Below are 55,280 nucleotides of genomic sequence, written 5' to 3'. Positions count from 1 at the left end.
AATGTTTCCATCGACCGCTGTTGCAGTCCCCAGACGCAGGTAAGCATCCAGGCCGCTGGCCTTGAGTTTTTGTTGCACCAACGCCGGCCACTTGTCCTGTGTATTCTGATCACCAAAACGGAACGACAATGGTGAGCCTGGCAGCGGTTCGCCGGTGACGCCGTCAAGTACATCGAAGGTACGTACCGCTTCGCTCCATTTATCATTCAATGGAATGCCCACGTTGCAGCGTTGCCAGGAAGGTGCGGTGCTGGCAACGTTTGTCGTATCTGATGTGGATGACATGGTACCGCTCCATCGGCATGAGAGATACGTTATTGATCCGCACTCACCAAATTGCGGCAACTGGCAAAAATGCTAGGCGCGTCCTGTGATGGACAGAAGATTATCGACTGCGGGAGCACGGATAGACCATTTTCCAAGAACCGCAACTGACACTATTATCAGTTGCCATAGGCCATGAGCGCGATGAAGATCCTGATAAGCCAAGGGGAAGAAGATCCTGACAATCCAATGACTCGAGGGCGCTATGAGCATTAGTGATAAGTGGATTGAAGAAGCCACACAATGTATGGCAACAAATCAGAGCGCCTGGTTGCTCGATGCCGAACAGACATTCACACGTTTGAACACTGGCGCGACCACTTCAGCGGCGGAATCGGACGTGAAGGCCTGGCAAGAAAGCTGTAAAGGTGGCGCCTTCCAAGATATCGAATATCCGCAGCAGCAGGCAGGTCACAACACCGCGCCGCTGTACGAACATCTGCATCGTGTGCACAGCCTGGCCAGCGTTGGAATTCAGCAAAGTAAAGATATTTATACTGCTTGTGCGGTAGAGGCGTTAGTGTTTTTTACTCAACAAGCCTACGCCACAACTAACTGGTGGCATATCAATATCGGGTTGGCCCGAAGCATAGGGCGTTGTCTGATAGTGTTGGCTGGAGCAAGGCAAGCACCTGCTGAGTGCCTCGCTTATGTGCAGAATATCTCTAATGTTGACCTGGATATGAGCGGTGCCAACCAAACAGATCTTGCCTCAAACCAATTGCTATGGGCGTTTGCAGGGTGGAAGGCTACGGCGGACCTGGATTATTTAAAGCATGCCTATGCGGCTTCCAAGGAGATCTCCCGGTGTTGTGAGTTTGCCTACCTTCGCAAGCCGAGTTGGGGTGAAGGCATGCGGGTGGATTACAGCTACAGCGCGCATAACCCATACGCTACCAAAGAGAAAAATTCTGTATGTTCGCAATTGTACGCAGGCAGTTACGGTGCTGAATTTTTACGAGGCGTTTTTCATGCTTGCTCGATGCTGAGTGGTGTCTTTTCTCTTGCCTCAGAGAGCCTGGAAAAGCTCGAACTACACATGACTGAGGGACTGGCGTGGTGCGCCTATGCCGGATCTTATGATTTCCATACTCGTGGGCGAGTTATCAGCCGCAAGGGGGAAGGTGGGACTGGCAGTTGGACGAGGTGGATTGACTTGCTGTTACCGACGGCAAAAAAGCCAGAGAGATTGCGGGAATTAAGGAAACTCGCTACAGGTGAAGTCCTGACGACTCCAGGTTACAGAGGTAGTCGGGCTTTTTGGACAAACGACTTTTTGTCCCATATTGATGATGACTTCGCCGTTTTTTGTAAAGTTATCTCCAAGAGAACGGTAGGTACGGAAACGGGGAATGGTGAAAACCTCAAGGGTTATTATATGGGCAGTGGTAGCTACTTCGTCCATACTCATGGCAAGGAATATGAGGGTATCCCGCCTGTGTGGCATTGGCAGTACCTACCCGGCACCACAGTCGAAGAGGTCCCGCGTTTCAATTATCCGCTAGTGGAGTTTGGGTACGGTGCAGGGGGTAGTCACGATTTTTCCGGTGTTCTCAGCGACGGTGAGACGGGCGTTGCGACCATGATTCTGACGCGGCAGAATATTAAAGAATGCCAAAAAACAATCATTGCATTGCCAGGTGCGGTTTATTTTCTGGGTCTCACTGGTGATCTTTCGAAAGTTGCTAACAATGTCCATACTACAGTGAACCAGTGCTGGCATGACGAGGGACTGGTAAGGGCAACAATGACTGGCGGGAAAGAGACGCATAGCATCATGTCCGGGGAGCTCAGGCGATTTGATATTTCTGAAGTGAGGCATGACGGCCTTCTTTATCAGTTTCTGCTGCCAGCAGACGTGACAGTCGAATTGACTACCAGTCGAGGTACTTGGAAATCCATCAATAAGGGGCAGTCTGCCGAGCCTGTGAGTGGTGGTACTTTTTCCCTGTGGATCAATCATGGTAAACGAAGTAAAGATAGATATGCCTATGTGATTCGAAAGGCTGGCTCTGCTGGCGCTCAATGTTCATTTGTGTGTTCCGAAGCGTCGCAAACTATCACTTCGGTCGAGAAGGGTATGGCTGCGGGGGCAATCTTCAGTGCGGGCGCTGAAATTGACCTGGGTGATGTTAAAATAAAACCCAAGTCGCCGTTGGCGTTTATCGCGCACCTCGAGGACTCCACGTTAACCCTGACGATCAGCGACCCGACACAAAAGCTTGATTCAATCGAAATTCATTTTGAGTGGATAAACGCTAAGTATGATCATGTAGTCAATCTGCCTACTGAATTGGACTTCCGCGGTAAAGGTGTCACAGTCGTGTTTACCGCTAAGGGTGTCAGGGCTTGACTACGGCCGCCTTTCACATGGATCGTTGCAGCGGCGATGCTACAAACAACTTCACGGCTGACAGCGATCCTGAGGGCGCCGCCGATACGCCCCCGGCTGCACCCCCACCGCCTTTGCAAAGGCCCGGGTAAAGGCCGCCACCGACTGATACCCCACCTGCGCCCCGACCTGCTCCACGGTATTGCCCGCCCGCAACAACCGACAGGCATGGCGCATGCGCAACGCCAGCAGCACCTGCCCCGGCGACTGCCCGGCCAGTTCATTGAAGCGTTTGAAGAACGCCGAGCGCGACAGCCCTGTGCAGGCCGCCATGCTCTCCAGTGTCCAGGCCTGCCCGGGTTGTTCGATCAACTGCTCGAGCAAACCGGCGAACGCCGGCTGGCGGGCGAGGGCGACCAGCCCGCCCAGCGACTGCCCGGCATGCGCCTGCTGGCGCAGCGCGTAGAGGAACAACAGGTGCGTCAGCCGCTCGAGCAGCGCCTGTGAAGGCGAGGGGGGGCGTTCGCACTCCCCGAGGATGAGCCCGAACAAGGCACGCGCCGCATGCCCGTCAGGCTCGTCCCGGCGCAGCACGATCAAGTCGGCCAAGCCCTCGACGATCAGCGAAGAGAGCCCCGGCCGAAAGTGAAAGAACCCACACACCAGACCCACGCCATCCGTCGCGCCCGGCTCCAGTGCCTGCATGGTCTGGCGCGGTTGGGCGCAGGCGTCGCCGAGGTCCTGTTCGCTGGAAAGCCGATACCCCAGGTCGCGCAGCAGGAACACCGCATCCCCGGCCTCCAGTCGCGCAGGTTCGGCGCGGCCATCCAGGTGCAGCCAGCAATGCCCCTGCACCACCAGATGGAAACTGGCGCGGCCCATGCCTTGGGTGCTGGCATGCCAGCCGCCGCAGTAACGGCCGACATGGAACAGGCTGGCATCGAGCTCTAGGCCTTCTAATAACCAATCGACGAGGTGGCTGGATGAAATCATCTAATGCAAAGACTCAGGAGCAAGGAAAGGCGACTGATGAATATGGAGGGTAATTCTTATAACCAACAGACTGTATAGACACACATCGAAGGAGACCACTCCATGTCCTCGCGCATTACTCTACACACCCTGCAGAGCGCCCCGGAAGCCGCACGTCCGTACCTCGAGAACGCGCAGAAGAACTCCGGCTTCATCCCCAACCTGCTGGGGGTACTGGCCAACGCACCAGCGGCGCTGGAAACCTACGTGACCGTGTCGGCCCTCAACGGCAAGTCCGAGCTGACCCTGGCCGAGCGCGAAGTGGTTCAGCTGATCGCCGCAACCCAGCACGGCTGCGACTTCTGCGTGGCCGGCCATACCGCCGTGGCGCTGAACAAGGCCAAGCTGCCGGTCGAGGTGGTCGACGCCTTGCGCGCCCGTGGCGAGCTGCCGGATGCCCGCTACGAAACCTTGGCCGAGTTCGCCCGTGAAGTCATCGCCACCCGCGGCAATGTCAGCGAAGCCACCTACCAGGCGTTCCGCGAGGCCGGTTTCAGCGAAGGCAACGCCCTCGAAGTGATTCTGGGCGTAAGCCTCGCAACCTTGTGCAACTTTGCTAATGTGTTCGCCCAGACGCCACTCAACGACGAACTGAGCAAGTACCGCTGGCAGCCAGACGCATAACAGCCTCGGTGCCGGCCCGGCCGGCGTTTTCAAAGGAGTAGGGACATGCTTGAAGCTGCATTTCGTCAATGGCTGGATGCCAATGCCGAGGCAATCGACCAAGGCCAGTGCGACCCGCACCAGGTCTTGGCGCAAATCGCCGAGTCACAGTTGCTGCGGGTCGGTGTCGACCAAACCCTGGGCGGCAGCGGCGGCGAGGTGACCGACGCGGTCGAGGCCATTGCCGCCATCGCCAGCCGCTCGCTGGCTGCCGCTTTCGTGTGTTGGGGCCAGCGCGCCTTTATCGAGTACCTGTTGCAAAGCCCCAACCAGCCGCTGCGCGCGCGCTTGCTGCCACAGCTGCTGGCCGGCGAGCTGGCCGGTGCCACCGGCCTGTCCAATGCCATGAAGTTCCTCTCTGGCATCGAAGCCCTGCAAGTGCGCGGCCGCCCGGCGGGCGATGGCTGGCACCTTGAGGGCCGCCTGCACTGGGTGACCAACCTGCGCAAGAGTGGGTTCGTGGTAGCGGCGGCCATCGAGGACGACGCGGGCGGTGCTCCGTTCGTACTTGCCATTCCTTCGGATGCCCAGGGCCTGCAACGTTCCGACGACTTGCAACTGATGGGCTTGCAGTCGAGCAACACCGCTGCCTTGGCCTTCCACCAGGTGCCGCTGGCACGTGACTGGTTGCTGCACGACAATGCCCGCGCGTTCCTGCCGCAGGTACGCCCCGCCTTCCTGGGGTTGCAGTGTGGCATGGCCATTGGCCTGGCGCGCCGGGCACTGGACGAAGTGCAGGCCCACCTGCAGGGGCGTGCCTCATTCCTGGACGAAGCCCGCCAGGTGCTCAGCGAGCGCCTGGAGAATACCGTCAGCGAACTCAAGCAAGGTTTGCTCGATGGCCGCTTCCTGCAACAACCGGCGGCCTTGTTCAAGCTGCGCATCACCCTGGCCGAAAGTGCCGCCGACGCGGTGCAACTGGAATTGCAGGCCAGTGGTGGCAAAGCCTACCTCAGCGAGTATGGCGAAGGTTTTGCCCGCCGCTGGCGCGAATCGGCGTTCGTGCCGATCGTCACGCCCAGCCTGGTGCAGCTGCGGGCCGAGCTGCACCGCCAGGCAGCCGGGGCATGAGTGCAATGTTGCTCGAAGCCCGTGACATCAGCCTGGGCTACCCGGGCGAGGGCGGCTGGCAGCAAGTGCTGGCGCAGTTCGACCTGCAGCTGGGGCGCGGCGAGGTGGTGAGCATTCTGGGCCCCAGCGGCGTTGGCAAGTCCAGCCTGTTGCGGGTATTGGCCGGCCTGCAGCAGCCGAGTGGTGGCAGCGTGCGGCTGCATGGCCAGCCGCTGCAGGGCCCACACCCGCGCCTGGCGGTAGCCTTCCAGGACCCCAGCCTGCTGCCTTGGCTGAGCCTGGAGAAAAACGTCGCCTTCGGCCTGGACTTCGCCCGCCAGCCCAAGCTGGCGGCTGCCGAACGCCGTGCACGTATCGACCACGCTATCGCCGCCGTGGGCCTGGGCCACGCCCGCAGCCATTACCCGGCGCAGCTGTCTGGCGGCATGGCCCAGCGGACCGCGCTGGCCCGTTGCCTGGCACGGCAGCCGGAAGTGCTGTTGCTCGACGAACCGTTCGGCGCGCTGGATGAAGTCACCCGTGCCGACATGCAGCAATTGCTGCTGCAATTGATCGCCACCCACAACACGGCGGCGGTGCTGATCACCCACGATATCGACGAAGCCCTGTTGCTGTCCGACCGTGTGCTGCTGCTGGGCGACCATCCAGCGCACATCCTCGGCCAGTGGCACATCGGCCTGCCGCAGCCGCGCACGCAGCGGGTAGAAGAACTGGGCGCCCTGCGCATTGAAATCCTCAAGACGCTCCGGCGAGCAAGCCGCACGGTCGAACCCACCCCAACCCCCCAGGCCTCGGAGGCTGTCCATGTGCATGGATGACTGCTGTTCCTCGTCTTCACGACGTGATTTTCTCAAGCTGGGCGCCATGCTCACCGCCGCCGGTGCACTGCCGTTGCTGTCGAGCCTGCAGGCCCGCGCCGCTGCCGAGCCGGACGCGCCGGTCCGTATCGGCTACCTGCCGATCACCGACGCCACGCCCTTGCTGGTGGCGCACAACAACGGCCTGTTCGAAGCCGAGGGTATCAAGACCGAACGCCCGGTATTGCTGCGCAGTTGGGCACAGGTGATCGAGGCGTTCATCTCTGGCCAGGTGAACGTGATTCACCTGCTGTCGCCGATGACCGTGTGGGCGCGCTATGCCAGCAAGGTGCCGGCCAAGGTGGTGGCGTGGAACCACGTGGGCGGTTCGGGCCTGACCGTCGCCCCCGACATCACAGACATGAAGCAGTTGGGTGGCAAGACCGTGGCCATACCCTTCTGGTACTCGATCCATAACGTCGTGCTGCAGCAGATGCTCAACGACAACGGCCTGACACCGGTGTCGAAGCCGGCCAGTGCGGCATTGGCAGACAATGAAGTGAACCTGCTGGTGTTGCCGCCCTCCGACATGCCGCCGGCCCTGGCCAGCAAGCGCATAGCCGGTTACATCGTCGCCGAGCCGTTCAACGCCCTGGCCGAGAACCTCAAGGTTGGCCGCGTGCAGCGTTTCACGGGAGATGTCTGGCGCAACCATGCCTGCTGCGTGGTGTTCATGCACGAACACGACCTCGACAACCGCCCCGAGTGGTCGCAGAAGGTGGTCAATGCCATCGTCAAGGCCCAGCACTGGACCCGCGACCACCGCGCCGAAGCAGCAGCCTTGCTGTCGCGTGCTGGCGCCAACAAGTACACGCCCCATGACCCGGCGGTGCTGGCCAAGGTCCTTGCCCCGGCGGCTGAGGACCGTGCCGGCTACATCGCCAGCGGCGCTATTCGCCACCAGCAGTGGGACGAAAAGCGCATCGATTTCCAGCCTTACCCGTTCCCGAGCTACACCGAAGCACTGGTCAAGCGCTTGCAGCACACCCTGATCGAAGGTGACCACGCGTTCCTCGCCGGCCTGGACCCGGCGCAGACTGCCCGCGACCTGGTGGATGACCGCTTCGTGCGTAACGCCATTGCCGCCGTGGGCGGGCCGTCGGTGTTCGGCATAGCCGACAACTACGAGCGCAGCGAGGAGTTCGCCGTCTGATGCGTACGCACGTAGTACATGCCGGGCTTGGCCTGGCCGGTTTGCTGGGCTTGCTGGCACTGTGGTGGGCCGGGGTCGCCGTGTTCGGCCAGGCCGATGGCCTGTCGGCCCGGTTTGCACCGCAGGCCACGTTGGCCAGCCTGGTCGAGCTGCTGGGGCAGGGCGAGGTCTACGGGCATATCTGGGTCAGCCTCAAGCGCATCCTGGTCGGTTTGTTGCTGGCGTTGCTGATCGGTGTGCCGTTGGGGTTGCTGGTAGGTAGCTACCGGCACCTGGAGGCGGCGACCACGCCGGCATTCCAGTTCCTGCGCATGATCTCGCCGTTGTCGTGGATGCCGGTGGTGGTGATGCTGATGGGCGTGGGTGACCAGCCGATCTACTTTTTGCTGGCGTTCGCCGCGTTGTGGCCGATCCTGCTCAACACCGCCGCCGGGGTGCGGCAACTGGACCCGCGCTGGCTGCAGTTGAGCCGCAGCCTGAGTGCCACGCGCTGGGAAACCTTGTGCAAGGTGATCGTGCCGGGGGTGATTGGCCATGTGCTGACGGGCGTGCGCCTGGCCATCGGGATCCTGTGGATCGTGCTGGTGCCCTGCGAAATGCTGGGGGTCAGTGCTGGGCTGGGCTATTTCATTCTCGATACCCGCGACCGCCTGGCGTACTCCGAGCTGATGGCCATGGTGCTGTTGATCGGTGTGCTGGGCTTTCTGCTCGATGCCCTGGCGCGCGGGCTGCACCGGCGCTGGGTGCATGGCTGAGCCGCCGGGCCGCGCCGAGCATGAGCGGTGCGGTGCGGCCCTGAGCGTTGTGCTTGACGGTGCGATCAGTGCACGTGCTGGCGCTGGCGCACACACTCCTGCGCCTGTGCGGTCAGCGCGTCCAGCCGCTCGTCGCGCATCTGCTCCGCTTCGATCATCGCATCTTCGCCTTGCTGGTTGAGCAGGTAGGTATGAATCTGCAGCACCTCGGCGGTCTGGTAGATGGGGGCGATGTCCAGGCGGCCGATCAGAGCCCCGCTGGCCTGGCCGGTGCTGCTCATCAGCACTTGCGGACCATTGGCGGCCACCACCTGCATACCCATGGCTTCGAACCACGGTACCTGGTTGGCGAAGGCGTTCAGCTCGACGCAGGCATGGCGCGCCTGCAGGTCGCCCAACAGCGCCCGGGCGATGCCCTGGCGGCGATGGCTGGCGCGTACGGCCATGAATGCCAGGGCACAGGCCTGCTTATCGTCCTCGGCGGGTAGCGACAGAGCAAAGCCCAACAACTGGTCAGGCGCTTCGGCATCCAGTGCCAGGGTCAGTGCCACGGCCAGGCCGCGGTTACCGTCCAGGGCTTGCAGGTACTGATGCACCTCCATGCCGACGCCGTACTGGTACAGCGGGTACAGCGGGTTGTCTGCAGTGATCGCGACACTGCTCAACTCACCGACGTTGTGAATCACCAGCTCGCGGATCTGGTTCTGGAAAGACTCGGGCGGCACGCTGTCAAGGCGGCTCAGGATGAACATCTGGGGGCAGGCTCCGGCGGTTAGACTGTACAGCCCGCACAGGGAGGGCGCGGGCTGTACAGTCTAACCGGTTTTGACCCATCAGCCGCGCGCCTGTAGTGCGCCGAGCATCAAGTCCAGGTTTTGCACCGCCGCACCCGACGCGCCTTTGCCCAGGTTGTCGAAGATGGCGGTGAGCAGTACCTGGCCGTGTTCAGGGTTGGCGTACAGCGCCAGGCGCAGGTCGTTGCTGTCGTTCAGGGCTTCAGGGTCGAGGTTGGCCGCGCCACCTTGTTGGTGCAGAGGCATTACCTGAACATGGCGGGCTCCCTGGTAATGCTGTTCCAGGCAGGCTTGCAGCTGTTCGGCGCTGACCTGTCCGGGCAGCAGGCGCAGTTGCAGCGGGATGCTCAGCACGATGCCCTGGCGGTAGGCGCCGTAGCCAGGCATGAACAGGGGCCGTGCCGAGAGCCCGGCGTGCTGCTGGATCTCGGGCACATGCTTGTGCGCCAGGTCCAGGCCGTACAGTTGCAAGGCCGGGGCTTTGTCGGCAGCGGGCTGTTCATGCCGTTCTACCGCCGCGCGGCCGCCGCCGGAGTAGCCGGAAATGGCGTGGATGTTCAGCGGGTAATCGGCAGGCAGCAGGCCGGCCTTGACCAGCGGGCGCAGCAACGCGATGGCGCCCGTGGGGTAGCAGCCGGGGTTGCTGACGCGCTTGCTTTGGGCAATGCGTTCGGCTTGGTGCGGGTCCAGTTCGGGCAGGCCATACACCCAGCCTGGGCTGGTGCGGTGTGCCGAGCTGGCGTCGATTACCCGCACCTGCGGGTTGTGGATGGCGGCCACCGCTTCGCGCGCGGCGGCATCGGGCAGGCACAGCAGGGCGATGTCGGCGCTGTTGATCGCCTCGCCACGCCGTTGAGGGTCTTTGCGTTCGGCTTCTGGCAGGGTCAGCAGGCGCAAGTCGCTGCGGCCTTGCAGGCGAGCGTGGATCTGCAGGCCGGTGGTGCCTTGGTCACCGTCGATGAAGACAACAGGGGTATGCATGGTCGGGGGTCCGGATTGAGAAGGGATGGCCTATGTTCGCGGGTGGCGTTGTTAAAGAAAATTTGAATATCATGATCAGCGCATTCAGCTTTTCTGAATGATGCGCTGGCCTTTTGGCGGTGAACCTGCCCCTTGAAGCTGCCTTGGCGTTCAGCCGTCAGTCTTTGTTTTGTGAGGAAGCCGCAGCGACCATGCGCGAAATCAGCCTCGACCGCCTGCGTACGCTGGTGTTCATCAGCGACCTGGGTTCATTTGCCGAGGCGGCTCGCCAGCTCAACCTGGCGCCGCCCACCATCAGCCTGCACGTGGCCGAGCTGGAGGCGCGCGTCGGCGCCCCGTTGCTCAACCGTACCCGCGGCCAGGTACGGCCCACGGCCATCGGTGAAACGCTGCTGGCCCGCGCCCGTCGCTTGCTGGCCGACGCGGACCAGGCGCTGGACGAAGTTCGCCGCCAGGTGCAGGGCCTGAGCGGCCGGGTACGCCTGGGTGCCTCGACCGGGGCCATCGCCCACTTGCTGCCACAGGCGTTGGCCGGCTTGCGGGTGGAGCATCCGGGGATCGATGTGCAAGTGCAGGTGCTCACTTCGCAAGCCTCGCTGGCGCGTTTGCGCGAGGGCACGCTGGATGTCGCGCTGGTGGCGTTGCCGCAGGTGGCAGTCAAGGGGCTGGCCGTAACACCCTGGCGGCGCGACCCGATCCTGGCCTACGTGCCGGCCGACTGGCAGCCCCCGGCCAAGGTCACGCCTGCGTGGCTGGCGCAACGGGCGCTGATCTTGAATGACAGCACTACCCAGCTGTCGCGGGTGACAACCGAGTGGTTTGCGGCGGCGGGGTTGCACCCCGAGCCGCGTATCGAGCTGAACTACAACGATGCCATCAAGAAGCTGGTCGGTGCCGGGTATGGCGCGACGTTGCTGCCGCAAGAAGGGGAGGCCGCCGAGCTTGATCAGCGCATTGCCCACCGACCGCTGCGGCCCGGGCTGTGGCGGCAGTTGGGTATCGCCTGCCGGGAAGGGCAGGTGGAGCGCGCTACCGCGTTCGTGCTGCAGGCCCTGGAGCGGCTGCGCCAGTAACGCCCGCCAACGGTTTCAACCAACCGTTTCGTGCAGGGCCAGGCTCTGGCGCAATTGCGCCAGCATGGCCAGGCGCAGCGCCTTGGGGGCCTGCACGCGGATAGAGCCGGCCTGGGACAGCAGCCAGCTCATCAGTGCCCGGTTGTCGTCTACCGTGGCCACCAGCACAGCGCCACCGTCGCCCTGCGCGGTCAGTTGCATATCTGCCGACAGCGGCGCCTGCTCCAGGCGCCGGGCAAGGGCGTCATCGACCCAGGCGCGCAGCTCCACCTGAGCCGCCGGGCATAGCGCGTCGGGTTGCAACTGGTGCGCTTGCTCCAGGCTCAGGCCCGGTTGCCAGTACCAGCCATAGGGCATGCCCTTGCTGTTGCATTGCAGCGGGAACAGGGCGGCCAGTTCGACCAGGTCGCGCTCTACGGTACGCTTGCTGGTGGTGTGGCCCACGCCGCTCAGGGCACGTTGCAACTGGGTGGAGCTCACGCCCGGGTGGCGGCCTGGCAGCAGCTTGAGCAATTGCCACTGGCGGGCAATGGTATGGCGGGTAGGGTGGCTGGGCAAAGGGTTCGTCCTTGAAGGCAGGCATCGCGCCGGCCTGGGTGATGGCATTTAGCTATGTATCAGCATACCCTTTCCCCTGATCGGATCCAAGTTGCACCACAAGGCGGCCAAGGCCACCGGCGCGATGCGCGCTTGGCAGCGCCGGTGGTGGCGCTGCAGGTCAGTCAAGGCGCTGTTGCAGCCCCTCGATGAACACCTGTTCGGCCCGGCTGAAGCGCTGCTCCCGGTTCCACAACAGGTGAATGTCCACATCGGCAATGCCCTCCAGCGGGTGCAGCTTCCACAGCAGCCCAGCTGCAACATCCGGCGCTACCACGTGCTCGGGCAGGCAGCCGATGCCGAAACCGGCAATTACCAGGCGGCGCACTTCCTCGAGGCTCGGTGACGAGGCCACGATGCGCCCGGCAAAGCCCTGCTGGTCGCGGAAAATGGTCAGTGGCGACAACATGCCGCCAATCTGGTCACTGGTGAAGCTGACGAAGTTCTCCCGCTGCAAGTCGCCCTCGGCCTGGCCGAACAGCGCATGGTGCTTGCCACAGAAAAACGCGTACCGCTGGCGCAGAAACAGTCGTTGCTCCAGCCTGGGCTGGGCGCGCCGGTTCAAGCTCAAGCCTGCGCTGGCGGTTTTCTCTTGCAAGGCTGCGACGATGTCGGAGCTGCGCATCACGTCGATTTCCAGGTCCACCCGTGGGTGCTGGCGATGGAAGTCGGCGAGGAAGGCGTCGAAGCGGTCGCTGACGATGCGGCTGATCATCAGCAAGCGCACCTTGCCCACCAGTTCGTCGGTGGGCTGCGCCAGCAAACTGCCGATCTGCGACATCTGCCCGTACACCTCGCCGGCCAGCTGGAACAGCTGTTCGCCCATTTCGGTCAGCACGAAACGCGGCCCACGGCGGGCGATGAGTTGGCGGCCAAGCTGTTCTTCCAGGCGCTTCAAGGCCTGGCTGACTGCCGGTTGGGTGAGATGCAGGCGGGCAGCGGCGCGGCTGATGGACAGTTCCTGGCCAATGACGCGGAAGGTACGCAGCAGGTTCCAGTCGAGGCGGTCGTTGAGCAAGCGGTCAGACATGGCAAGGCTCTATGATAAGCAGGGTTAATAGTTGGAATAATAAATAGAAAATTGACTAATCATAGCCCTGGCCCGATAAATCACAGGCATCGAGGCCCTCAAGCCAAGCGCCGCCAGAGCGCGACCGTGAATTCCCGTCACTCCTGCCAGAACAACAAGCAAAGGAGCCCCCATGAAGCCCGTCACTTGCGCCCAGCCACGCCGTGCCGCTGCCGCCGCTTTCATCGGTACCATGATCGAATGGTACGACTTTTACATCTATGCCACCGCCGCGGCCCTGGTGTTCGGTGCCTTGTTCTTCCCCTCCGATGACAGCCTGTTCAGCACCATGGCAGCGTTTGGCACCTTCGCCGTGGGCTTTTTCGCCCGGCCGCTGGGCGGAATCGTCTTCGGCCATGTGGGCGATCGTATCGGCCGCAAGAAATCGCTGGTCATCACCTTGCTGATGATGGGCATCGTCACGGTGTGCATCGGCCTGTTGCCGACCTATGCGCAAATTGGCGCCAGCGCGCCGGTGCTGCTGGTCCTGCTGCGCATCGTCCAGGGCATTGCGGTGGGCGGCGAGTGGGGCGGGGCCGTGCTGATGGCCGGCGAGCATGCCCCCAAGGGGCGGCGCAACTTTTTCGCCTCGTTCGCCCAGCTCGGCAGCCCGGCGGGCCTGATTCTGTCACTGCTGGCTTTTGGCGCAGTCACCCGTCTTCCGGAAGAAGACCTGATGAGCTGGGGTTGGCGCGTGCCGTTCCTGGCCAGCGCCTTGCTGCTGTTGGTCGGCCTGGCCATTCGCCTGGGGGTTAACGAGTCGCCCGCGTTCATCGCCAGCCGCGAGCAGGCAGAAACGGCCCGGCGCAAGGAGCAGGCACCGGTCTTCGAGGTGCTGCGCAGCGCCTGGCGCCCGCTGTTGCTGTGCATCGGTGCCAACACCCTGGGCATTGCCGGGGTCTACTTCACCAATACCTTCATGATCAGCTACACCACCCAGCAGCTGCACCTGGAGCGCTCGCTGATCCTGGAGTGCCTGTTCTTCGTGGCGATCATCCAGTTTTGCGTACAGCCCTTGGCTGCCTGGCTGTCGGAAAAGCTCGGCGCCACTCGCTTTCTGGCCTTGGTGGCCGTGCTGGCCATGGCCTCGCCTTACCCTATGTTCACCCTGGTCAGCTCGGGCCAAGGCCCTTTGATCGTGCTCGGCATCGCCTTGGCCGCTGCCTGCATGGCCTCGTTCTACGCGGTCATCGCAGGCTACGTCAGCGGCATGTTCGACACCCGTGTGCGCTATACCGCCATTTCCCTCGCCTACCAGGTGTGTGGCGCCATCGCCGGGGGCCTGACCCCGTTGATCGGCACCTGGCTGGCCCACCATTTCACAGGGCAATGGTGGCCGATGGCAGTGTTCTACACCCTGATCGCCACCCTTTCTCTGATCTGCGTGCTTGCCCTGGCGCGCCAGTACGCGCGCAGCCAGCAGCTCGAGCTGGCCTAAGCGAACCGATTCATTCTGGAGTACCTGCACATGTTGAAAAGCAATGGCGAACGCCTGTGGGCGAGCTTGATGGCCATGGCCGAAATCGGCGCCACCGCCCGCGGCGGCAGTTGCCGCCTGGCCCTCAGCGACGAAGACAAGGCTGGCCGTGAGCTATTCAGCCACTGGTGCCGCGAAGCGGGCCTGACGCTGAGCGTGGATGCCATCGGCAACCTGTTCGCGCGCCGCCCTGGCACCGACCCCGATGCCGCCCCGGTGTTGATCGGCAGCCACCTGGATACCCAGCCGGAGGGCGGCCGTTTCGACGGTGTCTATGGCGTGCTGGCCGGGCTGGAGGTGGTGCGCCGCCTCGACGAGCTGGGCATCAGTACCCGAAAGCCGCTGGAGCTCGCGGTGTGGACCAACGAGGAAGGTGCCCGGTTTACACCGGCGATGTTCGGTTCGGCCGTGTTCACCGGCACCCTGGCGCTGGAGCAAGCCTTGGCCATACGCGATGCGCAAGGCATCAGCGTCGCCGAAGCATTGCAGCGTACCGGTTACGCTGGCCAGCGGCCGCTGGGCGGGCCGGTGGATGCCTATTTTGAAGCGCATATCGAGCAAGGCCCGATCCTTGAAGATAACGCCAAGGCCATTGGTGTGGTCAGTGGTGGCCAGGCTATTCGTTGGCTGGATGTGACCGTCGAAGGCATGGCCGCGCACGCCGGCACCACGCCGATGCCCTTGCGCAAGGACGCCTTGTACGGTGCGGCGCAGATGATTCAGGCGCTCGAGCGGCTGGCAGCAGACTATGCCCCCGAGGCGCTGACCACTGTCGGCGAGCTGACCATCGCCAAGTCGTCACGCAATACCATACCCGGCGTATTGCAATTCACGGTGGACCTGCGCCACCACCGCGATGAAACCATCGAGGCCATGGAGCGCGACCTGACCCTGGCGCTGCAGGCCATCGCCCGCCAGCGCGGGTTGCAGGTGCGTATCGAACGGCACTGGGTCAGCCCGGCCACGCCGTTCGACCTGGACTGTGTAGCCGCTGTTCAGCAAGCGGTGGATGCGCTGGGTTATGCGCAGCAGTCGATTGTCAGTGGCGCTGGGCACGATGCCATCCTGTTGGCTCGCTATTGCCCGACGGCGATGGTGTTCATTCCCTGCATCGGCGGCCTCAGCCACAACGAAGCCGAGGATGTTCTGCCCGACGATGCACGCCAGGGTGCCGATGTATTGCTCAATGCCGTGCTGGCCCGTGCCGGCCGTGTCGAACCAGGAGAGGCCTGATGCGTTGCTACTTCCACCCTGAACAATTGCTGCATCACCCGCGCAGCTACTACTCGCGTGGCGCCATGCGCACCCCCCAAGAGGTGCCCGAGCGCGCCCAGCGCCTGTTGCAGGCTGCCAGGGACCTTGGCTTCGATATCCTCCAGCCAGAGGATGCCGGCCTGCAGCCGCTGGCGGCGGTGCATGGCGAGGCCTACCTGGCCTTCCTCGAAGAAGCCCATGCGCGCTGGAAGGAAGTGCCCGATGACTGGGGCGACGAGGTCATGTCCAATATCTTCGTGCGTGAGCCCAATGCCTTGCGTGGCATTCTCGCCCAGGCCGCGCGCTACCTGGCCGATGGCAGTTGCCCGGTAGGCGAGCGTACCTGGCATTCGGCCTATTGGTCCGCGCAGAGCGCGGTCGCTGGCGCCAAGGCCATTGCCGAGGGTGAGCCCGCGGCTTACGCGCTGTGCCGGCCTCCGGGGCACCATGCGCGGTTCGATGCGGCGGGTGGCTTCTGTTACATCAACAACGCTGCCGTCGCTGCCCAGGTCTTGCGCGGCCGCTACAGCCGGGTGGCGGTGCTCGACACCGACATGCACCACGGGCAAGGCATCCAGGAAATCTTCTACGACCGGCGCGATGTGCTGTATGTGTCGGTGCACGGCGACCCGACCAACTTCTACCCAGGCGTGGCCGGGTTCGAGGACGAGCGCGGCCGTGGTGAGGGGGAGGGGTACAACCTCAACCTGCCGATGCCCCACGGCGCCAGCGAAGCGGACTTCCTGAGCCGGCTGGACACCGCACTGGCTGCGGTGAAGGATTTTGGTGCGCAAGTGTTGGTGTTGTCGCTGGGCTTCGACATCTACGAGCTGGACCCCCAGAGCAAGGTGGCGGTGACGACCGAGGGCTTTGGCGTGTTGGGTGAGCGTATCCGTGCGTTGCGCTTGCCATGCCTGGTCGTGCAGGAGGGGGGGTACCATCTGCAGAGCCTGGAGGCGAACGCTCGCGCGTTTTTTGCTGACAAAGCGGACTGGCGGTGAGTGCTACCATGCTGTCTGTTTCGCGGGCTTACCGGCGAACAGGGTGTACCGGCAAAGCGCTATGTCAGGCAGAACTCGGCCAGCAGGCCCGGCCCTTTCGCGGGTGAACCCGCTCCTACGACGGGCGGGGGTGGCCTGCGGTCCTGCGGGGCCGGGCCGGCATCATCGATCAATGTAGGAGCGGGTTCACCCGCGAATACGGTGGTACCGGCAACGCATAATGCCTGGCAGAAACTGGCCCGCAGGCCCGGCCCTTTCGCGGGCACGCCCGCTCCCACACGTACTAAGCACACCTCAAGTTCACACGCCCGGTATGGCTTAAAGCCCAGCCCGACGCACATGCTTGACCAACACTTTCTCCAGCAACTCCCACATCGCCGGGTCGGTGCTGAACGCCACGTTGAAGCGCATCCAGCCGGTGGCTTTGGCATCGACCATGAACAACTGCCCAGGCCCGAGCATGATGCCTTTCTCCAGCGCGTCGTCCAGCAATGCCGCGCTGTCCGGGATCGCCGGATGGCGGGTCCAGATGTACATGCCTTCGTCGGACTCAATGAACAGTTCAAAGCCCAATCGATGCAGATGCCGACCAACTTCCTGATGCGCCTCTGCCAGGCGCTGGCGCAGACGCTTGAGGTGCTTGCGCCAGCGGCCGTCGATGACCGCGGCATAGACCACACGCTCCATCACCTGCGATGTGGTCAAGCCCGAACGCATTTTCAGCTGCAGCAGCTTCTGCATCAGCTCGGGGTTGGCCAGCATGAAGCCGACGCGCACGTTGGGCGAAATGCTCTTCGAATAGCTGCCCACGTACACCACCTGCTGCAGGTGGTCGAGGCTGGCCAGGCAGGGCTGGGGCTCGGCGACCATGTCGGCGTACAGGTTGTTCTCGACCAGGCGGAAGCCGTGCTGGCTGGCCAGCTGCAACAGCCGGTGCAGCTGCGGCAGCGGGGTGCGTGAGCAGGTCGGGCTGTGCAGGTGCGGCTGGGTGAAGAACGCCGTCGGGCGGTGATGGGCGAGCAACTGCTCCAGCTGGTTCAGGTCGTAGCCAGCCGGGGTGCGCGGGACGCCGACCAGCGTCGCGCCCAGGGTACGCAAGATGCTCATCAGGTTCGGATAGCCCGGGTCGTCCACCAGCACCACGTCCCCCGGCCGTACCAGCGTGCGTGCGGCCAGGTCCAGCGCCTGGCTGGCGCCGTGGGTCAACATCAGCTGCGCCGGGTTGGCGACGATCGACAATTCCTGCTGCAGGTTCTGTGCGGTCAGTGCACGCAGCTCCGGCAGACCCATGGGGTCGCCGTACCCCGACAGCTCCAGCGGGCTGCCGGCCACCTGGCGCAGGCCACGGCGCAGGCCGTCTTCGTACATCCAGTCGTTGGGCAGCCAGCCACACCCGGGTTTGTAGGGCAACTGACGGATCTCGAAAATCTGTTGCAGGTACCACTCGGAGTTGAACGTTGGTCGACTGGTGTCGGCCTCGGTGTTGTGCTGCTCCAGCAGCTCGGCCGCCGCGCGGTTGACGAAAAAACCTGCATTGCCCCGGCTCACCAGCAAGCCCTGGGCCACCAGGCGATCGTATGCCTCGACCACGGTGAAGGTACTCACCGAGTAGCTTGCGGCAAAGGCGCGAATCGAGGGTACCTTGGCGCCAGGCTTGAGGGTCTGGTTATCGATCAGCTCGCGCAGCGCGTCGATGATCTGGTTCACCAACGGGGTCGAGGAGTCTGGATGTAGTTCGAGCATTCGGGGCCTTCAGGGTGCGTATCGCCAGGCAATTGCAGGGTGTACTGCATAGGCGACCTGTACAGTGCAGTGCGAGTTTGATGCCACTGTGCATGGCTCTCTGCGTCGGACATTTTTACATTAGGTGTCAGATATCGCCACCAATAGCATGTTCAGTTCGCGCCAGGCGCCAGCCCTGGGGCGCGTCAGCAGGCCGCCATGGAAGGCCTGCGTGTGTTCGCGCACACCATCCTGCCCGCATTAGCACTGATGTACAGGTGAAGCCGCCAGCCATCGGGGTTTCACGGTTTTCCTTGGATAAAAAGAAGCACGGGGTACACAACTGATGGACGCAACATCCACTACCACCACCGCGAAAAGCGGGCACGAGAGCAAGCTCAGTGCCTCGCTTAAGTCGCGCCACCTGACGATGATGTCGATCGCCGGGGTTATCGGCGGCGCCTTGTTCGTCGGTTCCGGCAGCGTGATCCACAGCGCCGGCCCAGCCGCTGTCCTGGCCTACCTGGCAGGCGGCATCCTGGTGGTGCTGATCATGCGCATGCTGGGTGAAATGGCAACTTCCTCGCCTGATACCGGCTCGTTCTCCACCTACGCCGACCGTGCCATCGGCCGCTGGGCCGGCTTCACCATCGGCTGGCTCTACTGGTGGTACTGGGTCATTCTGATGGCCTGGGAAGCTTACGTAGCCGGCAAGATCCTGCATGGGTTCTTCCCGGATGTGAGCGTCAACGTGTTCGTGCTGGCCACGACCCTGTTGCTGATCACCGTCAACTTCTTCAACGTCAAGCACTACGGTGAGTTCGAGTTCTGGTTCGCCCTGATCAAGGTGATCGCGATCGTCTGCTTCCTGATCGTGTGTACCGCTGCGGTCACCAACGTCTGGCAGTTCGGTGAAGTCCGTGGCATCAGCCACCTCACCGCCGAAGGGTTCATGCCCAACGGCATTACCACGGTCATTGGCGCCTTGTTGGGGGTGATGTTCGCCTTCCTCGGCGCAGAAATCGTCACCATTGCCGCTTCCGAAGCCAAAGACCCGGCCGCACAGATCGTCAAGGCGACAAACTCGGTGGTGTGGCGGGTGTGCCTGTTCTACGTCGGTTCGATCTTCCTGATCGTCTGCCTGGTACCGTGGAACGACCCGCACCTGGGGGTTTCCGGCTATGGCGCCTACCGCCGTACCCTGGAGCTGCTGGGCGTGCCGTACGCCGAGCTGCTGATGAACTTCGTGGTACTGACTTCGGTCAGCAGCTGCCTGATATCTGGCCATTACACCGCTTCGCGCATGCTGTTCTCGCTGGCCCAGCGGGGCGATGCACCGTCGTTCTTCAAGATCACCCGCGCCGGCACCGGGGTGCCGGTGTACGCGATCATGGGTTCGTGCGCGGTGGCCGTGGTCTGCGCGCTGATCAACTTCAGTGAGACCCTGCGCCCGAAAGACGTGCTGGAAACCCTGATGAACACCACTGGCATGATTGCCCTGCTGGTGTACCTGGTGATCGCTTTCTCGCAACTGCGCATGCGCCGCAAGCTGATCGCTGAGGGTAAGGAAGTGCGCCTGAAAATGTGGCTGTTCCCCTGGCTGACCTACCTGGTCATCGCTTTCATCGTGGCGGCATTGGTCACCATGGCCTTCATGCCTGACTACCAGATCCTGGTGATCTCCACCGGTGTGGCCGCGGCCATCGTGGTGGCCATGGGTGTGGTGCACCAGATCCGCTCTGGCAGCAAGCAGCACTAAGCGTCACTCGCGATTGGAAACGGCCGGCTCCCGTGGGGACCCGGCCGTTTCGCGTTGTTGGGCCTGGGTTTTTTCGGCGGGCAAGTGAAAGCCCTGGTTCATCCACGGTGAGCCGAGCAGGGCGGCAGCCGCGATCAGGGCCAGGATGGCAATGGCGATATAGGTTTTCAGGGGGGTGCGCATACAGCAGATGACCCTGCAGGCAGCCCAACAGTTCATTGCGCGTGCCGCAGCGACCTAGACGGGCGTCACATGGCGTATGCTCCACGTATCACCCGCCTGGAGGAGCTGCACATGGCCTGGTCCGCCACCCAGTATTCGCTGTTCGAAGACGAACGTACACGCGCCGTGCGCGACCTGCTCGCCGCTGTGCCGTCACGGCCGGTACGCCACGCCACCGACCTGGGTTGCGGCCCTGGCAACTCCACCGAGGTACTGCTGCAGCGTTACCCCGATGCCCAGGTAACGGCGCTGGACAGCGACCCGGACATGATCGCCAAGGCCCGGGAACGCAAACGCCTGTGCATCCCACGGGTGCGCACGGTGGTTGCCGACATCAGCAGTTGGTCGGCCCCGGAGCCGCAGGACCTGATCCTTGCCAACGCCTCGCTGCAGTGGGTGCCCGAGCATGCCGACCTGTACCCGCACCTGGTGCGCCAGTTGAGCGAAGGCGCCAGCCTGGCGGTGCAGACCCCCGACAACCTCGATGAGCCTGCCCACCGGCAATTGCGCGAGATTGCCAGCCAGGGGCCACGGGCCGCGAAGTTCGCCGACCTGCAACTGCCACCCCGGCATGGGGCGGCCTATTACTACGACCTGCTCAGCCCGCTGTGCGCGCGGGTCGATGTATGGCGCACCACCTACCACCACCCGCTGATGGGCGGCGCCGAGGCCGTGGTAGAGTGGTTCAAAGGCTCGGCTTTACGCCCTTACCTGGCCAGGCTCGATGAGCAGGCGCAGGGTGATTTCTTGCAGATGTACCTGCAGGCCATGCAGCGCGACTATCCGCCGGCCACCGATGGCAAGGTGCTGTTGCCGTTCCCGAGGTTGTTCGTGATCGCTACCCGCTAGGGGCAGTTCAGCGCCAGGTGGCTGCCACGGCGGCAGGCAAGGCGGATCAAGGCTGATGAGATTTCTTGTCGAACCCATGCGTGAGGGCGTATAAACTGCACCCACTTTTGGCCGGTCGCTTCCTGAACCGGCCGCTGAAACAAAGAGAGTCGACATGGGCGCACAGTGGAAAGCCAAGCATAGAGAAACAGCTGCCAATGCCAAGGGCAAGATCATGGGCAAGCTGGCCAAGGAAATTCAGATTGCGGCCAAATCTGGCGCCGACCCGGACATGAACCCGCGCCTGCGTCTGGCCATCGTGCAGGCCAAGAAAGCCTCAATGACCCGTGAAACCCTGGAACGCGCCATCAAGAAAGGCGCTGGCCTGGACGGCGAGGCCGTGCAGTACCATGCCGTCAGCTACGAAGGGTTTGCCCCGCACCAGGTGCCGCTGATCGTCGAGTGCCTCACCGACAACGTCAACCGCACCGTTGCGCAGATCCGCGTGCTGTTCCGCAAGGGCCAGCTGGGCGCCAGCGGTTCGGTGACCTGGGACTTCAACCATGTCGGCCTGATCGAAGCCACCCCCGAAGGCGATGCCGACCCGGAAATGGCCGCCATCGAAGCCGGCGCCCAGGACTTCGAAGAAGGTGAAGAAGAGGGCTCGACCCTGTTCATTACCGACACTACCGACCTGGACGCGGTGCAGAAGGCCCTACCCGAGCATGGCTTCACCGTGACCTCGGCGAAAATCGGCTATACCCCGAAAAACCCGGTGAGCGCGGCCAGCCTGAGTGCCGAAGCGCTGGCTGAGGTTGAAGCGTTCCTCGAAGCGATCGACGAGAACGATGATGTGCAGAACGTTTATGTTGGTCTGACCGACTGATCTGTGCAATGGGGGCCGCTTTGCGGCCCATCGCGTCGCAAGGCCGCTTCTGTAGGCGCGACCTTGTGTCGCGAAACGAGGGCAATGCCCCTCGCAGCGGTCCGGAGCCGAACCCCGATGAACCCCACCTTCGCCTCCCTCAGCCTCGCCCACCTGCGCACCCTCGACTACCTGCTGCAGCTGAAGAACCTCAGCCATGCTGCCGAGCGTCTCGGCGTCAGCCAGCCGGCCCTGAGCCGCCAACTGGCCCTGCTGCGCGAAGCGTTCGGCGACCCCTTGCTGGTCCGCCAAGGCCGTGGCTACGTGCTCAGCGAACACGCCGAAACCCTGGTCGAGCCCCTGCGGCAAGTGCTTGAAGAGCTACAGGCCCTGCGGCAGCCCGCAGTCTTCGACCCGGCCCGCTGCGAGCGGCGCTTCTGCCTGGCTGCCTCGGACTATGTGGCCGAACACATGCTGCCGTTGCTGGTGGCTGCGCTGGAACAGGAAGCGCCGGGGGTTTCCCTGGAATACCGCACCTGGCAGGCAGGCCAGTATGCCTTGCTGGCCAGCGGCGAGATCGACCTGGCGACCACGCTGTTCGACGAGTCGCCACCCAACCTGCACGGGCGCCTGCTGGGTGAGGACCGCGCGGTGTGCCTGATGCGCCGCGACCATCCGCTGACGGCGCAAGCCACGCTCAGCCAGGCGGACTACCTGGCGCACAAGCACGTGCGTATTTCCGGTGGCGGTGACAAGGACAGCTTCATCGACCGCCACCTGCGCGCCCAGGGCCTGCAGCGGCGGGTCAGCCTGGAGGTGCCGTTTTTCTGCGCCACGGTCAAGGTGGTTGCCGGCAGCCAGGCCGTGGCCACCGTCCCCGAGCACATTGCCCGGCAACTGAGCCGCTTGCATGGCCTGGCCTGGCGGCCGCTGGGGTTTATCGACCATAGCCAGCGCTACTGGGTAGTGTGGCACCAGCGTCTGCAGGCCTCGGCCGAGCACCGCTGGTTACGCAACCGGGTGTTCGAGCTGTGGCGCCAGTCGCAGTTCGGCGTGCAGGGTGGGCATGCGCGTTTGCCATAGCAACTATGCGTGACATGGGGGTATTCGTCTGGGCATAGGTGCCTAGACTGGGGGCATTGTGTTGCCTGTGCTGGCTCTGTCCAAGCCAGCGTCCCGTGCTGTGGGCGCTGGCTTGCCTGCGACAGGGCCATAACAGGCTACGGATGACCAAAGGAGAGCCCGCGTGACCCCCGAACAATTCCGCCAATACGGCCACCAGCTGATCGACCTGATCGCCGACTACCGCCAGACCGTGGGCGAGCGCCCGGTCATGGCCCAGGTCGAACCCGGTTACCTCAAGGCCGCCTTGCCAGGGCAAGCCCCCCAGCAAGGTGAACCCTTCGAGGCCATTCTCGACGACGTCAACGCATTGCTCATGCCTGGCCTGTCCCACTGGCAGCACCCTGACTTCTATGGCTACTTCCCCTCCAATGGCACCTTGTCCTCGGTACTGGGTGACTTCCTCAGTACCGGCCTGGGCGTGCTGGGCCTGTCATGGCAGTCCAGCCCGGCCCTGAGCGAACTGGAAGAGACCACCCTCGACTGGCTGCGCCAGTTGCTGGGTTTGTCCAGCCAATGGAGCGGGGTCATCCAGGACACCGCCTCGACCAGCACCCTGGTGGCGTTGATCAGCGCCCGCGAACGCGCCACCGGTTACGCTTTGGTGCGTGGTGGCCTGCAGGCCGAAGCCAGGCCATTGGTCGTGTATATCAGTGCCCACGCCCACAGCTCGGTGGACAAGGCCGCGTTGCTGGCCGGTTTCGGGCGTGACAACATCCGCCTGATCCCCACCGACGAACACTACGCGCTGCGCCCGCAGGCTTTGCAGGCGGCCATCGAGCAGGACCTGGCTGCCGGCAACCAGCCCTGCGCCGTGGTGGCCACCACCGGCACCACCACCACCACAGCCCTGGACCCGCTGCGCCCGATCGGCGAAATCGCCCAGGCCCATGGCCTGTGGCTGCACGTCGACTCGGCCATGGCCGGTTCGGCGATGATCCTGCCGGAATGCCGCTGGATGTGGGAAGGTATCGAGCTGGCCGATTCGGTGGTGGTCAACGCGCACAAGTGGCTGGGCGTGGCGTTCGATTGCTCGATCTATTACGTGCGCGACCCGCAGCACCTGATCCGGGTGATGAGCACCAACCCCAGCTACCTGCAGTCGGCAGTGGATGGCGAGGTGAAGAACCTGCGCGACTGGGGCATCCCGCTGGGGCGCCGGTTCCGTGCGTTGAAACTGTGGTTCATGCTGCGCAGCGAGGGCGTGGAAGCGTTGCAGGCGCGGCTGCGACGCGACCTGGACAATGCCCGCTGGCTGGCTGGGCAGGTCAGCGCTGCGCAAGGCTGGGAGCTGTTGGCGCCCGTGCAGTTGCAGACCTTGTGCATTCGTCATCGGCCGCACGGGCTGGAGGGCGAGGCGTTGGACACCTACACCCAGGGTTGGGCGCAGCGGCTCAACGCCAGCGGCGATGCCTACGTGACCCCGGCGACGCTGGATGGCCGCTGGATGGTACGGGTGTCGGTCGGCGCCTTGCCGACCGAGCGGGGTGATGTGGAGCGGCTGTGGGCGCGCTTGCAGGGCGTGGTTCAGGGCTGAAATGGCTGGGGCCGCTTTGCGGCCCCGCGCCTGTCAGTGGCTTACCGCCTGGACGCTGCCTTTACGGCTGGCTTCATAGGCTTGCTTCTCCATCGGCATGGCCTGCGGGTTACCCAGGTCTTCCATCGCCAGGCGATGGGTTTCCGGGGCAATGTAGGCCGCCAGGGCACACACGCAAGTGATGAAGAACGCCAGCCCACCGATCACCAGCGGGATGTTGTCCGAGCCGGGTGGCGCAACCAGGGCGAACAGCGCCGGCAACATGGCGGTCAGCATGGTGCCGATGTTCTGCGCAATGGCCATGGCCGAAACGCGGTAGCGGGTTTGGAACAACTCAGGGTAGAAGCTTGGGAATACCGCGTTGTAACCCTGGTAGACCATGCCCCACATGACGATCGAGGTGATGAATGCCAGTGGCACGTTCTGAATGCTGATCGCATACAGGTAGACGAACGCCAGCAGGCCCGAGCCCAGGCAGCCGGCAATCATGGTCGGGCGGCGGCCGATCTTGTCCGACAGGTTGCCGACAAACGGAATCACCAGCACCGCGACGATGTTGCCGACCACGGGGATCCACAGGTAGACGCTCTTGTCGAAGCCGATGCCATAGGCCGGCTGCACCGCGTAGGCCGCACCGAAGATGGTGGCGACTACCGGAATCACGTTCATCAGGGCCATGAACATCACCAGCACCATGTGCTTCCAGCTGTGGCGGAACGCTTCGCTGATCGGCGACTTGGCCACTTTGTCCTGTTTCTCTTCCTTCACGAATGCCGGGGTTTCGTGCACTTCCTTGCGGATGATGAAACCGGCGATCAGCACGATGGCGCTCATCAGGAAGGGAATGCGCCAGCCCCAGTCATTGAAGGCTTCGCTGGGCATGAAGTACGCCAGTGGCAGGAAGACCGCCGCTGCCATGACCTGGCCCGCCTGTACACCCTGCAGGGTGAAGCTGGCATAGTAGCCCCTTCGGCCGAAGGGCGCGTGTTCCATGATCATCGAACTGGCGCCGGAGATTTCCCCGGCCACGGCAAAGCCCTGGATCAGGCGCAGCACCACCAGCAAGGCCGGTGCCAGGAAGCCGATGTCGTGGTAGGTGGGCAGCAGGCCCACGGCCATGGTCGACAGGCCCATCAGGAACATGCACAGCAGCAACACGTTCTTGCGGCCACGCGTATCACCCCAGTGGCCCAGCACGAAGGCACCCACCGGGCGCGCCAGGTAGCCCACGCCATAGGTGGCCAGCGAAGCGATGATGGCCATTTTCGGGTCGGTGTTGGGGAAGAAGATCTGCGGGAAAATCAGTGCAGCGGCCTGGGCATAGATGAAAAAGTCGTAGTACTCGAGTGCCGAGCCTATCCATCCACTGGCGGTCGCTTTTTTTGCTTGCGAGCTGGAGTGAGCCATCGTTGTCTCCGTTGTTATTGTTGTTTGCGCAGGTTCCGCCAGGGGTGTTTGCCAAGGCAGGAGGCAGCGGTCGGTGTGCCTGCGTCTGTGGATCATGTTGACCACGGGCCAGTTGACTGGCAATTCGCTAAAACGGGTTTTGTGCGATAATCGAACGCAAAACTAACCATTCCGTACAAAGAGATTGAAGCAGCGACTCTACCTGCGAATAATCGATCGTGCCATAAACTGTGACAGGTCTTTCTGCCTGTCTGGCACTGTATACCTTCCAAACAACAAGGAACTCCCGCCATGCAGCGTTCGATCGCTACCGTGTCCTTGAGCGGCACCCTGCCGGAAAAGCTCGAAGCCATCGCCGCCGCCGGTTTCGACGGCGTCGAGATCTTCGAAAATGACTTGCTCTATTATGCCGGCAGCCCCCGCCAGGTGCGGCAGATGTGCGCCGACCTGGGTATTGCCATTACCTTGTTCCAGCCGTTTCGTGATTTCGAAGGCTGCCGCCGCGACCGCCTGCAGAAAAACCTGGACCGCGCCGAGCGCAAGTTCGACCTGATGCAGGAGCTGGGTACTGACCTGGTGCTGGTGTGCAGCAACGTCCAGGCCGATGCCCTGGGCGATGAACAGGTGCTGGTCGACGACCTGCGGCTGCTTGCCGAACATGCTGGCAAGCGTGGCCTGCGTATCGGTTACGAAGCGCTGGCCTGGGGCCGCCACGTCAACACCTACCAGCAGGTCTGGAACCTGGTGCGTCAGGCTGACCACCCGTCCCTCGGGGTGATCCTCGACAGTTTCCATACCTTGTCGCTGAAGGGCGACCCGCGCGCGATCCGCGACATCCCTGGCGACAAGATTTTCTTCGTACAGATGGCTGACGCACCGATCCTGGCGATGGACGTGCTGGAGTGGAGCCGCCACTTCCGCTGCTTCCCGGGGCAAGGCGAAATGGACATGGCCGGCTTCCTCGCGCCGATCCTGGCCACCGGCTACCGTGGCCCGCTGTCGCTGGAAATCTTCAATGACGGCTTCCGTGCAGCGCCCACCCGGCAGAACGCCGCCGACGGCCTGCGCTCGTTGTTGTACCTGGAAGAGCAAACCCGGCTGCGCCTGGAACAGGAAAATACCCCGATCGAGCCTGGCGTATTGTTCACCCCACCCGCGGCCAGTCGCTATGACGGCGTCGAGTTCCTGGAATTTGCGGTCGATGAGGCCGTAGGCGCGCGCCTCGGCAGTTGGCTGAAGCGGCTGGGCTTTGCCGAAGCGGGCAAGCACCGCAGCAAGGAAGTGCAACTGCTGCGCCAGGGCGATATCAACATCGTGTTGAACGCAGAGCCTTACTCCTTTGGCCACAACTTCTTCGAAGCCCATGGCCCGTCATTGTGCGCCACCGCGCTGCGGGTCAAGGACCAGCAGGCTGCGCTCAAGCGTGCCACTGCCTACCGTGGCCAGCCGTTCCGCGGCCTGGTCGGCCCCAACGAGTGCGAGGTGCCAGCGGTACGCGCACCCGATGGCAGCCTGTTGTACCTGGTAGAGCAGGGCACCGCCGGGCATACCCTGTATGACACCGACTTCAGCCTGGACCCGAGCGCAACCGCCACCGGTGGCCTGCGCCGCATCGACCACATGGCCCTGGCGCTGCCAGCCGAGTCGCTGGACAGCTGGGTGTTGTTCTACAAGAGCCTGTTCGATTTCGCCGCCGACGACGAGGTGGTGCTGCCCGACCCGTACGGCCTGGTCAAGAGCCGAGCCCTGCGCAGCCAGTGCGGCACCTTGCGCCTGCCGCTGAACATTTCGGAAAACCGCAACACCGCCATTGCTCATGCGCTGTCCAGTTATCGCGGTTCCGGGGTGCACCATATTGCCTTCGATTGCGACGACATCTTCAGCGAAGTGGCGCGCGCCAAGCTGGCCGGTGTGCCGTTGCTGGAAATTCCGCTGAACTACTATGACGACCTGGCGGCGCGCTTCGATTTCGACGACGAGTTCCTCAGCGAGTTGGCTTACTACAACGTGCTCTACGACCGCGATGCCCAGGGTGGCGAGCTGTTCCATGTGTACACCGAGCCATTTGAAGAGCGCTTTTTCTTCGAGATCATCCAGCGCAAGGGGGGTTATAGCGGCTACGGTGCGGCTAACGTCGCGGTGCGCCTGGCGGCCATGGCCAAAGCCCGGAGCGGCGCAGTGCGCAAGCCGGTGCTCTGACCACGCGGTGGCGCTGGAGCCTGGGGCGTCATGCGCCCCATGGCGACGCCAGGCCGCGCCAGTTTCAACGGCGCTCGGCTACCAGGAGCAGCGACTGCGGCACCGCGCGTTGCGGGTGCTGCGGTTCCTGCAGGCCAACCAGGCGCAACCCGGCCATCTCCAGCGCGTTCAGCCAACTGCCAAGGGTGCGGAAGTACCATGGCATCGCCCGCCAGTGCCCGGCGAATCCGGCAAACGATTCCTCACGCCAGCCGTCCTGATAGTCGCCCTCTGCGGCGCTCCAGGGGTGGAGGGTCTGGATCACCAGTGCACCACCCCGCACCAGCAACTCACCCATCGCGGCCAGCAACGGGATGATGTCTTGGTGCAGCAAGGCGAAGTTGGCGCAGACCAGGTCATAGTCTTCGCCCACCTGCACCTGTGCAGCAGCCAGCTGCGCATAACTGGCCAGGTGCACCTGCGCGGCGCCTTCAGCCCGCGCAGCCGCCACCAGCGCCGGATCACCATCGACACCCACCGCCTCGATACCCCGGGCATGCAGCGCGCGCAGCAACCAGCCTTCTCCGCAGCCAAGGTCGAGTATGCGGCTGGGCTGGCGGCTTAGTATCGCCAGTACGATGGCGGCGTCAGTCACCTCGCGACGGCTCTCGATGGCGCCGCTGCGTACCGCGTCAATCCAGGCCTGGGCATTGTGCTGCCAGCTGTCGAGCAAAGCGTCTTCAGGGTCGCGCCTGTTCATCTGTGTTCAGCCTGCCGCGGTGCGTTGCCGTTTGACCCGGTACATGTGGCCGTCAGCATGGCGCAGCAGCATGTCGGCATCGGTGCCGTCTTCGGGGAAGCGCGCGATGCCGATGCTGCAGGAAGGTGCCTGGAGCCCGGCCAACTCGGCATCCAGCGGCTCGGCCATGACGGCCAGGATATGCTGCACCTGTGCGGCCACGACCTCGGCTGACGGGCAATCGGGCAACAGCACGGTGAACTCGTCACCGCCCATCCGCGCCACCGTCGCGCTGCCCGCTACGCAACTTTCCAGGCGCCGGGCCAGTGTGCACAGTACCCGGTCGCCCACGCTGTGGCCGTGGTTATCATTGATTTGCTTGAAATCGTTGATATCGAGAAACAGCAATGCCAGCGGGCGGTCATGCCGCCGGGCGCTGGCCAGCGCGGCGTCGAGCCGTTGGTTGAACATGGCCCGGTTGGCCAGCCGGGTCAGCGGGTCGTGATCCGCCAGAAAGCGCAGTTCGGCTTCGGCCTGGTGCTGGGCGGTAATGTCCCGCGCCACGCCGATGCGGGCTTGGGCCTCATCTGACCAACAGGCCGCCCAGAGTATATGTACCACGCCACCGTCCTTGCGGATGTAGCGGTTGTGAAAGTCGTAATGCGGTTGGCCGTTCATGACCCGCAGGATCGAAGCGCGGGTGGTTGCCAGGTCTTCGGGGTGCATGTGGTCGGTAATCGCGGTACCGACCAGCTCGCATGCCCGGTAGCCCAGCAGCGCTTCGCAGGCATCGCTGACAAAGATGATCTGGTTGTCCCGGTCGACCACGAAGACCGTGTCGAGCATCAGGTGGATCAGCCTGGGGTACAACGCGTGCAGGTCTACGGGCATGGTTCACGGCGTCCTCGGCGGGATGCCCGATCATAGCTGAAACAGCGCCGGATGTGACCGGGGGGCAAGCCTTTACTGGACAGTTTGGCCGTGCCTGAGCGCCAGCCAGGCGTGGGTGGCCACCGCAGCAGTGCAAGCGCGTTATACTCCGCGCTTTTGCCCGTGCCGGAATTCGCCCATGCGCCAGGTGTTGTTAATCGTCGATGTCCAGTCCACCTTCAGCCCGCCCGAGTGGCTGGTCGATGGGCTGCGTCGGTTGTCAGCCAATATTCCTACCGTAGCCTCGGTCGAATTGCACGACGAGCGGGTCACGCCGTTTGCCCGCCAGCTTGGCTGGCACCCGGCGGCAGAGGACGAAAGCCTGGTGGAGGCTGACCAGGTGTTCGTCAAGCATGGTTACGGGCAAAGCGCCGAAGCGATCGCGTACATCCGGCAAATGGGCGTGGAGCGCGTGCTGGTGTGTGGCCTGCAGACCGAAACCTGTGTGCTGGCCGCCGGCTTTGCCCTGTTCGATGCCGGGCTGATGCCTACCCTGGTCACCGACATGACGGTCGGCTCCTCGCTGGACCGTTCCGGCAAGCTTGGCATCGAGCTATGGCAGCACCACTTCCGCCAGGTCACCACGTCGGCTGAAGTCCTGGCTGAACTGGCGGGCTAGGTCACGCGTTGCACCCCGTCATCATCCCCGCGCGTTTTTCGGCCAGCCCGCCAGCGGCTGAGCAGCCAGCGCGTGCTGGTATTCCACGCAACACTCGCGGCCACGCCCCCGGCGATGGCCAAGGCAACCTCGAACAGCAGGTATGGGGCGATACGGTCCGCCACCGACTGGAACTGGAAGTGCGTCAGGTAGATGAACAAGGTGGCCGAAGCAATCACCGCACCCGCACGTGCCAGCCAGGCCGGTACGGGGACTGCGCGCAGCCAGATCAGCGCCAGCATCGCCGGCAAGGCAATATCGACGTAGTGGGTGACGGCCTGCCAACCAATACCGGCCACCGCCATCAGGTCCAGTTCTGCGACCACCAGCACCGCTACCGCGCTGGCCAACGCTTTGCGTGCGGGGGTATCGGCATGGTGCACGGCCATGCCCAGCACCATCACCGCCAGGAAGTGTTGCGGCACCCGGTGCAGCAGGCCACTGGCGTCGAACACCCAGCGGTCGAGCAACACATCCACCGCTACCAGCGTACAGGCAGCCAGGATCAGCCAGCGGAACGGGGCGGCGTTGACGGCCTGGCGCACCCGCTTGCTCGACAGCACCAGGCCAATGATCACGATCATCTGCACCAGCACTTCGATATACCAGTAGTTGAACAGGCCAACCTCGCCGGTCGCAAACCAGTTGGACACTAACAGCAGCGATTGCCAATGCACCCGGTCGAACACCAGTTGCAGCAGGGCGGTATACAGCACGGTTGGCACCACGATTGCGGCCAGGGACGGCAGCAGTGTGCGTGCATCTCCGCGGGTTTCAATGGCCTTGAGCTGGAAACGCGCCAGGCTGATGCCTGAGACCAGGAACAGTACCGACGTTTCGCCCACGATCGGCCAAGGGCTCATGCCGCTGAGGTGGCCGACCACGATCAGGATGATGGCGAGCATACGCACGAACACCGGCATCTCCATGGCCCGCCAGCCGCCTTCATGCGGTGCGCTGAGCTCGGCCAGCCGGTTGACCGGCAGGCTTTCCCAGCGCTCTGGCAGGTGGCCGATCAACCCCTCGAGTACCCTCGAGGCCTGTACGAATGAAAGCGAGTCACCGCCCAGCTCGACAAAGCTCAAGCGCGGGTCCAGGCGCGGCACCCGCAGTATTCGTGCCCACTCGCGGGACAGCTTCTCGGCCAGCGCTGACGAGGGTTGGCTGGTCGGCTCTTGAACCGGGGCGGGCAGGGCGCGTTTGTCGACCTTGCCGTTCGGGGTCAGCGGTATGGCCTGCACGAAGATGAACAGTGCCGGCACCATGTAGTCCGGCAAGTGGCGGGCGACAGCCAGGCGCAGGTCGTCGGCGCTGCCGGGCTGATGCAGGACGCAGTAGGCAATCAGGCGGGGCAAGGGGTGGTCATGGTTGGCCAGTACTACGCACTGCCGGACAACAGGCAGACGGCTGATGGCGTTTTCTATCTCCGCCAGTTCCACGCGGTGCCCCCGCACTTTCACCTGGCCGTCAGCCCGGCCGAGGAAACAGGCACTGCCATCGGCCAGGTAAGTGCCCAGGTCGCCAGTGCGGTAGCAGCGGTCGCTGGCCAGCCCCGTGAACGGGTTGGTGATGAACCTGGCTTCGGTCAGCGCCGGGTCGCCCCAATAGCCAAGGGACAGGTAGGGGCTGCGGATCAGGATTTCGCCGGTTTCACCTTCGCCCACCAGTTGCCCGGCCGCGTTCACGACCAGCAGTTGAGCATCGGCGATGCCTTTGCCCAGGGGCACCCGGGCCTGTTCCGCGGTCGGGTCGAGCGTGTGGTACGCCATGGCTTGCGGGGTTTCGGTGGTGCCATAGAAATTTACGTTGACGGCATTCGGCGCCACGGCACGCATTTGCTGGTACAGCGCCGGGCTGAGTGCATCGCCGCCCCAGAACAGGTAACGCAGTTGCCTGAACAGCTGGCCCTGCAGCTGCGCGCCGGTCTCGATCAGCTTGCCCAGCGGTGGGGTGAGGTGAATGACACTGACGCGGTGCAACGCAATCCAGCTGGCTAGCTGTGCAGGGTCGGTAATGCTGGCCTGGGCCGGGCAGGCAATGCTGGCGCCCAGCGACAGTGGCGTGAACACATCGCGGTAAACCGGGTCGTGGCCGAGGCCGGACAGTAACGAGAACGTGTCGGCTTGGGTCAACCCGTGCTGTTGCACATGCCAGTCGATGAAGTGCACCAGCGGCGCATGATGGGTAACGATCGCCTTGGGCTCGCCGGTGCTGCCCGAGGTGAAGGTGATGTACGCCGCTTGCTCTGCGCTGACCGCGGGCAGTTGCGCCTTTGGCCGGTGAAAGGCGTGCAGTGCCTCGACCGGGTCCTGCGGCACAGACAGCACACTGGCGTTTGCGGCTTCGACGTGTGCCTGGCCACAGCGCAGGACTACCCGAGGTGCCAAGCTGCTGGCGAGCTGCTGCAGGCGGGCGGCAGGGTAGGCCGCATCGGCCACGCTGAACGCCCGCCCGGCGCGCAGGCAGCCAAGCATGGCGTAGACCAGCGCCGCGCCCCGTTCGGCAACAATCAGCACACGGTCGTCGCTATTGGCGGTATTTTCCAGCAAATGCGCAGCGATGCCTTGGCTGATCTGCGCTAGCTGGGCGTATGTGCAAAGCCTGTCCGCTGTGATGATTGCAGGGGCATCGGGACAACGCTCAGCCTGTTGCAGGAAGGCTTGGTGAATAGGCTGCTCGGCACGGTACTGCAGGCATAGCGTCGGGTTCGGGCGCAGGTCCGGCATGATGGGTTGGGGCTCCGCATGAACGTTTTGCCTGGCTGGTAGCACTACGCTAGTGCAGGCTGGCCCATGGCGCCAATGCGTGCGAAAAACAGCCGCGGTTCAACGTTCGCGCATGAAGAATCCGGCAACGAACTTGCGGAAGGTTTCCGGGCTTTTGAAATCGGCGTAGCGCTTGAAGTTTTCCGCGTCCGGCTCGGGGCCCAGCGGTTGTTCCAGTAGCGATATCGACAATACCCGGTCCTGATCCGAGGTCATGACCAACTCGTCTGCCACCTCGCCACCAATCACCGGCCGGCGCATCTGCACTTTCACACCCTTGCTGGCCATCCAGTCGACCAACGACACCAACGCCTTGAGCGGCTCACGCTCTTCGTCGCGGTACACGGGGAACAGGTGGGCGCGGGACAGCACGGGCACGCTGGCCACATGGATCAGCTCGTAGTAGTGGCTGCCGGCGCTGGTCGGCGAATAAAGCGTCAGCGCCAGCAGCGGTCCGCCGGTGCGGCTGCCGCCCCAGTACAAGTGATGCCCCTGGAAGTCGAAACCGTCTTCGTTGCGGTTGTTGAACAGCTTGCGCCCCTTGATCTGATCGACGCAGTCAAGCAACAGGCCGTGCCGGCGGTGGTTGCCGAACACCTTGGCTTCACGCAACCGAGCCTTGAGCATCATCATGTGCTTCATGTCCAGGCGGGTTTCCAGGTAGTTGCTGGCCGGCACCCGCTCCAGCAGCGGGTAGCGGCTTGCCACGCTGCGCAGTTCGGCAAACTGCCCGGTCAGGTCCTTCTTCAGGTGCGTGGCATACAGGTTCAGGCCACTGGTCTCGATCCAGGTCAGCAACAGCGCCAGCAGGCGCTGCTGTGCGCGTCGCTCGCTGCCTTCGCCACCCTCGCCAGCGCCGCCGGCACGGAAGTCGCCAATCAGGCGCAGGGGCGTATCGGGTGGCAGCCAGGCGGCGGGTGGCGCGGGGTTGTTTTCGCGCTCGGCGGCTTCGCGCTCGTCTTTGCTGAAGGGGCAACCGGGCGCATGCTCGGCGGTACCCGGGTTGTTCTTCAGGAACAACGTGCCGGTGTTGCCATTGAGCGTGACATTGAGCACCGGCAAGGCGTCGTTACGGCAATCGCAGGCCAGCCACTGGTTGGCATTGCGCACCTTCATCAGTAGCTGATTGGCCTGCAGCAGGCGCGGGCCGCCCAGGGTGCCTGTGGCAAAGCCGACCAGCAGCTCTTCTTCGGCAGGGGTCAGGCTGCGCACCTGGGTGGCGGTTTTGTCGATGATTCGCATGAAGCAGCTCCAAGCTACGAGCCTCAAGCTTCAAGCAAAGCGCTGCCGCTTTCAACTCGCCGCTCAGTTACGCCGAACATGTCCCCGGGTGCGGGCGCGGCTTTCGTCGGCGCTCAGTCTTGGGTTGGGCTGCCATGTCGATGCGCCTGGGCAAGGGGCACCGGTGCGGTGCCCTGTTGCCTGGAATCGGTCATGCAGGCGCAAAAGCGAGCGGTCAGAAGATGTAGTCCGTGGTCAGGAAGCTGGACTGGCGATTGCGAATGATGTCGCTGATCAGTTCCTTGTTGGCTTCCTGGAAGCGCGTGGCCACCAACGTACGGATCGAGAATACGCGCAAGGCGTCATGCACCGACAAGGTGCCTTCGGCGCTGTTCTTGCGGCCGTTGAACGGGTAGGTGTCAGGGCCACGCTGGCATTGCGCGTTGATGTTGATGCGCCCGACCTGGTTGGCGAATATATCGACCAGGCTGCCGATGGTCTGCGGGTCGTTGCCGAACAGGCTCAGTTGCTGGCCGTAGTCAGAGTCCAGCACATAGTCGATCACCGTTTGCAGGTCGCGGTAGGGCACCACCGGTACCAGCGGGCCGAACTGCTCTTCGTGGTACACACGCATGCTGTGGTTGACCGGGTACAACAGCGCCGGGTAGAAGAACGAGCCGCGGCTGTGGCCGCCGCCTTCGTTGAGCACCTGGGCACCCTTGGCCCTGGCATCGGCGACCAGGCCATCGAGGTAGTCGACTTTGCCGGGCTCGGGTAGGGGTGTCAGGGCCACGCCAGGTTCCCACGGCATGCCGGGCTTGAGCGCGGCCAGCTTGCGCTGGAACTTGTCGAGGAAGGCCTCGACCACGTCCTCGTGCACAAACAGGATCTTCAGGGCCGTGCAGCGCTGCCCGTTGAATGACAACGCCCCGGTCACCGCTTCTTCGACCGCATTGTCGAGGTCGACCTGCGGCAGCACGATGCCAGGGTTCTTGGCATCCAGGCCCAGGGCCGCGCGCAAGCGGTGCGGGCGTGGGTGCAGTTTTTTCAAATCGCTGGCAGCCTTGTGCGTGCCGATGAAGGCGAACACGTCGACCTTGCCACTGGCCATCAGTGCGCTGACCGTTTCGCGGCCGCGCCCGTAAATGACGTTGATCACCCCAGGGGGGAAGCTGTCGCGGAACGCTTCGAGCAGCGGGCGGATCAGCAGCACGCCGAACTTGGCCGGTTTGAACACCACGGTGTTACCCATGATCAGCGCCGGGATCAGCGTGGTGAAGGTTTCGTTCAGCGGGTAGTTGTAGGGGCCCATGCACAGCGCCACGCCAAGCGGGGCGCGGCGAATCTGGCCCAGCGTGCCTTGTTCCAGTTCGAAGCGGCTGGAACGGCGGTCGAGGTCTTTGAGGGCATTGATCGTATCGACGATGTAGTCGCAGGTACGGTCGAATTCCTTTTCCGAGTCCTTGAGGTTCTTGCCGATCTCCCACATCAGCAACTTGACCACCGCCTGGCGCTGTTCGCGCATACGGGCGAGGAAGGTCTCGACGTGCTGAATACGCTCGGCCACCCGCATGTTCGGCCAGGCGCCGCGGCCCTTGTCGTAGGCCTGCACGGCGGCATCGAGGGCGGTGAGGGCGGTATCGGCATCGAGCAAGGGGGCGCTGCCCAGTATGACCTGCTGCTCCTCGTCACCCTGCTTGAGCCACACTGGGCTGCGCACCGTGGCCAGCGGGCCGTCCCAGGTTCGCAGTTGCCCGTTGACCAGGTATTCGCGTTGTTCCATTGGGCCCCCCAGGCGCCAGGTTTCCGGGATGCTATCAGCGGTGGGGAAGAGTGAATCGAGCAGACGGTCCATGGTTACTGCACCTCACATTTACAGGGCGGATTTCAAGCCAGGTGAATCGCTTCAGCACTGAGCATGCACCGGCGCCGGGAAAAACACCAGTGTGGTACACCCCTGAGCGCAGCGCCTGGCTGATCGACCAGGCGCCGCTTGTTGCCTAAAGCTGCTGGGTGAACAGTTCGTGCGCCGGGGGTCTCGACCCTGCTTGGTTCAGTTCCGGATCGGCCTCGAGCACGGCCAGCCGTCGCCAGAACTCCACACGTGCTTGCTGCGGTTGCGACAGGAATGGCTCCATGTCCAGCAAGGCTCTGAGGTCACGGCGGTACGGCAGTGGCAGGCGCTGCCACAGCGCCGCTTCGTCGGGGCCAGTCTCCTCAAAGAAATCCAGATAGTCGCTTTCGCTGACCAGCAGGTCGACCTGGTGCGCGGCATTGTAGGCGTCGATCTGAGCGCGCAGGGGCGCGCCCAGCCACTCGCTTTCAAGGCGCAAGGCATCGGCGACGGGCCGGGGGACAGCGAAGTTTGCGGGCAGGTGCTGAAACTGGTTGGAGGCCAGGTCCAGCACGAACGGTTCGCTGATCTGGTCCAGGCCTTGCGGCAGCTCGACGAGGCTGCAACCGGTTAGGAACAGGGTTTTCAGTTGCGCAAGATTACGCAGGTCCGGTGCGCTGATCAGCGGGTTGTCCGACAGGTCCAGCTGCACCAGCCGCGTGTAGCGATCCAGTGTTTGCTGGGCATTGGCATCCCAGGTAATCCGGTTGCTGTCCAGGTCCAGCCAGTGCAGTTGCCACGGCTGGGGCAGGCGCGGTACACGGTCGAAGCGGCAATCCGACAGCATCAGGCGCCTGAGGTTGGGGAAGCGCTGCGTGAACGCTGCCGGCAAGTGGCTCAACTCGTTGTTATAAGTGAGCGAAAGGTGCTCGACATGGGCGAAATCATCCGGCAACGCCAGGCTCGCAAGGTCCTCGTCGTTCAGCCCCAGGCCGGAAAGCTCGAGGCTATACATGCGCCCCGTGGCGGCAAACGGCAGGGTTGAAAGGCGCCGCCAGGCGTTGACCAAAGGGCGTACCGCTGGCTGGCGCTGCGCTGCGCGCGCAGGGTCTGCCTGCACCCAGCGTTGCAGGTCGGCACGCAGGTCCTGCAGGCGCTGGTGCAGATCGCGCAGGCGTTGGGTGGTCGAGCTCAGGTCGTCGGCGAAAGGCTCTTCGTCGTCATGGCCCAGCCAGGCCTGGATTTCGGCATCGCTGGCATTGGGATAGATCCGCCGATAAGCGCCTTCTACCGAGCCGGTTTGCCGGGGCTGAGGCGCAAGCGGCGCCAGCGGGCGACCGCCGCGCAAGCCAGCCGTTGGCCTGGGCCGCACGGCCCGCGGGCCCCATAGGCGCTGTGGCAGGGTCTGGCGGTGTTCGGCAACCCAGCCCAGCAGGTGCTGGCGTAAGGCATTACCGTCGGCTGCCGTACCCAGGGATTGCCGGGCATGCGCTGGCAGCGCCTGCGCCACTGCACGGCAAAGGTCCCGATCCCGTTTTGCCGGGGCAGGCCGTTGACCCAGGTCAGCTTCGTAGCCTTCGGCCGACTTGATTACCCGGCTTTGCAGGCTGGCGTGCTCAGTGCCAACCCGTGCCAGCAGCGGCCCTTGAGGGCTTGCCGCGCGCAGTTGCAGGCCCAGGTCGCGGGGCCAGCCTGGCAGAGCGTCGAGTGCACTGAACACCAACCGTTCACTGTCGTCGCTGGCAAATGCCGGTTGCACCACACCCTCGAGGGCACGGACCAGCGGCAATTCACTGTCCAGCTGTTGCAGCTGCATGCCAAACCACGCAGGGAGCTTGCCATGCGCTTGCCAGGCAGCGGTGTCGGCGGCGTTCAAACGCATCAGCATGCGCCGGGCCAGGGGGGACGTTAGCCTTGGGTAGGTGTCGAGTAGCTGCTGCACCGCTGGCGCTACCGCGCCATTGCCCTCGTACAGTTGCTGGAACAGCCCTGGCGGTGCGCTGTCGCCAAGGGCCTGCACCGCGGCTTGCGCATTCAGGCGTTGCAGGGTGTCGAGCAGCAGCGGGGGCGGTGGCAGCCCTTCGACATGCACCTGGCGCAGCTGCTCGTTGTCGATGCCGCAGATGCGGCCGGCTTGTTCGACCTGCGCTGGGGTGAAGGCGGCGTAGGCCTCGCCCAGGCGGCGTACGCTTGTCTCTAACGACCAGTCGCCGGGTTGCTCGTGCTCACCGCGCCAGGCGCCTTGAGTGTTGTGCTCCAGTGGCGGCTGCCAGGCTTCGGCTGCTTGTGGATGAACGATGCGCCATTGTTGCCGGGCGTCATCGAAGCGTTGTTCGTAGAGGTGGCGGTCCATCCGGATGAACAGGCGCCCCTCATGCAGGTACTGGCCCTGGGCATTGGCATGCACGTCGGCCGGAAGTTGCACGTCACTGCGGTAAGGTGCCAGGTCTTGGTTCCACAGCCGGTAGCGGCCATCATCGCTGCGCACCTCCTGCAAGCTGTTCATCAAGGGGCTGTCGAACAATTTGGGCAGCGCCTGGCCCGCCGCCACGAAGCCACTGAGCAGGGCCAGGTTCAGGCCGATCGCTTCGAGGTGCCGCAGGGCCAGCTGGCGGTCGCCTGCTTGCCAGTCCTCGTAGCCTTCCACCACTTCCCCCAGCAGCTGGCAGGCGGTCACTGCCAGCATCAAGGTGCCGACACCGGGCACGAAGAATGCGGCGGCATTGAGCGCGTCCCAGCCCAGGTTTTCCCACGCTTCGAGCCGCCTGGCCCTGGCGCTGGCGTCCGCGGCTGCGGTGGGCACCGCAAGCAGGCTGGCTTCATGCTTGAGGCGCAGCAGATACTGGTCATGGCAGTAGCCGAACGGTTCGCGCGTGATCGCCTGGCGGGTCAGGCGCAGGTCAGCCTGCGCTGCGCGTGGCCATGGGCGGTCGAAGGCGGTATTGCCGGCCGCATCCAGGTTCTGCTGCAGCACGTCGAAGAAGTGCGCCTGTTCATCCTGCTGGATATAGGCGGCGAATGCCTGACGTTCAGCGGGTTCCACAAGCAGGGTTGCCAGTGTGGCGTGCACCGCCGCCAGGTCACTGCACAGGTACAGGGCCGGTTCGTGGCCCGGCATATGCAGTACCAGCCCGTGCGCGCCGGCATCGATCAGCATGACCTCGTGCAGGGGGATGCCAAACAGCGCCAGCTGCCAACATTGCACGGGGTGACCTTGTAGCAGCCGCTGCACTTCGTCCCGCGAGGCCCCGTCCAGCTGGTGCCGCAGGTAGGCCAGGTCGGCGGCCAGGCGCAAGCGTGCTTGTTGTAAACGCACAGCCAGTGCCCGGGTTTCGGGCCGGGCCAGGTGCTGGTCCAGGTGGGTCTGGTAGGCGCCGCCCAGGTCCAGCTCCCGGCACAGCGCCGCGAATGCCTGGGGGGCCAGAGGCAGGGGCTTCACCTGGTAGCGCTCGGACCGCAGGGTGAAGTGTGCTGCGGGCGTTTGCATGCCAATCGGTACCGAGCCGGGTACTTCAACTGCAAAAACCTGGATATCACCACTTCTGGCGATGGCACTCTCGGGTGTGAACGTTTCATCATCGGCGAAGTTCTGCAGGGCAGCCTGGAGCAGGTTATCGCGACGATGGCTGGAAAGATGGCACAGCCCCAGCCAATGCCAATCGTGCTCGACCCGCAATAGTTGAGTATCGAGCAAGGGCGTATCCAGCCCGTGTTCTGCCAGGCGGCCGTGTAGCAGCGGTTCGGCAAACTCACTGATCTGCTTGAGCCCATTGAGCGCCTTTGCCAACGCCGCTTGCGCATGCAGCAACTGGTTATGGCTGGCGAAAACCGCCTCGCGCAGGTCGGGTGCGGCATTGTTGAACTCGTCCTGCAACTGCCACGGGGCAAGTTGACTGGCCTGTAGAAAGCCCCATTGCCCAGGGGTGGCACGACGCGCCCAATGCGGCAGTTGTGCCGCGAGCAGGGCGTGGTGGGGATTGTTGCCTATCATGATGATGCACCTCTTTATGCAAAGAAGGCATCAAACGCCAGTTATCGATAGCGAAGTGGTAACAGGTTACCGTGACGTCGGCACGCTTATAGCAATTTGTTGCCAATAAACGCAGTGGCGGCAGGAAATTTGGCGCCAGAATAATTCAGACAAATACCAGCCAAGTGCCACTTGCCAAAGTGATTTGGGCCACCTTAAATTGTTACTGAATGTGAAGTTTATTTACGGTGTCACCGTTCAATATCAATGCGTTAAGTGTTTTTCGCTGTTTATCTGTTGTTCCGATACACCCCTGGCACTTCAATGGACGTGGAAGCAGAAATGAAAGCGACCTTGACCGCAGCGGCGCGGAAACTCATATCGCCCTCCACCCGTTACGAAATCAGACAGTTGGGTAGCCAAGTGCGTGAGGTCATGGCGCGCGCCTGTTTGTGGCGCTGGGAAGTTGCCAGGTTTCGGCTGCAACAGGAAAGCCCTTACGAGATCCTTTACATCGGCCGCAAGCACCAACGGGAAATGGCCAAGCTGCTGATTGGCGGCAAGGGGCAGGGCAGTGCAGCGATCGTGGAAAGCGCCAGTGCCAGCGCACCTGCCGACCATGTAGTGCTGATCAGCGAAATGCCCACTACCGGCGCGCTGTCGGTGCCGCACTATCTGAGCGCCGTGGTGCCACTGGGGCGCCCCCTGGAAGACATCACCGCGCGTTACGACAGTGAATTGCGGCGTAGCATTCGCAAGAACCGCCCGCTTTATCAGATGCGTCAGGCACTTGCCGATGACGAGATTGCCATGGCCGACCGTGAGCTGTTGCGGCCGTACGCGACTGCCAGGCAAGGCATTCATGCGGCGCAGTTTCCCACCGACGAAGTGTTCCGCATTGCCCAGAGTGTCGGGCGGCTCGACCTGATCACCTGCGGCGATGAGGTTATCGGCTGCCACCTTGGCTGCGAAGTGGTGCGCGATGGCAAGCGTTACTGGAGCACCTTGCGCTTCGGCTATTGCGAAGCGGTGTTTTCAGATGCCAAGAAGTTGCGCGAAGTGAACTCGATCACCACCTTCATGGCCTTGGAATGGGCACTGGAACACGGCTTCGATTATTACGACATCGGCCTGTGCCTGGCGCGCCCGGACGACGGCTTGCTGAAGTGGAAGCGGCGGCGTGGGGGCGACATCGATTCGTTGGGCAACCATGCTTACCTGTTCGTGCGGCTGCCGAAGACCGGCGCGGCGAAGTTTCTCTGGGACACGCCCATGTTTGCCATGGAAGGCGACAAACTGACCCTGCACCTGGGCCTGCCAGCAGGCCCCAGCGATGAGGAAGTTGCCAGCCGCTACCATGAGATGGTGTTCGGCGGCCTGCACAAGATCTACCTCTACGGCGACAACGCCATTGGCGAACCCTTCGTGCAAGCTCTGCGCAACCGCTACGCCAACCAGCAGTCTCCCCCCATCATGCAGCGCGTAGTGTGCAGTTGAAGGGGCGCAAGGATGCGTTGAGTCATCACTTTGCGCCTTGCGCTGAACCTTCGTCATCAAGGGGGGACGCTTCATGAGAAGCGACATCTCGCAGTTCAATGCTTCGCCGGCCGCTGCGCAACGCAGCTGGACCCTCGCTGCCTACCGCTACATCGCCCGCAAACGGCTGGGCAGAACCCCGCCGATCGACGTCAAAAGCCTTGCCAGCAAAAGTTGGGACATCGCCCCGGGCGAGACCACGGTGGCGCCACCGGCCATTTACCTGCCGGGGCAGTTGGAGCGGGTGACTGGATGGGAAGGCAAGCGGTTCTACCCCTACGTGCACCCGGCGCGCACCATGGAGGGTGGCATCAGTGCGTTGCAAGGGCCGACCCGTGGCTACCTGATCAAGGATGTCTGGCTGGTCGACGGGGCGTTGTACAAAGGTAAGGCCAGCCACTGGTTGTCGCAGAAGCCGAACACTTTCCCGCGCATTGTGGTGGACCATGAAATCGACCGCGCTGCCATCTACTGCACGCAGAATGGCAACTCGTGGTTCGGCACCTGGCTGATGGAGGATTGCCCCACGTATGCGCTGGCCTGCAACGAGGGTGTGCCGGTGACTACGGCACCGTCGGCCAGGTACCCGTTGTTCACCCAGGCGCCGGCCTACGAAGCCTGGTTGGACATGCAGCCGCTGCGCCTGCGCAGCGCGTTTTTCCGGGAGCTGGTGCTGTTCGACGATCAGAGCAACAACCGCAGCCGGCATGCCCGCTACCGTGCCATGGGCGACAAGCTGTTGGCGCATGTCGCCCATGCGCCGCACCCGGGTGTGTTCCTGCTGCGCGGCGGTGATGGTGACCTGCGCCTGCTGCGCAACGAGCTGGCGCTTGCCGAGCACCTGCGGGTTACTCGGGGTTTTCGCATCGTCAACCCGCTCAAGTCGGATGTGCCGAGCATCATCGCCGCCTGCGCCGGGGCCAAGGTGGTGATTGGCGTGGAGGGTAGCCAACTGGTGCATGGCGTTAATGTGCTGCAGCCCGGCGGCTGCCTGCTGACGCTGCAGCCGCCGAACCGCTTCGTTAGCTACTACAAGTACCTGACCGACCGTGATCATCAGCACTTCGGCTTCGTGGTCGGTCTGCCGGAGGGCGACGGGTTCAGGGTCGATATCGGTGAAGTGGAACGCACCCTGGACCTGTTCCCGCAATAACTGTGTAGTATCCAGGCACACGGCAACTGGGGATGGCAATGATCGAGGTATCACGGTTCTGGCGCGACCCTGCGCTACCCTTTGTCGAGGCCCGCAAGGTAGGTGACGGGCGCCAGGTGTGCTACGCCGCGCACTCCCACGAAAGTTTTTCCATTGGGGTGATCACCGGTGGGCGTAGCACTTACCTCAATGGCGATCAGCGCCATGAGGTTGCGGCGGGCACTACCGTCCTGATGAACCCTGGGGTCGTGCATACCTGCAACCCGATTGCAGGGGAGCCGTGGTCCTACCTGATGCTGTTCGTCGACTGGCCGTGGCTGCAAGCGCTGGGGTTCACCTTGCCGGTGCAGCCACTCAGCGCCTCTGCCGTGCTGTACCAACGGCTGTTGCAGGCTTTTGCCGAGCTGTTCGATGCCACTGTGCCGGACCGCGAGGCGCGCCTGGTCGCGCTGTTCCGCGAATTGCCCGCCCTGCTGCAGGGCAGTGCGCAGGTCGCCGAAGTGCGTAACCCACGGCTGGAGGCCGCAGCCGCGTTCATCCGTGCCCATCGCTGCGATGCACTGCGGCTTGAGGATATCTGTGCTGCCTGTGGCCTTTCGCGTTCCTACCTGATCCGGGCGTTTGGCCAGCACTTCGGGCTGACCCCCCACGGCTATCTGCTTGACCAGCGCGTGCAACTGGCGCGGGCGCAGCTGCGCCAAGGGCGGGCTATCGCCGAGGTGGCACAAGCAGTCGGTTTCGCCGACCAGGCGCACTTGCAGCGCGCCTTCAAGCAGCACCTGGCGGCAACACCGGGGCATTACCGCAATGCTGGCGCCCGCGCGTGCACGCCTGCATAGGCCAGCGTCTGCCGCCAAAGGCGGGCCGGGCCGGCCTCAGATCACCAGGTAAAGCGCACTGCCGCACAGCAGCACGGCCAACCCTCGGTTGAGCAGGCGCATATGCCGCGGGTTGCCCAGGTACTGGCGGATAACGCTCCCAGCCCAGGCCCAGCACGCTACCGAAACGAAACAGATTGGCCCGTAGATCCAGGTGAACAGCCACAGCAGATGCTGCTCGCCGCTCGTGTAGGCGCCAACCCCGGCCACCGCTGCCAACCAGGCCTTGGGGTTGAGCCACTGCATGGCGGCGCCATGCCAGGTCGACGGTGCCTGCTCGGAGTGTGCGCTGCCCAGCTCGCCGCTGTCACTGGCCAGTTTCCATGCCATGTACAGCAGGAACGCCACACCGCCCCAGTGCAACAGCAGGCCCAGCACCGGCCAGCGCACCAGCAGTTGGTGAAGGCCCAGGCCGACCAGCACCAGCAACACACAGAAGCCCAGCGTGGCGCCGGTCACATGGCCCAGGCTGGCCCGCAGGCCATGGCGGGCACCGCTGCCGAGCGCGACGATATTGACCGGACCGGGGGAGATGGAAGCCGCCAGTGCGAAGGCGGCCATGGAGAGGGACAAGCTCATGAAGGAGATCCATTTTGTTGTGAGGCGGCTATGCTGGCCGGTCGCGGGGTGGGGTGTATTGAACAAAAGTACCCGCACCAGGCGACCCGTCGAAATGTGCGCCCAGCGGCCGGCCTCATTCCGCCCGCCGGCCTGTTACAGGTTTTGTAATAGTTTTACGCTGTCGGACAATCCTGATGTCCTTGTAGCATCATTCTCCCTAATTGTTATCAAGGTCCATATGAGCACCTTCGCGGAGCCCCCCAGTTCGTGGCCGTCCTGGCCAAACCTTCCCCGTCCTCGTGACGCTGCCCTCGTGAGTACCCGCTAATGGAATGGCTAGCCGATCCTACGGCCTGGCTAGGCCTGTTGACGCTTATCGTCCTCGAGCTGGTGCTGGGTATCGACAACCTGGTGTTCATCGCCATCCTGGCGGACAAGCTGCCCCCGCAGCAACGCGACCGTGCCCGGGTCATTGGCTTGAGCCTGGCGCTGATCATGCGTCTGGGCCTGCTGGCCAGCATTTCCTGGATGGTCACCCTCACGGCACCGCTGTTCGAGGTGTTCGGCAAGAGCTTCTCTGGCCGTGACCTGATCATGCTGTTCGGTGGTGTGTTCCTGTTGTTCAAGGCCACCATGGAGTTGCATGAACGCCTTGAAGGGCATGTGACCCAAGCCAGCGGCACACTGCGTCATGCTGCGTTCTGGCCCATCGTTGCGCAAATCGTGGTGCTGGATGCGGTGTTCTCGCTGGACGCCGTGATCACTGCGGTAGGGATGGTCGAGCATCTGTCGGTGATGATGATCGCGGTGATCTTCTCGATCGGCATCATGATCGTTGCCAGTAAGCCGCTGACCCGCTTCGTCAATGCCCACCCCACGGTAATCATGCTGTGCCTGGGCTTCCTGATGATGATCGGTTTCAGCCTGACCGCCGAAGGCCTGGGCTTCCACATACCCAAAGGCTATCTGTACGCGGCCATTGGCTTCTCGATCCTGATCGAACTGTTCAACCAGCTGCACCGTGCCCGGCGCAAGCGCAGCCTGCAGCAGCATAAGCCGCTACGTGAGCGCACTGCGCATGCCGTGCTGCGCCTGCTGGGCGGCCGTCGCGTCGAAGCTGACGAGGTGGGCGAGGAAATCGCCGACCTGGTCGAGGGTGGCGAAGAACAGGTGCTGTTCGACCGGCGCGAGCGGGTGATGATCAGCGGCGTGCTGAACCTGGCCGAGCGGCCGATTCGCACGGTGATGACCGCGCGTACCGAGGTCGACGTGATTGACCTGGCGCAGCCGCCCGAGGCCATTGCCCAGGCCCTGGCCAACTCGCCGTATTCGCGCCTGCCGCTGATACGCGGCGGCCGAATCGACGAGCCTTTGGGCTTCGTGCACAAGAAAGAGCTGCTCAAGGAGCTGCTGTCGGGTAACCAGCCCGACTTGGAAGGCATGGCCCGGGTACCGCTGAACCTGCTGGAAAGCTTCAGTATCCTCAACGCCCTGGAGCAGATGCGCGACCAGTCCACGCACATTGCCTTCGTGGTCAACGAGTTCGGTGACTTCACTGGCCTGCTGACCATGACCGACATCCTGGAGTCGATTGCTGGCGAACTGCCGGATGCCAGCGAGGTTGACGGCCCTGGCATCGTGCAGGAAGGTGAGGGTTTCGTGGTCAGTGGTGCCTTGAACCTCAGCCAGGTGCAGGCGCGTACCGGCTTCAGCGCCCGGGCCACCGAGGACTATCAGACCCTCGCCGGGCTGGTGATGAGCCTGCTCGACCGCCTGCCAATGGTGGGTGATCAGCTGCGTTGCAATGGCTGGACGCTGACCGTGGAGGCGATCGAAGAACGGCGGGTAAGGCAGGTGCGCCTTACACCGAACGGCGACGTTGACGCAGCAGGTGCTTGAAACCTTCGAGCACCAGCACAAGCACGGCGGCCCAGATCGGCAGGTATGTCAACCACTGGTCTGGGCCGATGGTTTCGCCCAGCAGCAACGCCACGCCCACCAGCAGCACGGGTTCGACGTAGCTGAGCAGGCCGAACAGGCTGAACGGCAGCAAGCGGCTGGCCAGCACGTAGGCGATCAGGGCGCAGGCGCTGATCGCCCCCAGCAGCGGAATCAGTGCGTACAACCCTGGGTGCGCCTGCAGGTCGGCGCTGGAAAGCGGCCCCTGGATCACGAAATACAGCGCCCACGGCAGCAGCAGGCACATGTCGCACCACAGGCCACCGAGGTGGTCGGTGCCGCAGCGCCGGCGCAGTACGAAGTAGACGGGGTAACCGGTCACCACCACCAGGGTTTCCCAGGCGAAACTGCCATGCTGGTAGATTTCGTGGCCCACACCCAGTGCGGCGCTGGCCACGGCCACGGCCTGCAGGCGTGACAGGCGCTCGCCATACACCAGTCGCCCGGTCAGGACCATGGCCAGTGGCAGCAGGAAGTAGCCCATCGACACTTCCAGGCTGCGCCCGTGCAGGGGCGCCCACAGGAACAGCCACAATTGCACCCCCATCAGCCACGAAGTGCCGAGCATGCCGAGCAGTAGCACCGGCGTGCGGCGCACTCGCCCCAGCAATTGGCCGACGCGTTTCCAGTCTTTGGAAACCAGCATGAACAAGGTCAGGCAGGGCAGGGTCAGCAGCGTGCGCCAGCCGAATATCTCTTCGCCATCGAGTGGCCTGAGCAACGAAGTATAGAAGTACATCACGGCGAACATGCAGGACGCCACGACGGATGAAACAATGCCTTTTGACACGAATGCCTCGAATACAGGAGTGGAGCGGTTAGGTCAGCCGCCGATGATCTCAGGGGGCGCGGCTTGCGGCAACCGCGAGGCGCCCGGGCGGGTGGCCAGCGCTTCGAGAAACTGATCTGCAGGCATGGGCCTGGCGAACAGGTAGCCTTGCTGATAGTCCACGCCATGGCGAGCCAGGTAATCGCGCTGCGTTTCGGTTTCCACACCTTCGGCGACAATGCCCAGGCCCAGTTTGGCTGACAGCTCGATGATGGTTTCCAGGATATGCACCGACAGCGCATCGGCACCGATCATGGCCACGAAGCGCTGGTCAATCTTCAGGTAATCGACCTTGAACTGAAGCAGGTAGTTGAGGCTGGACTGGCCGGTACCAAAATCGTCGAGTGCGATCTTCACCCCCATGTCATCGAGCTTCTCGAACAGTTCAAGCGCCACGGGGGTGGGTTCGATGAGCTTGCGCTCGGTCAGCTCCAAGGTCAGTACTACCCGGCCTGGGGGGAAGTGCTGCAGGAACGTCCGGCAGTCCTCCAGCAAGGTCAGGTCGCGGCAGTGGTCGGCCGTGATGTTGATGCCCACGTGGAAGCCGTCCTCCAGCAACGTCGCATAGGGCGCCAGCGCTTGCGCAGTGTGCATCATCAGTGCCCGGGTCATGGCCACGATCTGCCCGCTGTGCTCCGCATAGGGGATGAACAGGTCGGGGCGTACCAGCCCCTCTTGAGGGTGGTTCCAGCGCATCAACACTTCGACGCCGGCCCAGCGGTAATCTCCCTTGCGCACCACCGGCTGGAAGTACGGCAGGAATTCGTCGGCCTCCAGCGCCCGCCTCAGCTCGGCGCGGGGTGAGTTGGCACGGCGCACCTGCCAGTGGCATACCAGGCCGGCGACCACGCCCAGGACCAGCAGCATGCCGAGCAGGGCCGGGTAATGGCTGCGCCACAGCCGGCTTTGCTCGGCGGCGCTGTACCCGCCCTGTACGCTTAGCGGATAACGCGTGGAGGCCAGCAGCACATTGGCGTGGTCAGCGACCGGTGGCTGGCCATGGTGCACGATGCCGTCCTTGCCCATCCAGGCGTCGCCGACGCGAATGTACAACGCTTCGTCGGCGCCTATCAAACGCAGCGCCGTCAGCAGGTGATCGCCGTCGACCGTGCTGATTGCGCCGTGGTCCCCTTGGCTGGCCCTGTACACCAACAGTGGGTGGCCGGGGGTGACCGAGTTGCCATCCATCAGCCACAGTTTGCCATCGACATAGTCAGCGGGGTTGACTGGCTCATCGAATGCGCCGAACAGCGACGTGCAATAAATGCTGTTGTGCCTGAACAGGTTGGTGGAGCGCACGAAGGCGTTGCGCGTGACCTGGGTACGCAGCAGCAACTGGGCTTGCTCGCAGGGAACGTCGGTGTGCGCCAGCAAGCTGTCGGCGGCGCTCGACAGGTTGTCAAGGATATGTTCGATATGGCCGAGCACGTGCCGCGTGGTGGCGTGGCTGCTGGCCTGCATTTCCCGTTCGATCTGCCAGCTCATGATCGCCAGGCCGCTCACTACCGGCACCATGCCGACCACCAGCGGTAGCAGGGTGCGCCAACTGAAGACGCTGCGGTGTTTGGCTGTAAGGGGCATGCTGGGTGGCTACGTTGAAGGGCTACGCTGAAGGGTCAACAGAGCATAGCCGTTAGTCGGGCAGAGGCCTTAACAAAAACGCGACAAAGGGATTTACGCAATGTAGAATCGGTTTACGAATAAAACAATAAGGTCCTTCAGTGCCGAAGGATCAAGCCCGCCGAGAATGGGTCCATATGACATACCATGGGTTCAAGCTGATCATAGGTGACTTCCTCGCCCGTAGCGTGCGAGGGATCCCGTGCTCCCCGCCATTTCTGTTCCGCATCCCACGCAATCATTAATTTTTAGCTGCAGATGAGGACACGAACATGGCAGATATCTTTGAAAATCCAATGGGCCTGATGGGCTTCGAATTCATCGAACTGGCGGCCCCGGCCCCAGGCGTGCTGGAGCCGGTATTCCAGATGCTGGGCTTCACCAAGGTCGCGACTCACCGTTCCAAGAATGTGCACCTGTATCGGCAGGGTGGCATAAACCTGATTCTGAACAACGAACCTAAAAGCATCGCGTCGTATTTTGCCGCGGAACATGGCCCATCGGTATGTGGCATGGCCTTCCGTGTGCGCAATGCCCATGAGGCTTATGCCCGTGCGCTGGAACTGGGCGCGCAGCCGGTAGAAATCGAAACCGGCCCGATGGAACTGCGCCTGCCGGCGATCAAGGGCATTGGCGGTGCGCCACTGTACTTGATCGACCGTTTCGAGGAAGGTAGCTCGATCTACGACATCGACTTCAACTTCATCGAGGGTGTCGACCGCCACCCGGTCGGTGCCGGCCTCAAGATCATCGACCACCTCACCCACAACGTTTACCGTGGGCGCATGGCCTACTGGGCGGGCTTCTACGAGAAGCTGTTCAACTTCCGTGAAATTCGCTACTTCGACATCAAGGGTGAGTACACCGGCCTGACCTCCAAGGCGATGACCGCCCCGGATGGCATGATCCGCATTCCGCTCAACGAAGAGTCGTCCAAGGGCGCCGGGCAGATCGAGGAGTTCCTGATGCAGTTCAACGGTGAGGGCATCCAGCATGTTGCCTTCCTGACCGATGACCTGCTCAAGACCTGGGACGCGCTGAAGGGGTTCGGCATGCGCTTCATGACGGCGCCGCCACAAACCTATTACGAAATGCTCGAAGAGCGCCTGCCCGGCCATGGCGAGCCGGTTGATCAGTTGCAGGCGCGGGGTATCCTGCTCGACGGCGCCTCGCAGCCGGAAGACAAGCGCCTGCTGCTACAGATCTTCTCGGAAACCCTGCTCGGGCCGGTGTTCTTCGAGTTCATCCAGCGTAAAGGCGACGACGGCTTTGGTGAAGGTAACTTCAAGGCCCTGTTCGAATCCATCGAGCGTGACCAGGTGCGTCGCGGCGTGCTGAGCACCGACTGATACGCTGGTGGTAGCGCCGCCGTCATGTCCCTTCGGCGGCGCGGCCACGCCTGTTGGCGCGCCCTTTCATCAGCGCCAGGAAAACCACCGAGGCGGTCAGAACCCCCACCAGCATCAGGGAGGGCAGGGTCTGGCGCATCGACTGGCGAATCTCCCGCGCGGTGAAGCCTTCGGCATAGCCGCCTACGACCCGGTATCCATATTTCTGCGAAAGCATGCTGGTCGAAAACTCGTCCTGCGAGGGGCGGGCGCCGGCGCGGCTGTCGCCGCCACTCCACAGGTAGCGGTCGTCGAATTCCAGCAGCAGCGTCAACCCGTCCTGGAAAGCGTCCAGCTCGCTGCGAAGCTGCGAGGCATATGCCGTGACGATGACCCCCTGGTTATTGTCGGCCGTATACAGGTTTACCAGCAGTTTGCGGCGGGTGTCGGCGAGCCCATAGGAAATCTCGACCTGGCGGCCAGATGTGGCAAATGCGGTCAAATCCTCCAGCGGGTCCGGCGTAGTACTGCAATAGGCCTGCTCGTCCTTTACCAGCGTGAGTGACCTGAGCATGGACAGGCTGGTGACTTGATCCTGCAAAGTGTTCATGGCGCTCGCACAAGGCTGCCCGGCCAGCGGTAGTGAACGCAACGCAGTTTCCTGCATGCGGTTGAATGCCTGATCGACACTGTAAACCGCTTCCTTCACGGAAATAGTCGCGTTTTCCGCAAGTTTCGTTTGCAGTTGCAGGATCATCACCAGCAACCCGGAAACCACGGGCACCAGCCCCACCACGATGAGCAACAGCAACTCCAGCATGCTACGCCCGGCGTTGACGATGTACGACATAGACCTATTGCGCTCCGCTGCAACGCTGTTCCAGTTGAACAGCCGAGCCCAAAGCCTAGGTTTTCAACGCTCGTACGGCTGTAGGCCGAAGAAAGCGAGTGTGACAGTAATTACGCAAACCTGCGTAAGCGTTATCTGCCCGCCAGCTGGACCAGCACCTTGTCGGCCAGCAACGCTGTTGAGGCTGGGTTCTGCCCGGTGATCAGCCGGTCATCGGCTACCACAAAAGGTTGCCAAGGATCGTCATGTTTGTTGTAACGACCGCCACGGGCGCGCAGCTCGTTCTCCGTCAGGAACGGTACTACCTTGTCCAGCTCGACCAGTTTCTCTTCCGTGTTGGAAAAACCCGTCACCTGACGGTCTTTCAAAAGCAGGCTGTTGTCGCTCAGCTTGACGTTGAGCAAGCCGACCACGCCATGGCACACCGCCGCCACCACGCCGCCGTTCTCGTATATTTGGCGCGCCAGCGCCTGGAGCGGCTGGTTGTCGGGAAAGTCGTACATTACGCCATGCCCGCCGGTGTAATAGATGGCGCTGTACTCGCCGACGACTACTTGCCCAGGGCTCAGCGTGCGGCCCAGGCGTGTCATGAAAGACTTGTTGTCATACCACTGCCAGTCCAGGTCCGGTGCCATCTGCAGACTATGTGGGTCAACCGGGACATAACCGCCCAGGGGGCTGACATAATCGAGGCTATAGCCGGCATCTTCGGCCTTGGCGGCAAAGTGCACGGCTTCACCCAGCCATAGCCCTGTCGCCCGCTTCAGAGCCGGGTACTTGGCGGTGTTGGTTAGCACTACCAGCATTTTTTTGCTCATGACCATACTCCCGTGGGCAGCCAGGGTGGGCCGACGCTCCCTGGCCCGAGGGAAAACCTAATGAGCATAGCTGCCACCTTGAAGTCCGCCATGGTGGGCAGTACGTGCTGTGCTAACTTCAATAGCATTACCCAGAGCCCCTTGGCTATGCTGGAGCCATGACATTGGTCGCCAAAAAATCATCACTTGGCCTTGAGCCACAGATCAGCCTTCATCCGCCTGCTGCCGCAGCCCGCAGGCCGATGGACGACCGGATCGTGCAACTGGACTGGAGCCGCACCTCGCTAGGGCCGCTGCCGCGCTGGCCGGCTTCGTTGCGCATTGCTGTCGATATGATGCACCTGTCGCCGTTCCCCTGTGCCGTGGTCTGGGGGCCAGACCTGACGGTGGTGCACAATGATGCCTACCGTGCATTGCGCGGCGGCGCTGCCGATGGGCTCGGCCAGGCGTTCGATACGCTGTGGCGCGAAGCCTGGCCGGCAGTCGGCCCTTGGGTTTTCAAGGCCTTGGAAGGGCAGTCGAGCTTTGTCGAGGACCCTCCCTTGCGCATCGGCAGTGACGCGCGCGGCGAGCCCCTCTGGTGCGCGTTCGGTTACGCGCCCCTGCACGATGAGCAAGGCGAGGTCGCGGGCTTTCTGCATACGGTGATCGAAACCACTGCCAGCGTCGAGGCCCACCGGCATTGGCGCGAGCAGGCGCAAGACTTCGAGCGGCAGGTCGAGCGCCATGTGCTGGAGCGCGAGCAGATCTGGCAGATGTCTCGGGATGCGATGATGATGGTTACCCCGGAGCTGAAGGTGCACGCCGCCAACCCCGCCTGGCACCGGGTGCTGGGTTGGGACGAGCAACAGATCCAGGGGTTGTCGGTACTGGAGCTGGTGCATCCGGCAGACCGGACCGAGGTGCAGGTGGTTGTGTCCGCGCTATTGCAAGCCAGCAGCGCCGATCAGATCGAGACCCGCTTGCGGCACCGCGAGGGGCATTACCAGACCTTTCGCTGGAGCGCGCGCTTCGATGGGCGCTTGCTGACTGTCGTTGGCCAGGATATCAGCGAGGACCGCGAAGAGGCCGCGCGCCAGTCTGAAGCGCTGATGCGCAACACTGAACGCATGGAAGTCGTGGGGCAACTGGCCGGGGGCATGGGCCATGAGTTGAATAACCTGCTTTCTGGTATCGGCGGCAGCCTTGAGCTACTCCAGCGCCGCCTTCAGGAGGGGCGCCCGGAGCGGATCGGTACTTATGTGGATGTTGCGCGCGATTCGGTGATGCGGGCCATGGAGCTGACCCACCGTTTGCTGGCCTTTTCCCGCCATCAACCCTTGGCGCCAAAGCCGCTGGATTTCAACCGGCAGCTGCGCCTGTGCGAGCCGCTTTTGCGCAGGACCCTGGGTGCAGAATTGTGTCTGCACTGGCAACTGGACGTCGCCCCGTGGGTGGTCAACCTGGATGTCGCCCAGCTCGAGAATGCATTGATCAACCTGTGTGCTAACGCCCGCGAGGCGTGCCTGGAACGTGGCAATGTCACGATCCGCAGCGTCAACGAACGCTTGACCGCCGCTTTCCCGGACGAAAACGGGCTACCACCAGGCGACTATGTGGCCTTGCATGTGGAGGACGACGGCCACGGCATGTCGGCTGCGGAAATCGCCAAGGCGTTCGAGCCGTTTTTCACCACCAAGCCCATCGGCCGTGGCTCCGGCCTGGGGCTGTCGATGGTCTACGGCTTTGTCGGCCAGTCGGGGGGCTATGCGTGGATCGAGTCGGCGCCGAACCAGGGGACCAAGGTGTCGATGCTGTTCCCCAGAACGTTCGAACCGCTTCCTGATGAGTGCAAACCGGTGCAAAGGCCGCAACGCATGGCCCAGGGCGAGCGGCTGCTGCTGGTGGATGACGAGCTCAATTTGCGCGCGGTCATGCGCGAATACCTGGTTGAGCGCGGTTTCCAGGTGGTTGACGCAAGCGACGCCAACACCGCATTGGAGCGGTTTCGCCATGACGGTCCGTTCGACCTGGTGATCACCGATATCGGTTTGCCGGGCGGCTTCAGCGGGCGCCAGGTGGCCAAGGCCATGCGCATGCAACTGCCACAGCAGAACATCCTGTTCATCACGGGCTATGCGGGGCAACCGGTGGAGCCCCAGTTGCTCGAACAGCCTGGCACAGCGTTGATGAACAAGCCGTTTTCGCTGGCAGACCTGGCAGACCAGGCGTTGCGCATGCTCGAACAGTGAGCCCCTCAGGGTTGGCCAAGGATCATGGCCACCCGTTCCTGCAGCTGTCGCAGTTCGAATGGCTTGCAGATCAGGTGCATATCGCACCCCAGAAAGCCCTCGCGCGCCATCGCGGTTTCCGCATAGCCGGTAATGAACAGCACCGGTAACCGGGGGCGCAAGCTACGTGCAATCTCCGCCAGTTGCCGACCGTTCATGCCGGGTAAACCTACGTCGCTGATCAGCAGGTCGATGGGTTGCGAGGCGCGTAGCACCTCAAGCCCCTCCTCGGCGTTGGCCGCACTCAGGCACGTGAAGCCATTGTCACGCAGGGCCTGGCACAGCAGTTCGCGAACATGCAGGTCGTCCTCGACCAACAGCACCCGGTGGCCGTGTGTGGCTTGCGCAGGTACCAACGGTTGGGCGGGCGAGGGTGCCTGGTCGATGTGACGCGGCAGGTACAGGTCTACCCGCGTGCCCTTGCCAATTTGGCTGTGCAGGGTGACATGGCCATGGGATTGCTTGCTGAACCCGTACACCATCGACAAGCCCAGGCCGATGCCTTGGCTGGTCGCTTTGGTGCTGAAGAAGGGTTCGAATGCGTGCTCCAGTGTGCTTGGCGCCATGCCCTGGCCGTTATCGATCACGCTCAGGCGCAGGTAATCGCCGGCGGTCAGGGGGCCGTCGGCCATGGGGCTGCTGTAGACATGCTGGTTGGTTGCCTCGATCCGCAGCAGGCCACCGCTGGGCATGGCTTCACAGGCATTGAGGATCAGATTGTCGAGGGCCTCGCGCAATTGCCGGTCGTCAGCTTCCGCGTTCCACAGGCCTTTGGCGATGCTCACCTGCAGCTTTATCCCAGGCTTGAGTTGAGCCTTCAGCTGCTTGGTCTGCAACAGGGTGTGCAGGTTGACGCATCGGCTGTGCAACGACTGCCTGCATGAGAAGGCCAGTAGACGGTGGGTCAGGCGGGCGGCGCGTGACACCGCTTCGCGGCCCAGGCGCAACACACTGTCCAGGCCGTCGGCGCGGCCTTGCTTGAGGCGCCGGTCGATCAGCTCGAGACTGCCGCCAATACTGGTGAGCAGGTTGTTGAAATCGTGGGCCACGCCGCCAGCGAGTTGGCCGATAGCTTCCATCTTGCGCGCCTGGAAGCGGGCCTGGGCGTAGCGCTCCGTCGGCTCATCAGGCTGGGCGAGCCCGTTATCCAGCCGCTGCTGCAGGTTTTTAAGCTGGTCGCGGGTCAGGTATTGCCGACGCCTGTGGCGCAGCGCGGACTGGGTCATGTGCAGCAGTTGGTCGTCGCCGAAAGGGGGCACCAGCAGGGTAAGGTTGCCGACCGGGTGAT

44 protein-coding genes (1 of these 44 running past the window's edge) are annotated in these 55,280 nt (G+C 63.3%); 23 read left to right on the top strand and 21 right to left on the bottom strand.

The genetic code is table 11. The features are described from left to right. Positions 1-285 (bottom strand): hypothetical protein (locus ACF8SD_RS10770; RefSeq protein WP_392484897.1); only part of this gene is annotated, 285 nt, incomplete at its 3' end. A 244-nt stretch (positions 286-529) separates the two neighbouring features. Here ACF8SD_RS10770 and ACF8SD_RS10765 point away from each other — a divergent pair. Next, positions 530-2,677: a polysaccharide lyase family 8 super-sandwich domain-containing protein gene (locus tag ACF8SD_RS10765; protein ID WP_392484895.1), complete on the top strand. Its 2,148-nt coding sequence runs from the start codon at positions 530-532 to the stop codon at positions 2,675-2,677. 51 nt (positions 2,678-2,728) lie between these two features. On the opposite strand, the gene ACF8SD_RS10760 is transcribed toward ACF8SD_RS10765, so the two are convergent. After that, a complete protein-coding gene (locus tag ACF8SD_RS10760; RefSeq protein WP_392484893.1) occupies positions 2,729-3,649 on the bottom strand; it encodes an AraC family transcriptional regulator in 921 nt (306 codons plus the stop codon). Between the two features lie 102 nt (positions 3,650-3,751). Here ACF8SD_RS10760 and ACF8SD_RS10755 point away from each other — a divergent pair, with 102 nt between their 5' ends. From ACF8SD_RS10755 to ACF8SD_RS10735, 5 genes are read left to right on the top strand one after another with little or no spacing between them, the layout of a single operon-like run. Further along, positions 3,752-4,312: a carboxymuconolactone decarboxylase family protein gene (locus ACF8SD_RS10755; protein WP_392484891.1), complete on the top strand. Its 561-nt coding sequence runs from the start codon at positions 3,752-3,754 to the stop codon at positions 4,310-4,312. A gap of 45 nt (positions 4,313-4,357) precedes the next feature. After that, complete coding sequence (locus ACF8SD_RS10750) at positions 4,358-5,422, top strand: acyl-CoA dehydrogenase family protein (protein WP_392484890.1); 1,065 nt, start codon at positions 4,358-4,360, stop codon at positions 5,420-5,422. Further along, the gene (locus ACF8SD_RS10745; RefSeq protein WP_392484888.1) at positions 5,419-6,240 is read left to right on the top strand and encodes an ABC transporter ATP-binding protein; all 822 of its coding nucleotides are present in this window, start codon (positions 5,419-5,421) and stop codon (positions 6,238-6,240) included. The genes ACF8SD_RS10750 and ACF8SD_RS10745 overlap by 4 nt, the downstream gene beginning before the upstream one ends. Beyond that, entirely contained in the window at positions 6,227-7,432 is a 1,206-nt protein-coding gene (locus tag ACF8SD_RS10740; protein WP_392484887.1) for an ABC transporter substrate-binding protein, read from the top strand. The genes ACF8SD_RS10745 and ACF8SD_RS10740 overlap by 14 nt, the downstream gene beginning before the upstream one ends. Continuing rightward, positions 7,432-8,187: an ABC transporter permease gene (locus ACF8SD_RS10735; RefSeq protein WP_009685594.1), complete on the top strand. Its 756-nt coding sequence runs from the start codon at positions 7,432-7,434 to the stop codon at positions 8,185-8,187. Before ACF8SD_RS10740 ends, ACF8SD_RS10735 begins: the two co-directional genes overlap by 1 nt. 65 nt (positions 8,188-8,252) lie before the next feature. Here the strand turns inward: ACF8SD_RS10735 and ACF8SD_RS10730 are convergent, their stop codons facing one another. Continuing rightward, positions 8,253-8,939 (bottom strand): GNAT family N-acetyltransferase, encoded by a 687-nt coding sequence (locus ACF8SD_RS10730; RefSeq protein WP_173889665.1) that lies wholly within the window; start codon positions 8,937-8,939, stop codon positions 8,253-8,255. Between the two features lie 81 nt (positions 8,940-9,020). Then, complete coding sequence (gene argC, locus ACF8SD_RS10725; RefSeq protein WP_110677269.1) at positions 9,021-9,962, bottom strand: N-acetyl-gamma-glutamyl-phosphate reductase; 942 nt, start codon at positions 9,960-9,962, stop codon at positions 9,021-9,023. Between the two features lie 191 nt (positions 9,963-10,153). Between argC and ACF8SD_RS10720 the strand changes: the two genes are divergently transcribed. Next, a complete protein-coding gene (locus tag ACF8SD_RS10720) occupies positions 10,154-11,035 on the top strand; it encodes a LysR family transcriptional regulator (protein WP_173889662.1) in 882 nt (293 codons plus the stop codon). Between the two features lie 15 nt (positions 11,036-11,050). Here ACF8SD_RS10720 and ACF8SD_RS10715 read toward each other — a convergent pair whose 3' ends face one another. Beyond that, positions 11,051-11,593: a WYL domain-containing protein gene (locus tag ACF8SD_RS10715; RefSeq protein ID WP_173889660.1), complete on the bottom strand. Its 543-nt coding sequence runs from the start codon at positions 11,591-11,593 to the stop codon at positions 11,051-11,053. 160 nt (positions 11,594-11,753) lie between these two features. Next, a complete protein-coding gene (locus tag ACF8SD_RS10710; protein ID WP_173889659.1) occupies positions 11,754-12,662 on the bottom strand; it encodes a LysR family transcriptional regulator in 909 nt (302 codons plus the stop codon). 172 nt (positions 12,663-12,834) lie between these two features. Between ACF8SD_RS10710 and ACF8SD_RS10705 the strand changes: the two genes are divergently transcribed. Genes ACF8SD_RS10705 through ACF8SD_RS10695 form a run of 3 tightly spaced genes read left to right on the top strand, consistent with a single transcriptional unit; the run spans position 12,835 to position 16,433 of the window. Further along, positions 12,835-14,139 (top strand): MFS transporter, encoded by a 1,305-nt coding sequence (locus ACF8SD_RS10705; protein WP_173889657.1) that lies wholly within the window; start codon positions 12,835-12,837, stop codon positions 14,137-14,139. 30 nt (positions 14,140-14,169) lie between these two features. Continuing rightward, positions 14,170-15,411, top strand: coding sequence for a Zn-dependent hydrolase (locus ACF8SD_RS10700; protein WP_173889655.1), 1,242 nt, complete (start codon positions 14,170-14,172; stop codon positions 15,409-15,411). After that, entirely contained in the window at positions 15,411-16,433 is a 1,023-nt protein-coding gene (locus ACF8SD_RS10695) for a histone deacetylase family protein (RefSeq protein WP_392484885.1), read from the top strand. Before ACF8SD_RS10700 ends, ACF8SD_RS10695 begins: the two co-directional genes overlap by 1 nt. A 318-nt stretch (positions 16,434-16,751) precedes the next feature. Here the strand turns inward: ACF8SD_RS10695 and ACF8SD_RS10690 are convergent, their stop codons facing one another. Beyond that, positions 16,752-18,176 carry a PLP-dependent aminotransferase family protein gene (locus ACF8SD_RS10690; protein ID WP_173889651.1) on the bottom strand — a complete coding sequence of 475 codons (1,425 nt, stop codon included), beginning with the start codon at positions 18,174-18,176 and terminating at the stop codon, positions 16,752-16,754. 325 nt (positions 18,177-18,501) lie between these two features. Between ACF8SD_RS10690 and ACF8SD_RS10685 the strand changes: the two genes are divergently transcribed. After that, positions 18,502-19,914, top strand: a complete 1,413-nt coding sequence (locus tag ACF8SD_RS10685) for an amino acid permease (RefSeq protein ID WP_009685581.1) — start codon at positions 18,502-18,504, stop codon at positions 19,912-19,914. 3 nt (positions 19,915-19,917) lie between these two features. Here ACF8SD_RS10685 and ACF8SD_RS10680 read toward each other — a convergent pair whose 3' ends face one another. Continuing rightward, a complete protein-coding gene (locus tag ACF8SD_RS10680) occupies positions 19,918-20,097 on the bottom strand; it encodes a hypothetical protein (protein ID WP_392484883.1) in 180 nt (59 codons plus the stop codon). A 111-nt stretch (positions 20,098-20,208) separates the two neighbouring features. Between ACF8SD_RS10680 and tam the strand changes: the two genes are divergently transcribed. From tam to ACF8SD_RS10660, 4 genes are all read left to right on the top strand, one after another. Next, positions 20,209-20,985, top strand: a complete 777-nt coding sequence (gene tam / locus ACF8SD_RS10675; RefSeq protein ID WP_392484901.1) for a trans-aconitate 2-methyltransferase — start codon at positions 20,209-20,211, stop codon at positions 20,983-20,985. Positions 20,986-21,139: 154 nt separating this feature from the next. Then, entirely contained in the window at positions 21,140-21,850 is a 711-nt protein-coding gene (locus tag ACF8SD_RS10670; protein WP_009685578.1) for a YebC/PmpR family DNA-binding transcriptional regulator, read from the top strand. Positions 21,851-21,967: 117 nt separating this feature from the next. Then, entirely contained in the window at positions 21,968-22,912 is a 945-nt protein-coding gene (locus ACF8SD_RS10665; protein WP_173889646.1) for a LysR family transcriptional regulator, read from the top strand. A 163-nt stretch (positions 22,913-23,075) separates the two neighbouring features. Continuing rightward, positions 23,076-24,488, top strand: coding sequence for a DOPA decarboxylase (locus tag ACF8SD_RS10660; protein ID WP_392484881.1), 1,413 nt, complete (start codon positions 23,076-23,078; stop codon positions 24,486-24,488). Between the two features lie 33 nt (positions 24,489-24,521). Here the strand turns inward: ACF8SD_RS10660 and ACF8SD_RS10655 are convergent, their stop codons facing one another. After that, positions 24,522-25,895: an MFS transporter gene (locus tag ACF8SD_RS10655; RefSeq protein ID WP_392484880.1), complete on the bottom strand. Its 1,374-nt coding sequence runs from the start codon at positions 25,893-25,895 to the stop codon at positions 24,522-24,524. 291 nt (positions 25,896-26,186) lie between these two features. Here ACF8SD_RS10655 and quiC point away from each other — a divergent pair, with 291 nt between their 5' ends. Then, positions 26,187-28,094, top strand: coding sequence for a 3-dehydroshikimate dehydratase QuiC (quiC, locus tag ACF8SD_RS10650; RefSeq protein WP_173889640.1), 1,908 nt, complete (start codon positions 26,187-26,189; stop codon positions 28,092-28,094). A gap of 64 nt (positions 28,095-28,158) precedes the next feature. Here quiC and ACF8SD_RS10645 read toward each other — a convergent pair whose 3' ends face one another. Beyond that, positions 28,159-28,833 (bottom strand): bifunctional 2-polyprenyl-6-hydroxyphenol methylase/3-demethylubiquinol 3-O-methyltransferase UbiG, encoded by a 675-nt coding sequence (locus ACF8SD_RS10645; protein ID WP_173889638.1) that lies wholly within the window; start codon positions 28,831-28,833, stop codon positions 28,159-28,161. Positions 28,834-28,839: 6 nt separating this feature from the next. Then, positions 28,840-29,703: a diguanylate cyclase domain-containing protein gene (locus ACF8SD_RS10640; protein WP_392484878.1), complete on the bottom strand. Its 864-nt coding sequence runs from the start codon at positions 29,701-29,703 to the stop codon at positions 28,840-28,842. Positions 29,704-29,881: 178 nt separating this feature from the next. On the opposite strand from ACF8SD_RS10640, the gene ACF8SD_RS10635 reads away from it, so the two are divergent. Then, complete coding sequence (locus ACF8SD_RS10635; protein WP_009685570.1) at positions 29,882-30,361, top strand: isochorismatase family protein; 480 nt, start codon at positions 29,882-29,884, stop codon at positions 30,359-30,361. Here ACF8SD_RS10635 and ACF8SD_RS10630 read toward each other — a convergent pair. From ACF8SD_RS10630 to ACF8SD_RS10615, 4 genes are all read right to left on the bottom strand, one after another. Next, a complete protein-coding gene (locus ACF8SD_RS10630; RefSeq protein WP_392484877.1) occupies positions 30,358-33,126 on the bottom strand; it encodes an amino acid adenylation domain-containing protein in 2,769 nt (922 codons plus the stop codon). The two genes, ACF8SD_RS10635 and ACF8SD_RS10630, sit on opposite strands and share 4 nt — an antisense overlap. A 99-nt stretch (positions 33,127-33,225) precedes the next feature. Next, on the bottom strand, positions 33,226-34,407 hold the full coding sequence (locus ACF8SD_RS10625; protein ID WP_392484876.1) for a hypothetical protein: 1,182 nt from the start codon (positions 34,405-34,407) through the stop codon (positions 33,226-33,228). 214 nt (positions 34,408-34,621) lie between these two features. Continuing rightward, positions 34,622-36,241: an NADP-dependent glyceraldehyde-3-phosphate dehydrogenase gene (locus tag ACF8SD_RS10620; protein WP_173889630.1), complete on the bottom strand. Its 1,620-nt coding sequence runs from the start codon at positions 36,239-36,241 to the stop codon at positions 34,622-34,624. Between the two features lie 145 nt (positions 36,242-36,386). Next, entirely contained in the window at positions 36,387-40,211 is a 3,825-nt protein-coding gene (locus ACF8SD_RS10615; RefSeq protein ID WP_392484874.1) for a dermonecrotic toxin domain-containing protein, read from the bottom strand. A 321-nt stretch (positions 40,212-40,532) separates the two neighbouring features. On the opposite strand from ACF8SD_RS10615, the gene ACF8SD_RS10610 reads away from it, so the two are divergent. The 3 genes from ACF8SD_RS10610 (at position 40,533) to ACF8SD_RS10600 (ending at position 43,718) form a co-directional block, all read left to right on the top strand. Beyond that, the gene (locus ACF8SD_RS10610; protein ID WP_173889626.1) at positions 40,533-41,687 is read left to right on the top strand and encodes a hypothetical protein; all 1,155 of its coding nucleotides are present in this window, start codon (positions 40,533-40,535) and stop codon (positions 41,685-41,687) included. Between the two features lie 73 nt (positions 41,688-41,760). Continuing rightward, positions 41,761-42,879, top strand: coding sequence for a glycosyltransferase 61 family protein (locus tag ACF8SD_RS10605; protein ID WP_173889624.1), 1,119 nt, complete (start codon positions 41,761-41,763; stop codon positions 42,877-42,879). Positions 42,880-42,917: 38 nt separating this feature from the next. Next, positions 42,918-43,718: an AraC family transcriptional regulator gene (locus ACF8SD_RS10600; protein ID WP_392484872.1), complete on the top strand. Its 801-nt coding sequence runs from the start codon at positions 42,918-42,920 to the stop codon at positions 43,716-43,718. Positions 43,719-43,754: 36 nt separating this feature from the next. On the opposite strand, the gene ACF8SD_RS10595 is transcribed toward ACF8SD_RS10600, so the two are convergent. Then, a complete protein-coding gene (locus ACF8SD_RS10595; RefSeq protein ID WP_392484870.1) occupies positions 43,755-44,336 on the bottom strand; it encodes a LysE family translocator in 582 nt (193 codons plus the stop codon). Between the two features lie 309 nt (positions 44,337-44,645). Here ACF8SD_RS10595 and ACF8SD_RS10590 point away from each other — a divergent pair, with 309 nt between their 5' ends. Beyond that, the gene (locus tag ACF8SD_RS10590) at positions 44,646-46,217 is read left to right on the top strand and encodes a TerC family protein (protein ID WP_392484869.1); all 1,572 of its coding nucleotides are present in this window, start codon (positions 44,646-44,648) and stop codon (positions 46,215-46,217) included. Here the strand turns inward: ACF8SD_RS10590 and rarD are convergent. Then, a complete protein-coding gene (gene rarD, locus ACF8SD_RS10585; RefSeq protein WP_173889616.1) occupies positions 46,180-47,067 on the bottom strand; it encodes an EamA family transporter RarD in 888 nt (295 codons plus the stop codon). The genes ACF8SD_RS10590 and rarD overlap by 38 nt on opposite strands. A gap of 33 nt (positions 47,068-47,100) precedes the next feature. Next, entirely contained in the window at positions 47,101-48,687 is a 1,587-nt protein-coding gene (locus tag ACF8SD_RS10580; protein WP_392484868.1) for an EAL domain-containing protein, read from the bottom strand. Positions 48,688-48,998: 311 nt separating this feature from the next. Here ACF8SD_RS10580 and hppD point away from each other — a divergent pair, with 311 nt between their 5' ends. Further along, positions 48,999-50,075, top strand: a complete 1,077-nt coding sequence (gene hppD, locus ACF8SD_RS10575; RefSeq protein WP_173889612.1) for a 4-hydroxyphenylpyruvate dioxygenase — start codon at positions 48,999-49,001, stop codon at positions 50,073-50,075. A gap of 22 nt (positions 50,076-50,097) precedes the next feature. Here hppD and ACF8SD_RS10570 read toward each other — a convergent pair whose 3' ends face one another. Continuing rightward, positions 50,098-50,904 (bottom strand): CSS-motif domain-containing protein, encoded by an 807-nt coding sequence (locus ACF8SD_RS10570; protein WP_173889610.1) that lies wholly within the window; start codon positions 50,902-50,904, stop codon positions 50,098-50,100. A 131-nt stretch (positions 50,905-51,035) separates the two neighbouring features. Beyond that, positions 51,036-51,722: a type 1 glutamine amidotransferase domain-containing protein gene (locus ACF8SD_RS10565; RefSeq protein WP_392484867.1), complete on the bottom strand. Its 687-nt coding sequence runs from the start codon at positions 51,720-51,722 to the stop codon at positions 51,036-51,038. A 242-nt stretch (positions 51,723-51,964) separates the two neighbouring features. Between ACF8SD_RS10565 and ACF8SD_RS10560 the strand changes: the two genes are divergently transcribed. After that, positions 51,965-53,953 (top strand): ATP-binding protein, encoded by a 1,989-nt coding sequence (locus ACF8SD_RS10560; RefSeq protein WP_392484866.1) that lies wholly within the window; start codon positions 51,965-51,967, stop codon positions 53,951-53,953. Between the two features lie 5 nt (positions 53,954-53,958). Here ACF8SD_RS10560 and ACF8SD_RS10555 read toward each other — a convergent pair whose 3' ends face one another. Further along, positions 53,959-55,280 carry the 3' portion of an ATP-binding protein gene (locus ACF8SD_RS10555; protein ID WP_392484865.1) on the bottom strand. The gene runs 295 nt beyond the window's last position, so only the last 1,322 of its 1,617 coding nucleotides appear in the window; the start codon falls outside the window, past its right edge; its stop codon occupies positions 53,959-53,961.

The sequence above is a fragment of the Pseudomonas sp. CJQ_9 genome, from assembly GCF_043106615.1.
In the GTDB taxonomy this organism is placed as follows: Bacteria; Pseudomonadota; Gammaproteobacteria; order Pseudomonadales; family Pseudomonadaceae; genus Aquipseudomonas; species Aquipseudomonas juntendi.
Note: the sequence above shows the minus strand (reverse complement) of the source record. Positions and strands in the feature narration are given on the sequence as shown.

Bases quoted from the DNA above. Each gene is read 5' to 3' on its own strand.
- ACF8SD_RS10625 (WP_392484876.1), bottom strand. From the start codon at position 34,407: ATGCGAATCATCGACAAAACCGCCACCCAGGTGCGCAGCCTGACCCCT.
- ACF8SD_RS10690 (WP_173889651.1), bottom strand. From the start codon at position 18,176: ATGCTCGAACTACATCCAGACTCCTCGACCCCGTTGGTGAACCAGATC.
- ACF8SD_RS10570 (WP_173889610.1), bottom strand. From the start codon at position 50,904: ATGTCGTACATCGTCAACGCCGGGCGTAGCATGCTGGAGTTGCTGTTG.
- ACF8SD_RS10665 (WP_173889646.1), top strand. From the start codon at position 21,968: ATGAACCCCACCTTCGCCTCCCTCAGCCTCGCCCACCTGCGCACCCTC.
- ACF8SD_RS10750 (WP_392484890.1), top strand. From the start codon at position 4,358: ATGCTTGAAGCTGCATTTCGTCAATGGCTGGATGCCAATGCCGAGGCA.
- tam (WP_392484901.1), top strand. From the start codon at position 20,209: ATGGCCTGGTCCGCCACCCAGTATTCGCTGTTCGAAGACGAACGTACA.
- ACF8SD_RS10600 (WP_392484872.1), top strand. From the start codon at position 42,918: ATGATCGAGGTATCACGGTTCTGGCGCGACCCTGCGCTACCCTTTGTC.
- ACF8SD_RS10655 (WP_392484880.1), bottom strand. From the start codon at position 25,895: ATGGCTCACTCCAGCTCGCAAGCAAAAAAAGCGACCGCCAGTGGATGG.
- ACF8SD_RS10615 (WP_392484874.1), bottom strand. From the start codon at position 40,211: ATGATAGGCAACAATCCCCACCACGCCCTGCTCGCGGCACAACTGCCG.
- ACF8SD_RS10560 (WP_392484866.1), top strand. From the start codon at position 51,965: ATGGACGACCGGATCGTGCAACTGGACTGGAGCCGCACCTCGCTAGGG.
- ACF8SD_RS10645 (WP_173889638.1), bottom strand. From the start codon at position 28,833: ATGAACAGGCGCGACCCTGAAGACGCTTTGCTCGACAGCTGGCAGCAC.
- ACF8SD_RS10695 (WP_392484885.1), top strand. From the start codon at position 15,411: ATGCGTTGCTACTTCCACCCTGAACAATTGCTGCATCACCCGCGCAGC.
- hppD (WP_173889612.1), top strand. From the start codon at position 48,999: ATGGCAGATATCTTTGAAAATCCAATGGGCCTGATGGGCTTCGAATTC.
- ACF8SD_RS10590 (WP_392484869.1), top strand. From the start codon at position 44,646: ATGGAATGGCTAGCCGATCCTACGGCCTGGCTAGGCCTGTTGACGCTT.
- ACF8SD_RS10605 (WP_173889624.1), top strand. From the start codon at position 41,761: ATGAGAAGCGACATCTCGCAGTTCAATGCTTCGCCGGCCGCTGCGCAA.
- ACF8SD_RS10735 (WP_009685594.1), top strand. From the start codon at position 7,432: ATGCGTACGCACGTAGTACATGCCGGGCTTGGCCTGGCCGGTTTGCTG.
- ACF8SD_RS10730 (WP_173889665.1), bottom strand. From the start codon at position 8,939: ATGTTCATCCTGAGCCGCCTTGACAGCGTGCCGCCCGAGTCTTTCCAG.
- ACF8SD_RS10580 (WP_392484868.1), bottom strand. From the start codon at position 48,687: ATGCCCCTTACAGCCAAACACCGCAGCGTCTTCAGTTGGCGCACCCTG.
- ACF8SD_RS10610 (WP_173889626.1), top strand. From the start codon at position 40,533: ATGAAAGCGACCTTGACCGCAGCGGCGCGGAAACTCATATCGCCCTCC.
- ACF8SD_RS10640 (WP_392484878.1), bottom strand. From the start codon at position 29,703: ATGCCCGTAGACCTGCACGCGTTGTACCCCAGGCTGATCCACCTGATG.
- ACF8SD_RS10685 (WP_009685581.1), top strand. From the start codon at position 18,502: ATGGACGCAACATCCACTACCACCACCGCGAAAAGCGGGCACGAGAGC.
- ACF8SD_RS10740 (WP_392484887.1), top strand. From the start codon at position 6,227: ATGTGCATGGATGACTGCTGTTCCTCGTCTTCACGACGTGATTTTCTC.
- ACF8SD_RS10620 (WP_173889630.1), bottom strand. From the start codon at position 36,241: ATGGACCGTCTGCTCGATTCACTCTTCCCCACCGCTGATAGCATCCCG.
- ACF8SD_RS10630 (WP_392484877.1), bottom strand. From the start codon at position 33,126: ATGCCGGACCTGCGCCCGAACCCGACGCTATGCCTGCAGTACCGTGCC.
- ACF8SD_RS10670 (WP_009685578.1), top strand. From the start codon at position 21,140: ATGGGCGCACAGTGGAAAGCCAAGCATAGAGAAACAGCTGCCAATGCC.
- ACF8SD_RS10720 (WP_173889662.1), top strand. From the start codon at position 10,154: ATGCGCGAAATCAGCCTCGACCGCCTGCGTACGCTGGTGTTCATCAGC.
- ACF8SD_RS10635 (WP_009685570.1), top strand. From the start codon at position 29,882: ATGCGCCAGGTGTTGTTAATCGTCGATGTCCAGTCCACCTTCAGCCCG.
- ACF8SD_RS10745 (WP_392484888.1), top strand. From the start codon at position 5,419: ATGAGTGCAATGTTGCTCGAAGCCCGTGACATCAGCCTGGGCTACCCG.
- ACF8SD_RS10765 (WP_392484895.1), top strand. From the start codon at position 530: ATGAGCATTAGTGATAAGTGGATTGAAGAAGCCACACAATGTATGGCA.
- ACF8SD_RS10760 (WP_392484893.1), bottom strand. From the start codon at position 3,649: ATGATTTCATCCAGCCACCTCGTCGATTGGTTATTAGAAGGCCTAGAG.
- ACF8SD_RS10755 (WP_392484891.1), top strand. From the start codon at position 3,752: ATGTCCTCGCGCATTACTCTACACACCCTGCAGAGCGCCCCGGAAGCC.
- ACF8SD_RS10595 (WP_392484870.1), bottom strand. From the start codon at position 44,336: ATGAGCTTGTCCCTCTCCATGGCCGCCTTCGCACTGGCGGCTTCCATC.
- ACF8SD_RS10710 (WP_173889659.1), bottom strand. From the start codon at position 12,662: ATGTCTGACCGCTTGCTCAACGACCGCCTCGACTGGAACCTGCTGCGT.
- ACF8SD_RS10705 (WP_173889657.1), top strand. From the start codon at position 12,835: ATGAAGCCCGTCACTTGCGCCCAGCCACGCCGTGCCGCTGCCGCCGCT.
- quiC (WP_173889640.1), top strand. From the start codon at position 26,187: ATGCAGCGTTCGATCGCTACCGTGTCCTTGAGCGGCACCCTGCCGGAA.
- ACF8SD_RS10565 (WP_392484867.1), bottom strand. From the start codon at position 51,722: ATGAGCAAAAAAATGCTGGTAGTGCTAACCAACACCGCCAAGTACCCG.
- argC (WP_110677269.1), bottom strand. From the start codon at position 9,962: ATGCATACCCCTGTTGTCTTCATCGACGGTGACCAAGGCACCACCGGC.
- ACF8SD_RS10680 (WP_392484883.1), bottom strand. From the start codon at position 20,097: ATGCGCACCCCCCTGAAAACCTATATCGCCATTGCCATCCTGGCCCTG.
- ACF8SD_RS10700 (WP_173889655.1), top strand. From the start codon at position 14,170: ATGTTGAAAAGCAATGGCGAACGCCTGTGGGCGAGCTTGATGGCCATG.